Source organism: uncultured Draconibacterium sp., from assembly GCF_913060805.1.
Taxonomy (GTDB): Bacteria; Bacteroidota; Bacteroidia; order Bacteroidales; family Prolixibacteraceae; genus Draconibacterium.
In genome coordinates this window covers 1-57671 of the sequence record NZ_CAJXTC010000025.1, presented here as the reverse complement: position 1 = coordinate 57671, position 57671 = coordinate 1, and the positions used below count along the sequence as shown (strand labels likewise).

At 41.6% G+C, this 57671-nt stretch carries 34 protein-coding genes and 1 tRNA gene (1 of these 35 running past the window's edge); 30 read left to right on the top strand and 5 right to left on the bottom strand.

Annotation, left to right across the window (positions count from 1 at the left end; all coding sequences use genetic code 11):
• The 4 genes from QZ576_RS15115 to QZ576_RS15100 form a co-directional block, all read left to right on the top strand.
• Positions 1-58, top strand: partial view of a 50S ribosomal protein L25/general stress protein Ctc gene (locus tag QZ576_RS15115; protein WP_297098623.1) — the 3' end only. It extends 572 nt beyond the left edge of the window; 58 of the gene's 630 nt are visible here — the last part of the coding sequence; its start codon lies beyond the left edge, outside the window; it ends in the stop codon at positions 56-58.
• Positions 59-128: 70 nt separating this feature from the next.
• Positions 129-692 (top strand): aminoacyl-tRNA hydrolase, encoded by a 564-nt coding sequence (gene pth, locus QZ576_RS15110; protein ID WP_297098622.1) that lies wholly within the window; start codon positions 129-131, stop codon positions 690-692.
• Positions 693-1070: an RNA-binding S4 domain-containing protein gene (locus QZ576_RS15105; protein ID WP_297098621.1), complete on the top strand. Its 378-nt coding sequence runs from the start codon at positions 693-695 to the stop codon at positions 1068-1070.
• A 150-nt stretch (positions 1071-1220) separates the two neighbouring features.
• Positions 1221-1760 carry a DUF4924 family protein gene (locus QZ576_RS15100; RefSeq protein WP_297098620.1) on the top strand — a complete coding sequence of 180 codons (540 nt, stop codon included), beginning with the start codon at positions 1221-1223 and terminating at the stop codon, positions 1758-1760.
• A gap of 341 nt (positions 1761-2101) precedes the next feature.
• On the opposite strand, the gene QZ576_RS15095 is transcribed toward QZ576_RS15100, so the two are convergent.
• Together QZ576_RS15095 and QZ576_RS15090 are read right to left on the bottom strand one after the other, a co-directional pair.
• A complete protein-coding gene (locus QZ576_RS15095; RefSeq protein WP_297098619.1) occupies positions 2102-2458 on the bottom strand; it encodes a thiol-disulfide oxidoreductase DCC family protein in 357 nt (118 codons plus the stop codon).
• Between the two features lie 64 nt (positions 2459-2522).
• Complete coding sequence (locus QZ576_RS15090) at positions 2523-3575, bottom strand: N-acetylmuramoyl-L-alanine amidase (protein WP_297098618.1); 1053 nt, start codon at positions 3573-3575, stop codon at positions 2523-2525.
• A 201-nt stretch (positions 3576-3776) separates the two neighbouring features.
• On the opposite strand from QZ576_RS15090, the gene QZ576_RS15085 reads away from it, so the two are divergent.
• The 23 genes from QZ576_RS15085 to QZ576_RS14975 all read left to right on the top strand — a co-directional run bounded on the left by QZ576_RS15085 (position 3777) and on the right by QZ576_RS14975 (position 51938).
• Positions 3777-4409 (top strand): 5'-nucleotidase C-terminal domain-containing protein, encoded by a 633-nt coding sequence (locus QZ576_RS15085; RefSeq protein WP_297098617.1) that lies wholly within the window; start codon positions 3777-3779, stop codon positions 4407-4409.
• A complete protein-coding gene (locus QZ576_RS15080; RefSeq protein WP_297098616.1) occupies positions 4409-5317 on the top strand; it encodes a bifunctional UDP-sugar hydrolase/5'-nucleotidase in 909 nt (302 codons plus the stop codon). Before QZ576_RS15085 ends, QZ576_RS15080 begins: the two co-directional genes overlap by 1 nt.
• A gap of 14 nt (positions 5318-5331) precedes the next feature.
• Complete coding sequence (lnt, locus tag QZ576_RS15075) at positions 5332-6918, top strand: apolipoprotein N-acyltransferase (RefSeq protein WP_297098615.1); 1587 nt, start codon at positions 5332-5334, stop codon at positions 6916-6918.
• A gap of 1690 nt (positions 6919-8608) precedes the next feature.
• Complete coding sequence (locus tag QZ576_RS15070) at positions 8609-10372, top strand: glycoside hydrolase family 43 protein (protein ID WP_297098614.1); 1764 nt, start codon at positions 8609-8611, stop codon at positions 10370-10372.
• 85 nt (positions 10373-10457) lie between these two features.
• A complete protein-coding gene (locus QZ576_RS15065) occupies positions 10458-14909 on the top strand; it encodes a glycoside hydrolase family 98 domain-containing protein (protein WP_297098613.1) in 4452 nt (1483 codons plus the stop codon).
• A 23-nt stretch (positions 14910-14932) separates the two neighbouring features.
• On the top strand, positions 14933-17581 hold the full coding sequence (locus tag QZ576_RS15060) for a glycosyl hydrolase 115 family protein (protein WP_297098612.1): 2649 nt from the start codon (positions 14933-14935) through the stop codon (positions 17579-17581).
• 29 nt (positions 17582-17610) lie between these two features.
• Positions 17611-19185, top strand: coding sequence for a glycoside hydrolase 43 family protein (locus tag QZ576_RS15055; RefSeq protein WP_297098611.1), 1575 nt, complete (start codon positions 17611-17613; stop codon positions 19183-19185).
• 47 nt (positions 19186-19232) lie between these two features.
• The gene (locus QZ576_RS15050; protein WP_297098610.1) at positions 19233-20078 is read left to right on the top strand and encodes a sialate O-acetylesterase; all 846 of its coding nucleotides are present in this window, start codon (positions 19233-19235) and stop codon (positions 20076-20078) included.
• Positions 20079-20122: 44 nt separating this feature from the next.
• Positions 20123-21475 (top strand): family 43 glycosylhydrolase, encoded by a 1353-nt coding sequence (locus tag QZ576_RS15045; RefSeq protein ID WP_297098609.1) that lies wholly within the window; start codon positions 20123-20125, stop codon positions 21473-21475.
• A 44-nt stretch (positions 21476-21519) separates the two neighbouring features.
• Complete coding sequence (locus tag QZ576_RS15040) at positions 21520-22812, top strand: glycosyl hydrolase family 8 (protein ID WP_297098608.1); 1293 nt, start codon at positions 21520-21522, stop codon at positions 22810-22812.
• Between the two features lie 260 nt (positions 22813-23072).
• A complete protein-coding gene (locus tag QZ576_RS15035; RefSeq protein ID WP_297098607.1) occupies positions 23073-26993 on the top strand; it encodes a response regulator in 3921 nt (1306 codons plus the stop codon).
• Positions 26994-27273: 280 nt separating this feature from the next.
• Positions 27274-29013, top strand: a complete 1740-nt coding sequence (locus QZ576_RS15030; RefSeq protein WP_297098606.1) for a glycoside hydrolase family 43 protein — start codon at positions 27274-27276, stop codon at positions 29011-29013.
• 282 nt (positions 29014-29295) lie between these two features.
• The gene (locus QZ576_RS15025) at positions 29296-32448 is read left to right on the top strand and encodes a TonB-dependent receptor (protein WP_297098604.1); all 3153 of its coding nucleotides are present in this window, start codon (positions 29296-29298) and stop codon (positions 32446-32448) included.
• 10 nt (positions 32449-32458) lie between these two features.
• Positions 32459-34363: a RagB/SusD family nutrient uptake outer membrane protein gene (locus QZ576_RS15020; protein ID WP_297098602.1), complete on the top strand. Its 1905-nt coding sequence runs from the start codon at positions 32459-32461 to the stop codon at positions 34361-34363.
• A gap of 56 nt (positions 34364-34419) precedes the next feature.
• Positions 34420-37290: a SusC/RagA family TonB-linked outer membrane protein gene (locus QZ576_RS15015; protein WP_297098600.1), complete on the top strand. Its 2871-nt coding sequence runs from the start codon at positions 34420-34422 to the stop codon at positions 37288-37290.
• A 23-nt stretch (positions 37291-37313) separates the two neighbouring features.
• Positions 37314-39080, top strand: coding sequence for a RagB/SusD family nutrient uptake outer membrane protein (locus QZ576_RS15010; RefSeq protein WP_297098598.1), 1767 nt, complete (start codon positions 37314-37316; stop codon positions 39078-39080).
• Positions 39081-39098: 18 nt separating this feature from the next.
• Positions 39099-40130, top strand: coding sequence for a DUF5627 domain-containing protein (locus tag QZ576_RS15005; RefSeq protein ID WP_297098596.1), 1032 nt, complete (start codon positions 39099-39101; stop codon positions 40128-40130).
• A gap of 71 nt (positions 40131-40201) precedes the next feature.
• The gene (locus tag QZ576_RS15000; RefSeq protein ID WP_297098594.1) at positions 40202-42361 is read left to right on the top strand and encodes an endo-1,4-beta-xylanase; all 2160 of its coding nucleotides are present in this window, start codon (positions 40202-40204) and stop codon (positions 42359-42361) included.
• A gap of 99 nt (positions 42362-42460) precedes the next feature.
• The gene (locus QZ576_RS14995; protein WP_297098592.1) at positions 42461-44470 is read left to right on the top strand and encodes a hypothetical protein; all 2010 of its coding nucleotides are present in this window, start codon (positions 42461-42463) and stop codon (positions 44468-44470) included.
• Between the two features lie 143 nt (positions 44471-44613).
• Complete coding sequence (locus QZ576_RS14990) at positions 44614-46599, top strand: T9SS type A sorting domain-containing protein (protein WP_297098590.1); 1986 nt, start codon at positions 44614-44616, stop codon at positions 46597-46599.
• Positions 46600-46747: 148 nt separating this feature from the next.
• A complete protein-coding gene (locus QZ576_RS14985; protein WP_297098588.1) occupies positions 46748-47950 on the top strand; it encodes an SGNH/GDSL hydrolase family protein in 1203 nt (400 codons plus the stop codon).
• Between the two features lie 276 nt (positions 47951-48226).
• Entirely contained in the window at positions 48227-50776 is a 2550-nt protein-coding gene (locus QZ576_RS14980; protein WP_297098586.1) for a glycosyl hydrolase 115 family protein, read from the top strand.
• A gap of 40 nt (positions 50777-50816) precedes the next feature.
• Positions 50817-51938, top strand: coding sequence for an endo-1,4-beta-xylanase (locus QZ576_RS14975; RefSeq protein ID WP_297098584.1), 1122 nt, complete (start codon positions 50817-50819; stop codon positions 51936-51938).
• A 182-nt stretch (positions 51939-52120) separates the two neighbouring features.
• Here the strand turns inward: QZ576_RS14975 and QZ576_RS14970 are convergent.
• Positions 52121-52195, bottom strand: a tRNA-Arg gene (locus tag QZ576_RS14970).
• 145 nt (positions 52196-52340) lie between these two features.
• On the opposite strand from QZ576_RS14970, the gene QZ576_RS14965 reads away from it, so the two are divergent.
• The 3 genes from QZ576_RS14965 to QZ576_RS14955 are packed head-to-tail and all read left to right on the top strand — an operon-like array spanning position 52341 to position 53748.
• Positions 52341-53123, top strand: a complete 783-nt coding sequence (locus QZ576_RS14965) for an HD domain-containing protein (protein ID WP_297098582.1) — start codon at positions 52341-52343, stop codon at positions 53121-53123.
• Positions 53123-53533, top strand: coding sequence for a secondary thiamine-phosphate synthase enzyme YjbQ (locus QZ576_RS14960; protein ID WP_297098580.1), 411 nt, complete (start codon positions 53123-53125; stop codon positions 53531-53533). Before QZ576_RS14965 ends, QZ576_RS14960 begins: the two co-directional genes overlap by 1 nt.
• Positions 53533-53748, top strand: a complete 216-nt coding sequence (locus tag QZ576_RS14955) for a bacterioferritin-associated ferredoxin (RefSeq protein WP_297098578.1) — start codon at positions 53533-53535, stop codon at positions 53746-53748. The genes QZ576_RS14960 and QZ576_RS14955 overlap by 1 nt, the downstream gene beginning before the upstream one ends.
• A 22-nt stretch (positions 53749-53770) precedes the next feature.
• On the opposite strand, the gene QZ576_RS14950 is transcribed toward QZ576_RS14955, so the two are convergent.
• Both QZ576_RS14950 and QZ576_RS14945 read right to left on the bottom strand, forming a co-directional pair.
• Positions 53771-54727, bottom strand: coding sequence for a type IX secretion system membrane protein PorP/SprF (locus QZ576_RS14950; RefSeq protein ID WP_297098575.1), 957 nt, complete (start codon positions 54725-54727; stop codon positions 53771-53773).
• Between the two features lie 19 nt (positions 54728-54746).
• A partial coding sequence (locus QZ576_RS14945) for a gliding motility-associated C-terminal domain-containing protein (RefSeq protein WP_297098573.1) occupies positions 54747-57671 on the bottom strand: 2925 nt, incomplete at its 5' end.

The following is a 57671-nucleotide window of genomic DNA, read 5'->3' as shown; positions in this document are numbered from 1 at the left end:
GGATGAAGAGGAAGAAGGAGAAGAAGGAGCTGAAGCTTCAGAATCTTCAGAAGAATAAATTCTGTGAAATAAGCTTCGTGAATAGCGGGGCGAATTTCGTACGATACCCAAATTAAAAACAGAATCGTATGAAGTACTTAATTGCCGGACTCGGTAATATAGGACCAGAATATAAAAATACTCGCCATAATATTGGCTTTCAAATATTGGACGCACTCGCTGAGGCGTCCAATATTAGTTTTAACGATAAGCGTTACGGCTTTGTAGCTGAATACAAATTCAAAGGCCGAACGTTTATTTTGTTAAAGCCAACCACCTACATGAACCTGAGTGGGCGGGCAATAAATTACTGGTTACAAAAGGAGAAGATCGACATAAAAAATATGCTGGTACTGGTTGATGATCTGGCATTGCCGTTTGGCACGTTAAGAGTACGTGCAAAAGGCGGAGCCGGCGGTCACAACGGGCTCGAGAACATTAATCAGGTGCTGGGACGTAATGATTATGCCCGTTTGCGTTTTGGTATTGGCGACGATTTCCACAAAGGACACCAGGTAAATTATGTGTTAGGCGAGTGGTCGAAAGAGGAGCAGAAAGAATTGCCGTTTAAGATCGACGATTCCATTGAAATAATAAAAAGCTTTGGAACGATTGGTGTTGAACGCACAATGAATTTTCATAACAAAAGATAAATGGCTGAAGGAGTTCGCATAGATAAATGGTTGTGGGCCGTGCGGATTTTTAAAACCCGCAGTCAGGCTACGGAAGCTTGTAAAAAAGGCCATGTAACAATCGATGACTCAGTGGTAAAAGCCTCGCGAGAGATTCATGTGGGCGAGGTAGTAAAGGTGCGGAAATCGCCAATTACCAAAAGTTTTAAAGTGCTGGCACTTTCCGGAAAAAGAATGGGAGCCAAACTGGTTGCCGATTTTGTTGAAGATGTAACACCGCCGGAAGAAATAGAATTGCTCGAGATGCAAAAACACATGCGCTGGAGTGTACGCGAAAAAGGCACCGGACGTCCGACCAAAAAAGATCGCCGCGATTTGGACGACTTTTTTGAATGGTGATAGTTAAGAAAGATTTAGTTTAAGATTGAACAGAGTTTTTGAGCGCTGAGACTTTGTGAAGGTGAGATTGAAAAGAGATTGAAAACTCACCACTTTTTACTTTTGCCTTTTTACTTTTATCTTGAATCATCGAAATAAAAAACAATAATTATGCTTGTAGCAAAACAAAAACGTAAAGAGAATATTGCCGAATACATCCTGTATTTGTACCAAATTGAAGACATGATCCGGGCTTTTAAAATGGATATGGAGCTTATTGAAGAGCGTTTAGTGTCCAGCTACAAAGCCGATGATAAAACCAAAGCTGCCATTACCGACTGGTATGCCAATTTGGTGCTGATGATGGATAAAGAGCAGATCCGTGAAAAAGGGCATCTCCAGTTTCTTACCAACCTGGTTTCGGATGTTAACGATTTTCATTTGAAGCTGATGGAAACCTCGAAAGACGGTAAGTACGTGCAAACCTACAAAACTGTTGCGGGGCTGGTATCGGAGTTGAAAGAGAAAAACCCGGAAGCCAAAAACGATGTTGATTTGGGAATTACTGCTGTTTACGGTTTTTTGCTGCTTAAAATGCAACAAAAAGATATTTCGATCGATACGCTGGAGGCCATAAAACGCATCAGTAAATGGTTAGGTGATCTCTCTAAATTATACCGCGATTTCGAAAGCGGTGATTTTACTTTCTAAACAAGCTTTTTGTTGATTTCCCCGAAACGTTATCGCTAATCTCATTTGATTTATAGTTACGCCGGTTACTGAAATATGGCTGCGAGGTAGTAAAAATACCTTGTGAGGTATAAATACAAGCGCGCGAGGTACAAATAATGGTAAGCGAGCAATAAATAAAGATATGCGAGCAACCTATAAACAGGTGCGAGGTATACTCGCATGGTTATAATCGTTGCTCGCACAGTAATATACTTAGCTCGCAATATATTATAATTCCCTCGCACGTAAATAATAGTCCCTCGCACTACTTTATAATATGCTCGCAGGGTGATATTGGATGCAAGGATGGGTTTTTTGCGTTAGAAACTTCGGCAACTCGTTCTTTTTCCAAACCATTTGTAGCGTTTTTTTGCCACATAACGATACAAACTATTGCGCCAGGTTTTAGGAAATATCTTAAATGGTGCCAGCCAACTCCACGGCGATTTTAGGTGCTTACAGATTTCAATTACGGCATCCGATTCAGAAAATACCTGGTTGTTTTGAATAAGTAATACGGTGTTAATTTGAAGCGATAAATCAAACTCCTTTAAGATTTGCTGTCCTTCTTCCGATTGTAGCGCGACAAGTTTAAAGTCCTTCTCCCGCGCTTTTTCCAGGATAAAATCTACTGCCGAATTGCAGAGATTACAAACGCCATCAAACAGTATTATCATTTGTTTTTGCTTCACACAAGCATAACAAACGCTTTGGTATTAAGTTGAGTTGGTAAGTAGTGGATTATTTATTGGTTTTGTAGTCGGTTATTAAACCATAAGTTAACCAGTTGGCCACTGCCTGACGGTTGTCGGGAATAACCAAACGTTTTACATCGCGCTGGTGGTTCATGTTCCCCAATTCAATAAAAATGGCGGTAGGCCATGTACTTCTCACAACGTATAAATTCCGGGTTGATACCGTGCCGGTGTAACCACGGTTGGGCTGAGCTTCGTGGTATTTTTTTTCAATCGTGTTGCGAAGGATTTTACATGCTTTTTCCCCGGTTTCGCTGCGTTTATCGTGATAGAAAAAGATATCGATGTTTTCGCTTCTGGATCTTGAGTCGACATGAACCGCAATCATGCGCTGAAAAGATCCTTTGTGTTTTTTATAAAGCTGATTCACCGCATCGGTGCGTTGACGCAGTCGCTTGGTTTGGTTCAAAGGAATTCTTAAGTTCGGATAACAAACCTCATCTTTATCGGCTTTCAGGCTGTAATCATCACGAATCCCGTCGTTTTTGTCACGGGTGATCATATACACTGTGGCTCCATTTTCAATAAGCTTTCGTGCCAGGCGTAAGGTAACATCGTAAGCATATTCATCTTCATAAACGTGGTAGCCATTGTATTTTCCAACAGCACCGGGATCGGGGCCTCCATGGCCGCCAACCAGGTAATAAACAGCTCCTTTCAGGTCGTTACTTACAATCTCAACATCGGCATACTTGCTTCCAAAAATATCGTAATGGACAACTTTGCCGGTTCCTTTTGATGGTGTGGCACTTGTTGTTGACGCTTTCGGTAAATTCGCCGAATCGGGAAGTTTGTATTTTACTCCTGCCAGCAAGGTGTTGTTTTTCCCAAGACTGGTTTTGTTTAGGGCTATAAAATCATCCATATATTCCGATGATGATAAGCCGTATCTGGTAAGCAAACGGTAAATTCCATCGCCTTTTAGCGCAACAACTTCCTTGCTTTGCGACAGGCTGTTTAAGGGAAGCAGAATTATTGCCAAAAATAATATGAAAAGTATTTTGGTAACTGATTTTATATGTAAGTTTGACCCGAACATGTTTACTACTATTTTGTTTCCTTTGAACAACATTAATGCTAAAATAGAATTAACGGAAAAAATTATAATTTATTTATGCGACAAACTATCAGCTATCTGTTGTTAATAACTTGCCTGTTATTCACTTTTTCGTGTAAAACACAGTTTGTTCAAAAAAGTTATGAAATCGAGAATGTTTCTGTGTCAGAAGAAGTTGGAACAATGGATAGTACTATTGTACAGCTTTATGCGCCATATAAAAACATACTTGAAAAAGATATGAACCGGGTGCTTGCCATCTCTGAAAATGAATTGGTTAAAGACAAGCCAGAAAGTTTGCTGACGAACTTTTTGGCCGACTTGTTACTCGAACAAGGAGCAGTGGTGGCCAACGATCAACAACTGGATTTAACACCTGATGTATCGTTTTTTAATTACGGTGGAATTCGTTCGGCACTTCCAAAAGGAGAAATTACCGTTGGGAATATTTTTGAGTTAATGCCTTTCGAAAATGAAATGGTTTTGCTTGAACTGAAAGGCGACAAAATGCAGGCTTTTCTGGATTATATTGCCGATCACGGAGGTGGAAGTGTTGGCGGAGTGGAAATGATTATTTCAGGTGATAAAGCCACTGATGTAAAAATCGGTGGACAGAAAATTGATTTCAATAAAACTTACTGGTTGGTAACGAATGATTATGTGGCAGCCGGTGGCGATGGCCTTGAAATGTTGGCAGAAAATGAGCAGTTTATAAACAGTGGAGAGAAAATACGTGATGCGATAATTGAGTACCTCGAAGGGGTGACCAATAATAATCAGCACGTTGATCCAAAACTGGATGGGAGGATAAAATAATGGATAGAAGAAGATTTATAAGAAACGTTGCTGCAGGAACAGCCGGAATTACTATAGGAGCGGTACCTTACGAATTATTTGCTCACGAAGATTTTACCACGATATCGATACTGCACACCAACGATATTCACTGCCATATTGAGCCGTTTAGCGGCACCAACGAACGGTATGCCAATAAAGGTGGTTTAGCACGAATTGCAAAACTGGCCACTCTCGAACGACAAAAAAATCCGAATACTCTACTGCTCGATGCCGGCGATATGTTTCAGGGAACGCCATACTTTAACTACTTTAAGGGTGAGTTGATGTTGAAGGTGATGAGCGAGGCCGGTTACGATGCAAGTACAATTGGTAACCACGAATTTGATAACGGTTTGCAGGGAATTAAAGACCCATTGCCAAATGCCGAATTCCCGATCATCTCATCGAATTACGATTTTTCGGATACCATTTTATCGGGAAGTTTCCCGGAGTATAAGATCTTTAAACGGGATGGCGTAAAAATCGGAATTTACGGCGTAGGAATCGAGTTGGAAAATCTGGTTGGAAAGAAGAATTACGGAGCAACCGTTTACAACGATCCGCTGCTTGTTGCGCAACGGATGGAAAGTTTCCTGAAAAATGACAAGAAGTGTGATTTGGTGATCTGTCTTTCGCATTTAGGATTACGCTACCGCGATAACAAAGTTAGCGACATGGATTTGGCGTCAGAAACTTCATTCACCGATTTGATTATTGGCGGACACACGCACTCGTACCTTGAAAAACCGCTGGAAGAGAAGAATAAACTCGGACAGCCGGTAATTGTAAATCAGGCCTGGTGGGGTGGTCTTGTGGTTGGAAAAGTTGATTTTGTTTTTGAAAAATCAAAAAGGAATAAAAAAGCTGTTTATTCAGACCTGCTATAAAAACTCAACTGCCTATGAACCGATTTCACAGGCTCTTACTTTCGGTTAGTACCGGTGTATTGTTAAGTTTGCCCTGGCTGGGATTTCCCGGTTGGGTGCTTTTTATTGCAATCCTTCCGCTACTATATCTCGAGAATTTCTTTTTCAAATTTAAAGAAGGTTTCCCTCCAGTTTCGCTGTGGGGGCATGTTTTTCTTGCATCACTGATTTGGAATGTTTTGGCATCATGGTGGATGACAAAAGTTTCGCTGGTGGGAGTGGGATCTGCCATGATTTTCAATGCCTTTTTGATGTCGTTGGTCTGGTGGGCCGCTCATTCTATCCGAAGAAAATTATCGTCGCCGCTGGGTTATATTTCACTGGTTGTTTTTTGGATTTCGCTGGAGTATCTGCAGTTTAAATGGGACATTGAATGGCCGTGCCTGCAATTGGGAAGCGTATTGGGCAATAACGTAAAAATCATTCAATGGTACGAATACACCGGAACTTTTGGCGGATCGTTGTGGATTCTGCTTTTGAATCTTTTCCTATTTCAGCTTTTACGAAATATTCAGTTTAAAAAAACACTGAAAAAGAAGTTAACTAGTTCAACAGTTCTACTTATTTTATTGGTTGTTCCGTTAGGTATTTCTTTTCGGATGTATTCCTCATATCAGGAAAAAGAAAATCCAATAAACGTCGCCATCGTACAACCCAATGTTGATCCGTATAACGAGAAGTTTGACCTTGAAGCCGAGACACAAAAACTGGATGATTTTCTTCGTTTGGCAGATGAAGTTACAAACGACAGTACCGACTTTATCGTTGGCCCCGAAACCTTGTTTGAGCATCAAACGCTATGGGATGAAGCAACTTTCGAATCCAATCCGTTTTTAATTCGTCTGGAAAATTTTCTTCAGCAATATGAAAAGGCGGATATGGTGTTTGGAGTTTCGTCTTTCGAAGTTTACAACAAGGAAGAGGATATTACTTATACAGCCCAGCAAAACAACGGCATAATATACGACCGCTATAATACGGCAATGCTTTTTACCAAATCCGGCGAAATTCAGATTTACCACAAATCGAAATTGGTTGCGGGAGTGGAGAAGGTGCCATTTCAAAAATATTTTTCATTTCTGAAAAACAACTACATTGATTTGGGAGGTGCTTCCGGATCGCTGGGGAGACAAAAAGATGCCTCGAACCTCGTCGCCGAAAAAGCGGTAATTGCACCGGTAATTTGTTTCGAATCGGTGTTTGGTGAATATGTGACTGATTACGTTAAAAAAGGAGCCGATGTAATATTTGTGATCACCAACGATGGCTGGTGGAAAAATTCGCGTGGTTACAAACAACATCTGTTGTTTTCGCAGTTGCGGGCAGTGGAAACGCGGAGAAGTATAGCACGGTCGGCAAACACCGGAACATCATGTTTTATTAATCAACGTGGCGATGTTCTGCAAGCAACCAACTGGTGGCAGCAAGCGACTATTTCTGGTTCTATCAACAAAAATGAGGCAATGACATTTTACATGAAACATGGCGATTTTATCGCACGTACTTCAGTGTTTATAAGTGTATTAATGGTGTTGTTGGTGTTTGTGAGAAGGTTCGCATAAGGACAAAAAAAATCCGCACTAATCCATTGTGTAAAACCCCTGTATAACAGGATTTGAGCGCCCGGTTGATCAAACTTCCACCGGTCCGAAGACTCACCCCGATAAATCGGGACTACAAGGCCTGCTTTTACAACCATAAAGAGCTTACTCGGTTAAATTTTTTCTGTTGAGTTTACCAATTTATAGATCAATGCGGAAAATATTTTTTTCTCTCTCAATGAACTCGTTTTGTACAATTCAAATGTAGGTGTAAGCTTTGGTATATGCAAATTTTGGAGGTTAATTTTGATTAATGAAAAGGTAATGTATTGTTGGTTAGTTTATTAAATAGTAACGATTTTTATGAAAGTTTCAGCTTACGATATATGTTGTTTTACCGCGTAGATGTTTATGATATATATTGGGGATTATAGGAGGTCAAAATACCCGCTGAACAGCCAAAAGAACTCGATGTCGTTATAGAAAAAACGATTAAAATTACCCGGTAAGAAGATGGCAACATGAAACTTTTGTAACGTAACACCCCAAATCAAACATGGCAGCAAAATTAGTTAGCAGTGTTTACGGTAATCCGCCAACCATTCACCAGAAGAGTGGTAGTTTTTCATATTTCGTGTCATGCATTACTGGAAGTGAAAATATGATTTTTATCAACCTGACATTTAGTGTCATATCCTTATTTGACGGTGCGCTGTATTTTTGCTCCTGAAAGTTTTTAAAGCGAACATTATACAGGGCTCTTGAAGAGGAAATCGGATAAGAGTTCTGATTCTCAGGGGGAGGACAGTGGCCTCAGCAAGGACCATTCTTTGCTGAGGGCCATTCTCTCTTCGATGAAAAAACGTTCGGCTTTCAGGAAACGGTTGAAACACAAAACAACATAAAGAATCAGGACTCCGGTTATTATGGCCGGGGTCTTTTTTTTGAAATGAACGAAAGAAACCAACAAAAAAAGCCCTGAATAAACTTCACGACTTTGCTAAAAAGAAAACGAACGCACTTCGTTGACTTTGTAAAATGATTTAACTACCGCTTAAATTGAAATATTACCCGGTTAGCAGGTAATTGAAGAGAAGAGTGAATTTGTTGCAATAGTGTTTGGCCCAATTTGGGATTGCTGAATTATGAATGAATAATCAGCATTGTTATAAGAGTGAAAAAAGAAGCTACCATAAGGATCGCACTAGCCGCCAGATATTTTTCAATTGTTGTTTTCATGTTTGTTTCGCTTTTAAAATTGTTTCGCTGGCAAAGATATAGAAGCAAAAGGGTAGGAGACATGACATGGAATGTCAGGTAGGTAAAAAACTGGTTGTGATTCTCGTTTTTACTTTATCAATACTGAATTACAAGCGAGGATCTAATTTATGATGAAGCAATAGATAATAAATGTCCTTAGTTTTTGTTTGGCGCGTTTTTACTGGTATTCAGCTATCGAGTAACTAGCTCTTTCAACCAAATTTCGCATGAAATACTCGAAATTGAAAATATAATGTCTGTAATCAAAAATGCTACAGATCTTCAACTACTACTTTTATCGTCGACTAAAACCAATAAAAATGAAGAAGCCAAATTATCTCATAGTACCCCCGAATTTAATTCAATTAGTCTTTTTAAAATGTCGGTAACAAAACCGTTGTTACGCATAAAAATTATCCGATTAAAATTCAAATGAAATAGATCAAACGAAATGAAGAATAGAATTTTAAAATTAGATTTGAAGCTCAGCATAACTGTGTTGGCCATCCTGTTTTCAATAACCGGATATAGTAACCAGCCGGGAACGAAGTCAAAATCTTCAAATAGTCCTGTGTTCTCTGGTTTTGTTTATAAGGGAACCGACGATGTATATAATAATTACCCGCTGAAAGCTGATGAGTTTTACAATCCCATTTTGCAAGGTTGCTACCCCGACCCGGCGATTACGCGCAAAGGAGACGACTATTATCTGGTTTGTTCGTCGTTTGCTATGTTTCCGGGAGTACCAATATTTCATTCAAAAGACCTGGTTAACTGGACCGACCTTGGCGGTGTGTTAAATCGCCCGTCGCAGCTCGATGTTCACAATTGTGGAATTAGCTCCGGCGTATATGCTCCCGGCATTACCTATAATCCGCACAACGATACTTTTTACATGATTACCACTGCATTTACCGGTGGTTTGGGAAACATTATTGTAAAGACCAAAGATCCGTTGAAGAAAAACTGGAGTGACCCGATAAAGTTGCAATTTGATGGAATCGATCCGTCGATTTTCTTTGATGATGATGGCAAAGCCTATGTGGTGCACAACGATGCTCCTGACAAAGGAAAAGCATTATATAATGGTCACCGTGTTATAAAAGTATGGGAATACGATGTGGAAAATGACCAGGTGATTGCCGGAACGGACAAAATCATCGTGGATGGCGGAGTAGATCTTTCGAAAAAACCGATTTGGATTGAAGCGCCTCATTTGTATAAAAAAGATGGTAAGTATTATTTAATGTGTGCCGAAGGTGGTACCGGAGGCTGGCACAGCGAAGTGATTTTTATCAGCGACAGCCCGACAGGACCTTTTACACCGGCACCAAGTAATCCTATTCTTACGCAGCGTCATTTCCCAAGAGAACGGGCAAACAAAGTTGATTGGGCCGGTCATGCCGACGTGGTTGAAGGACCTGATGGTAAATATTATGGTGTTTTTCTGGCGGTTCGACCTAACGAAAAACAACGTGTAAATACCGGCCGTGAGACTTTTATTTTACCTGTCGACTGGTCGGGCACATTCCCTGTATTCGAAAACGGACTTGTTCCGATGGAACCGAAGTTGAAAATGCCAAAAGGCGTTGAAAATAATACAGGTAAAGATGGTTTCTTCCCGAATGGTAATTTTACCTATGAGGAAGATTTTTCTTCAGAAGAACTCGATTATCGCTGGATTGGATTAAGAGGCCCACGAGAAGCTTTTATCGAAAAAGCGAAGAATGGTATTCAGATTAAACCATTTGATGCCAACATTAAAGAGCTGAAACCTACGTCTACTTTATTTTACCGTCAGATGCATAGGAACTTTTCATTTGAGGCTAACGTTGACTACAAGCCCGAATCGGAGAAAGACCTTGCTGGCCTGACTTGTCTGCAGAATGAATACTCCAATTATGTTTTTGGTGTTACTAAAAAAGGAGATGATTACTTTATTGTTTTAGAAAGAAATGCGGGCTCAAGAGTAAGAAGGGAAAACAAATCAGAAATTTTGGCAAGTACAAAAATAATGCTTGATAATCCACTAAAATTGAAGGTGGAAGCAAAAGGTGATGACTACCAGTTTTCGTATTCAACCAACGGGACCGACTTTGTGAATGTGGGCGGCACTGTTTCGGGAGATATACTTTCAACCGATGTGGCCGGTGGTTTTACCGGTTGTTTACTTGGTTTGTATGCAACTTCGGCAAACGATGCCGTTCCGCAATAACGAAAGGAAATTTATTTATAGAAGTAACTTTTAATTGGGCAGGGAATTGGTGAAGAATAAGTTACTGTCTTCTATTATTTAATTTATGAAACACGACTATCAATCATTTGGCAAAAGCCGTTTTTGGGGCAAGCCACTACTATTATTTTTATTCCTGATTACCTTTCAGATTTCGTCAGTAGCGCAATCGAATAATCAACTTAGGCGCCCTATATCGCCCGATCAGCCAATGTGGCTTGTACATATTGATACGTGGAATTATGCCGATCCTCAAAAGATCATCGACCTGATTCCGGAAGACATTCGTCCGTTTGTAGTGATGAATATCGCCTTGTCGATTAGTCATGACGAAGACGACCGGTTCAAAGTGGCGGAGTATGGCTACGAAATTGCCAAATCGTGGCTGCGAACTTGTGCCCAAAATCAGATGTGGGCGGTGGTTCAGCTTGCCAGTGGTGGTTATGCGCAATTCTCCGACTTCGATTTAACTGTTTATGAAGAATTATACCAGGAGTTTCCTAATCTCATCGGCTTTAGTTATGCCGAGCAGTTTTGGGGATTTGGCGACTCGGAGTCTCAATTTTCACCTACCTGGCCCGAACGTATTACGCACTTTGCCAATCTTTTGGAACTGAGTAATAAGTACGGAGGTTATTTGGTGGTAAGTTGGTGCGGTAATCAATGGAGTGCCAATATCAACCCGATTGCCATGCTGAAACGCATTCCGAAATTTGCAGAGGCTTCAAGTAAGTACACCGAAAACTATATTTTGTGCGAGAAATATACGCAGCAATCCTATATTTTAGATATGGAAAGTATCTGTTTGGGTACCTATCTTTCAGGGTTTAGCGGGCAGTACGGGATACGTTACGACGATACCGGATGGTCGGATCAGTACGGAGAACATGAAAATTTTACTTTGGCAACCGGTGGGGCTGCTCATCTTGAGCACATCATGCTAACGGGGCAAACCGTTATTGATGCACCCGAATTAATCTGGACCCAGTGTTTTCGCGAACTTAATCCGGCCGGAACTACCGGTGGATACACCGAACGACAATGGGGAACTTTCCCGCAATTTGACAATTTTAGCATCGATCTATTCCGAAAAGTTTTAGACGGAACGGTTCGTATTCCAAGTCGTCAGGAAGTGATTGACCGCACAAAAGTAGTTGTAGTGAATGACCAGAACTCTGGTACTTCTGATGAGGTTTACAGTTCGCCTGAAACGCTGTTTGAAGGACTTTACCGCATGGATGGTGACGGTAACCTAAGAGACAACAAAACCTTTTTTAAGAAGACAGGGCGCTATCCAACTATTCCAACGGTTTACCAACTGGAAGATGCTGTTGCCAACACTTTTGATGTTGAAGTAAATACAACAGATTATTCAAGCCGTTGGCCGAATATCTCCAGCAAGGTAAATGAATTGAATAACCTTTTTCCTGAAGAATACACAGGCGATATTTATGCAGGCCGACATGAAAACGGTTGGGTTACCTACAATCCTTATAAAACAGGGCAAACTGCCAGCGGAAGCATTCCGTTTAAATACAACACCTGCGAACGTGTTGAACTGACTTATGCGCAGTACACTTCAGGTGTGATGAAAGAGTATACTGATCGTCTGACTTTTTACCTGACCAATTACGATGAGCGCAGTCCTTCAACACTTAAAACCGATGAGATTAAAATTTACGGAAGTTCATCTAAACCCACTTTTAGTTATACCGACAGAGCCAACCATGCGCCGAGCTCGGTAAGCGAAAACTGGGCCGATGGAGTTTATACACTTACCGTTCAGCATAATGGCCCGATCGATATTACGGTTAACTGTTCTGGTTCTGCAAGCGAACGCTTAACATCATATACTGAAGCATCAATTGCAACGCCTAAAAAACCGGCACTATATACCGGACCACGGCAGTACGAAGCAGAATGTTTCGACTACAAAAACATTAACAGAATTATTAAAGGAGGATACAATTACAGTATAAGAAACTACACCGGACAAGGATATTTACAACTTGGAACAAGCTCTTCTGCAGCAGTTCGCGATACGGTAACAGCCTTACGCGCAGGTAAATATAAGCTGATAACTAAATATTCGGTATCCGGTGGCGATGTCAACACACTGGATCTGTATGTCAACGGCTCGAAAATCAGTACGCCAACTTTTACAAAAACGGCTACAGAAAGTGACTGGGCATATTTAGAACAAACAGTTGAATTATCGGCCGGAAAAAATGCAATTGAATTTAGAGCTAATGCCGGCAGTTCGTACAGTTTGAATTTCGATAACTTCGTTATTACCCAGGGAGAAAGCAATGGCGTATATCATTTTCAAAACGACCAATCGTCTTTAGCAGCTACTACTCCGCCTGCCGAACTCGTAACAATTCAAAGTGGAAGTGCAGGAGTTGTTGCCTACACCAACAGTAACGACGAAACGACTAACGCTTTCAAAACTTATTCTGCAGGAGAAACGAATGGCACTGGAGTAGTTGATTTGGATATGTTTCCGGAAACGGCTGATAATTATTCGGTTACCTGGGAAGAATATTACGACACGGCAGGAGGTAAAAAAGGTTTGCTTTTAAGGGGAAACACAGTATTGAGTGCCTACGCAGACGGAATGAAACAAGGTTACTTGTTTACAGTACTAAATAATGAGGATAATACCGTAACATTAGAATCGAATGTTGCGAATGCCGGAGGTTTGCTTGCAAAAACGTCCTATACATCCGGTTTCGCTGTACTACCCGGAGAGCCTTGCTGGTACCGGGCTACAGTTGTTGACAATCAGATGGTTTTTGAATGCTCAAAAGATAGTTTGAACTGGGAAGGCGGCGATGTAACAGCTTTTACAGATGATAATTATTTATTAGGCTCAACGCAATTGGTTTGGGGCTTTAATACCGATAATTACTCGTGGGTGATGGATAACATTCGTTACTCTACAGGAAATCTATCTGTCTCAAAAGTAGAGTTGGCAGCTTTCAGATACGAGCAGGGAAAAGGGCCATCCGAAAGTCAGTCGTTTAAGGTTACCGGAAGTTCACTTACTGGCGATATTTTGATCACTGTACCGGCTGGTTTCGAAGTTTCTTTATCTGAAAATTCAGATTACAACTCATCGTTAACAATTACTCCGGTGAACGGAGAAGCAGCTTCTCAAACCGTTTATGTGAGGATGAAGGCCGGATTATCTATGGGAACAAGGAGCGGCGATATTCATATAAGTTCTGAAGCTGTTGCAGACCGCTTGCTTAGTGTGAGCGGAGAAGTGTTGCCGCAGCCGACATCTGTTATTTATAATTTCTCGAATGATGTGGCTACAACTGTTGCCCAAACACCGCCCGCATTAAATACGGCTATCCCGTTAAGTAATGGTGCTACTGCGGGGGTAGTTTCATACACCGATGCCAATGGTTTAACCAGTAATGCCTTAAAACCGTATAGTGGGGGTAATCGAAATGCAACCGGTGTTATTGATTTAAATTTGTTTTCGCAAACAGGAACTGACTATTCCGTTACCTGGAAGCAGAGTGTTGGTTCTTCAGGCACTGATTACAAAGTTGGAATGCTGATGAGAGGTGATGTCGATAATCGAGGCAGCGCATCAACAGGTTACGTTCAGGGTTTAATGGAAGGTTATCTTTTGCTGGTGTATACTGCCGGCGGTTCCAGTCATTCCGAGTTCCGTGTTTACAAGTCTACATCAGGCTATAACACCCTAAGTACGCTGGTTAACCAAAGTGCAAACGCACTGGTGCCAACAGCCGGACAACCGATTTGGTACCGAGCGTCTGTTTCAGGAACTTCACCGGTTTCGCTGCAAATCGAGTATTCAAAAGACAGTATAACATGGGAAACCGGTGCTGCCGTAACTGATGCTTCATCAGTATTTACATCGGGGGCTACACAGTTGGTTTGGGGACTTGGTGTTAGCAGTGTTGATTTTTATGTCGATAATATTGAGTTTTATGGTTTAGACGAAAACTCAGCAAATCTGAAAGATTTGATTGAAGTATCTGCTTCTAACCTGGATGGATTTAGTTACGAGAAAGGCTCTGGTCCTTCTGATGCTCAATTCTTTTCGGTGTCAGCAAGCGATATAAGCGAGGATCTTGAGCTTGGTGTTTCTGCGAACTATGAGATTTCGTTAAGTACTGATGGTACATATTCATCGTCAGTATCACTTTCTCCTATGGACAATACGGTTAACGAAATAACGGTATATATTCGTCTTAAGTCAGGACTGGAAATTGGTGATTATAATGGTGAGATATCAGTATCGTCACCGGGCTTTGTAACTAAGTACATCGCTCTTACCGGAACCGTTGAAGTCCCGACAGGAATCGGTGATCTGCCCGTTGGTTCTTCGGCTACAGTTGTATCAACAGAGTATTATTCGATAACCGGGCAACGAGTGATCAACAAGCCTCAAATAAGTGGAATTTATATTGTGCGGACATTGATGTCTGACGATTCAGTAGTTGTATCGAAAAAATATATAGACGTATATAATAGATAAAATTTCATAGCTAGTTTAATATGATGGGAAATCGTAAAAAATCAATTTCTTGTTTCACATGGATTCTTGTCGGGCTCAATGTCTTGCTGGCTTTTCAGGCCGAAGCACAGGCAAAAAGCGGGCTCAGTCAGAATATGATTGTTGAAGCAAGCAAAAGTGATTCTGATTTTCCTATTGTTGCCAACAGCCTTGCTGCATCAATTTATTACGACCAGAACGATTATCAAGGTGTTATTCGTGCTATTGGCGACCTTCAGAATGATATTGATCGTGTGACGGGAGTTAAACCCGAGCTTTTTACGGATTCAAAAAAAGGTGCAGATTATGAGATAATTATCGGTACTGTTGGGAAAAGCGGCCCAATCGACAAATTGGTTTCATCCGGTAAACTGGATGTTTCGGAGGTGACAGGGAAGTGGGAAAGTTTTGTTATTGCAACAATTGATCAGCCAAACAAGGATGTGAAAAAAGCGCTGGTTATTGCCGGTAGCGATAAACGCGGAACCATTTATGGAATTTACGAATTGTCGCAACAACTGGGCGTTTCTCCCTGGTATTGGTGGGCCGATGTTCCGGTTTTAAAACGTTCTTCTGCTTATTTACTGGCAGGTCGCTATGTTTCGGGTGAACCGAAAGTTAAGTATCGCGGAATCTTTATTAACGACGAGAATCCATGTATGCAACGGTGGGCCAACGAAAAATTTGGTGGCATGAACAGCGAGATGTACAGCCACATGTTTGAGTTGCTTTTGCGTTTAAAGGCCAATTTGCTGTGGCCGGGGATGTGGGGATCGTTTAAAGAGTACAAACCAATGGTTCCGATTCTTAAAGATGAGAACGGAAACTACCTGGGAAATTCGTTTAACGAGGATGATCCGGAAAACCAACGCCTGGCCGATGAATATGGCATTGTGATGGGAACTTCGCACCACGAACCAATGCAACGATCGCAGCAGGAATGGATCAGGAACAAAAACAAATATGGCAACGGCGAATGGAATTATATGTCCAATAAGGAAGGAATTCAGCAGTTCTTCCGGGATGGAATTGAAAACGCCAAAAATTACGAAAGTCTCGTTACCATGGGAATGCGTGGCGATGAAGATAAACCAATGGTTGATGCCGGGAGTGCCGAAGCCAATTTCAGTATATTGGAAGGCATAATGAAAGATCAGCGCCGGATTATTGAAGAAGTAACCGGAAAACCGGCTTCAGAAATGCCGCAGGTGTGGACGCTTTACAAAGAAGTGCTTGATTATTACGATAAGGGGATGAAAGTTCCCGATGATATGATCATTATGCTGTGCGATGACAACTGGGGCGATGTACGTCGGCTGCCGGAGCTGAACAGTAAAATGCATCCCGGAGGTTATGGCATGTATTATCATGTTGGTTATTATGGCGCACCCCGCGCAAATAAGTGGTTAAATGTCACTCAGATTCAACAAATGTGGGAACAGCTTCAACTGACATACGACTATGGTGTGAATAAGATATGGATACTCAATGTTGGCGATTTAAAACCGAATGAATATCCAATGGATTTCTTTTTGCGCATGGCCTGGAATCCTGAAACTTTTACAGTAGATAATCTGGAAACGTATTCGCACGAATTTTGTGCACAACAATTTGGCGAAGCACAAGCCGATGAGGCAGCTCGAATTCTTAACACCTACTGCAAGTATGCTGGTCGGGTAACACCAGAAATGCTCGACGATAAAACCTACAACCTCGAAAGCGGTGAGTTTAAAATGGTGAAGGATGAGTTTTTGGCGCTCGAAGCCAGGGCGCTGAGACTGTATTTAACGTTGCCCGAGCGGTATAACGATGTCTACAAACAATTGGTGCTTTTTCCAGTACAAGCTTTGGCCAATCTTTATGATATGTATTATGCTGTTGCCATGAATAAGAAGCTTGCAGCCGAGCAAGATCTAACAGCTAATCAATGGGCTGATCATGTTGAATATTGTTTCAAACGTGACTCCCTTCTTAGTGCCGATTACAACCATAATATGGCCAATGGAAAATGGAATCACATGATGGATCAGGTGCACATTGGTTATACCACATGGCATGCTCCCCAATTTAATATTATGCCTGAAGTAGTTCGTGTTTCTGCGGACGAAGCACAAAAAGGTGGATATGTTTTTGAGGAGAAAAATGGAGTGGTTGCCATAGAAGCGGAACATTATTTCGAATGCAAAAATAGTAGTTCTACTCAATGGACCGTGATTCCTGTTATAGGCCGGACGCTTTCGGGTATGGCTTTAATGCCTTATACGGAACAAACAGACGGCGCATCGATTAGTTATAAAATGAAATTAAATACCCGGCCGGATAGTATTCAGGTTCGTTTTTTCTTTGATAGTACAATGCCGTTTAAAGACGGTGGACATCGGGTTGCTGCATCTTTTGATAGCGAGGCTGAGAAAGTCTGGAGTATCAATGAAGAGTTAACCTGGAAAAACAATTATTCAAAAATGTATCCGACTGCTGCTGCCCGCGTAATTGAATCTTTAGTTTCACTTCCTTTATCAAAAAACGCCGATGGAATGCAAGTGCTTAAAATTCGTCCCCTCGATCCGGGGATTGTTCTTTACAAAGTGGTTGTAGACAATGGCGGATACGAAGAAACTTTTTTAAAGATGACGGAAAGTCCGTATAAAAGATGAAAAAATAAACAATCAAAATAAATTGAACCATGCTTAAACAATATTTGCTTTTTTTCTACTTACTCAGCATGTTCCTGACAGTAAATCCAACTTTTGCGCAGGACAACAAAGCCACGAATCCTCTTATTTACGCCGATGTCCCTGATATGGCGATGATCCGTGTGGGAGACACTTATTACATGAGTAGCACTACCATGCACATGAATCCCGGGGTGCCTATTATGAAATCGAAAGATCTGGTGAATTGGGAACTGGTGAATTATTGTTACGACATTTTGGAGGATACCGACGTTCAGAATCTGGAAAACGGCAAGAGCGACTATGGCCGCGGATCATGGGCAAGTTGTATCCGATACCATAACGATACTTACTATGTATCGACCTTTTCCGGAACTACAGGAACCACTTATATTTATTCCACCAAAGACATTGAGAATGGTCCTTGGGAGCTTAAAAAATTTAAACCGTCTTATCATGATCACAGCATTTTCTTCGACGATGATGGCCGGATATATATGATTTGGGGAGTTAGAAAGCTGGCAATTGTAGAGTTGAAAGCTGACCTTTCCGGAATTAAAGAAGGAACTGAAAGGGTGTTAATTGAAGATGCGAGTGCACCGGCTGGCGATAATATTATGCTTGGCGCCGAAGGTTCGCAGTTATTCAAAGTAAACGGTAAATACTACCTGTTTAATATTACCTGGCCTCGCGGTGGCATGCGCACTGTGGTCATTCATCGCGCCGATAACATCAATGGCCCGTGGGAGGGCAAATTAGCGCTGCAGGATAAAGGTGTTGCTCAGGGCGGTTTAATCGATACCCCCGATGGACGCTGGTTTAGCTATTTGTTCCGCGACAATGGCGCCGTTGGCCGTATTCCGTATCTCGTGCCGGTAAATTGGGAAAATGACTGGCCGGTGTTAGGTGTTGATGGAAAAGTGCCGGAAACTCTCGAGCTTCCCGCAAGCAAGGGATTGATTCCGGGTATTGTCGCTTCAGACGATTTTAAACGCAGTAAAAAAGATGCCGATCTTCCACTGGTTTGGCAATGGAACCACAATCCGGATCATTCGCTTTGGTCGGTTCGCGAGCGCAAAGGCTATTTGCGTCTAAAAACCGGACGGATTGACAATAGTATTTTCCTGGCAAAAAATACATTGACGCAACGTACTATCGGCCCTGAGTGCTCGGGCTCAACTTCCATTGATGTTTCGAATATGAAAGAAGGTGATTTTGCCGGGCTGGTACTCTTGCAGAAAAATTTCGGTCAGGTAGGGGTGAAGTTTGAAAACGGCAAGAAAAAGATCGTCATGGTAAGTGGCCAGACCGACACGCCTGAAGAGGTTGAAAGTTTACCGCTTACACAGAAAACGGTTTATCTGAAAGCTGAGTGTGATTTTAAGGATCGTAAAGATGTTGCAAATTTCTTTTATAGCCTCGACGGTAAAAACTGGACTCCAATTGGTTCGCAACTGAAAATGTTGTATACCCTGGATCATTTTATGGGCTATCGTTTTGGCTTGTTTAATTACGCGACCAAAAATCCGGGAGGTTTTGTGGACTTTGATTATTTCAAAATCAGTGATCAACTTACAGAAAAATAATGACTGTAATCGGATAGGGAAATACTAAAGCTAAATCAATACTTAAAATGAAAATCAAACATTTCATATTCATAGTTTTTGTATTGGTGATAGGTGAAAAGAATGTTTTTTCACAAAATCCCAATTTCTATATTTTTCTTTGCCTTGGGCAGTCGAATATGGAGGGAAATGCCCGAATCGAGCCTCAGGATACCATCGATGTTGATGAACGTTTCCAGGTGATGTCGACCATCGATTGTTCTGATCTGGAACGGGAAAAAGGGAATTGGTACACGGCTGTGCCGCCTCTTTGCAGGTGTCGCACAGGTTTGACTCCTGCCGATTATTTTGGCCGTACCTTGGTTGAAAATCTTCCTGAGAATGTAACAATAGGGGTTATTAATGTAGCCGTTGGCGGTTGCAAAATTGAACTGTTTGATAAAACCAATTATCAAAACTATGTGGAAACATCTCCTGATTGGTTGAAAAATATGGTTAAGGAGTATGATGGCAATCCTTATAGGCGTTTGGTCGAAATGGCTAAAGCGGCTCAGAAAGATGGTGTTATTAAGGGAATTTTGCTGCACCAGGGAGAGTCGAATACCGGAGATACATTATGGCCCCAAAAGGTAAAGCTGGTGTATGATAATTTGATGACCGACTTGAAACTGAATCCGGATGATGTGCCTTTATTAGCCGGTGAGGTTGTTAATGCTGATCAGGAAGGAAAATGCGCCGGCATGAACCAAATTATTGCCACCTTACCGGAAGTCATACCAAATTCATACGTTATCCCGTCGAGTGGATGCCCTAGTGCTCACGATCATCTTCATTTTACGGCCGAAGGTTACCGTATTCTGGGTAAAAGATATGGTGAAAAAATGCTTTCGCTTTTGGGAGGTAAATTGAATTAGAATATTGATAACTAAAGGACAATAAAACGAAAAAACTAAAACCAATGAAGAATAAAATAAATCTGATATTCGCGTTTATTTGTGTGGTTTCCATGTGTAGTATGAAAAGTACTTCTGCTCAGAATCCATTTATTCGCGACCAATTTACTGCCGATCCGTCGGCGAGAGTCTTCAATGGGAAAGTTTATGTGTTTCCATCGCACGATATTCAGGCACCCGAAGGTAACGGCCTCCGTAAAGATTGGTTTTGCATGGAAGATTATCATGTATTTTCTTCTGAAAATCTTACTGATTGGACTGATCATGGAATGATTGTGAGCCAGTACGATGCTGACTGGGTGGATGCTACATCGTACAGCATGTGGGCGCCCGATTGTGTGGAACGAAACGGTAAATACTATTTTTATTTTCCGTCCAATACAAAGGCTGACGGCCCAAGTGGCGAGCGAGGTTTTGGAATTGGTGTTGCCGTTGCGGATAAGCCTGAAGGACCGTATGTTCCGCAGGAAAAGAATATTGAAGGAGTACACGGAATAGATCCGAATGTATTGATTGATAAGGATGGGCAAGCATATTTGTACTGGTCGCAAGGAAATATTTTTGTCGCTAAACTGAAAGACAATATGCTGGAGCTGGATTCGGAGCCGATGATCATTCCTAATCTCCCGGAAGAAGGATTAAAAGAAGGTCCGTGGGTGTTTGAACGAAATGATAAATATTACCTGACTTTTCCACACGTTGAAAACAAAACTGAACGTCTGGAATATGCCATAGGAGATCATCCAATGGGGCCTTTTGAAATGACCGGAGTGATCATGGACGAGTCGCCTGTAGGTTGTTGGACCAACCACCACTCAGTAATTGAGTACAAAGATCAGTGGTACCTGTTTTATCACCACAATGATTATTCGCCGCAATTTGATAAAAACCGCTCCGTACGAATCGACAGCCTGTTTTTTAATGCGGATGGTACTATTCAAAAGGTAGCTCCGACGCTTCGTGGAGTAGGAGTGACACCTTCTAACTCAAATATTGAAATCGATCGCTACAGTGCTAAAAGTGAAAATGCAAGTATTGAGTTTCTGAATCCTGAAAACACTTTTGACGGCTGGAAAACAATTTTTGAGAAAAAAGGCGACTGGATTAGCTATAATTCGGTTGATTTTAAGAAGAAACCGAAAACGATCCAGGTGCGTGTTAAAGCAGATAATGGAGGAGTAATTCAGGTAGTATCTGATAATGAAAATGTAATCGCAAAAATTGAAGTGCCGGCAAATAATGGATGGAAAACAATAGAAACCAAAACGTTAAAATCAGTAAAAGGAGTGCATAATTTAAAGGTGGAACACATCAGCAATGATCCGGTAGAAATCGATTGGATTCAGTTTGATCGCTAACACATTTGAATTGAAAATCACCAAATAATTTAAAGACTTTACCAATGAACTTAAAACTTAAAACCATAAAATATAAAGCTGTTTACAAGGTGTACTTGTTAATGTTGCTTTTAAGTATTTCCTCTGTTTTATTCGCACAAACGAATCAAAAAACGGGAGCTTATTACACGGGTGAGTATCCAAACCTCCTTTTACAAGCCGGTTATTCACAAACCGAAATTGATGCCAAATTGAAGAAAGCTTACACAGATCTTTTTGAAGGGCCGAACCGTGTTTATTTCGAAGTGGAAGATTCACTGGCCTATGTTTCCGATTTGAAAAACCACGACGCACGTTCAGAGGGAATGTCGTACGGAATGATGGTGGCCGTTCAGTTCAATAAAAAGGAAATGTTCGACAAGCTCTGGCGTTGGAGTAAAAAATATATGCAGCACCAGTCGGGGCCGCGCGAAGCTTATTTTGCCTGGAGTATCAACCCAAAAACCAACGAGAAAAATTCAGTTGGTTCGGCTTCCGATGGTGAGTTGTATTTTGTAACCTCGCTGTTGTTTGCATCTAACCGTTGGGGTAACGACACCGGAATTGATTACTATGCCGAGGCGCGCCGCATACTGGATGCAATGTGGGCAAAAGACGGAACAGGCGGCATTCATCATGTAATAAATGTGGAGCACAAACAAATAAGTTTTGTTCCCGAAGGAGATGGTTACAACTGGACCGATCCGTCGTACCACTTACCGGCGTTTATGGAAGTGTGGGCCGATTTTGCCAACGATGGTCACGAACAGTTTTACCGCGATTGTGCCGATACGGCTCGTGTATTTCTGCATCGTGCTTGTCATCCGGTAACCGGCTTAAATTACGATTATGCCAATTTTGACGGCTCAAAACACGATGCGCGTTGGATGCCACAGGCGTTTCGATATGATTCGTGGCGCGTGCCTATGAACATTGCCATGGACTACGTTTGGTTTGACAAAGACAAAGCGTGGCAGGAAGATTACGCCAGCCGGTTTCAGGGATTTTTGCGAAAAGAGGGAATTAAAACATTTAACGATCAGTATAATCCTGACGGAACAGAGCCGGAATGGATTCTGGCTGCAGGAGGATACAGAAAACTGCGTCATTCGTTGGGTTTGGTGGCAACTTCGGCTTCTGCCTCATTAATTGGAGATGTTGATCCTGATTATGATTTTGTGCACGAGTTGTGGAATGCCAAATTCGAACCTTACGATGACGGTTACTTCGATCAGTATTTCGACGGCTTGATGTACCTTTTTAGTTTAATGCATTTAAGCGGTAATTACCAGGCAATATTACCCGCTGCAGCGAAGTAAGGAATTGCGTTTTTGAATTAGTTATGAGATTTAGTTTTTATAGTTATTGATAGATTAGTTTACATTGATCAGAAGGATCCGGAAAAGTATAAAACTTCATCCGGGTCCTCTGTCATTTTGCTAACTAGTACCAGCCGAGAGGTGTTTTTAAGAAAAGAGGGATAAATACGAAAGTCATTTTTATTAATAGTAGTATAGATTGTTTTAAGAATTTCTGTTTTTTTATACTGTGATAAGCTATTAAGTCTGGGGAGGTTTTTATGAAGAGGTATTATTACATTCTATTTGTTCTATTCTGTTTCATCGGTGCGAACTCAGTGTTGTTCGCTCAAAACCGTAATAATGTTCATTTTTACAATCTGAACGATGAATATGACATTTCCTTACGCGAAACCAACAAGGTTTGTGGCAACGATAATGGTTTTATCTGGATCTCGTCGAAAATGGGAATTATTCGTTACACGCAGGACGATATTCGTATTTACCAACTTCCTTACGAAACCACGGATATTGTTAATGTGAAGTTGACCTATTCAGAAAACGGGCTCTATGCTTTTACCAATAGTAGTCAGATTTATAAATACAACGAAATAAAAGACCGTTTTGAGTTTCTTGTTAATCTCTCTCAGAAACTTCGAAATCCATACCTGTCAGTTTCCAGTTTGTTGGTTGATCAAGAGGGACGTTTATGGATTTCAACAACCGCCGGAATGTTCTACTTTTCAGAGGAGGAGGGGCAGAAAGCTACATCGGTAACAAATGGTATTCGGGCCATGACCTGGCTGGATGATGAGACAATCATATTTTCGGCTACTGACAGAATTGGTATTTATAATACAACGGACATGAGTGCCGGAACCTATTTTGAATATCCTGAGGACGAAGTGTTCAGTGTTTCTTTTTTGTCCACTAAAATTATACCCAACGAGATATGGATTGGAACGATTGGAGACGGGGTTTATGTGTTGCGCGATGGTGACGAAAAGCAATTAATACATATACCTGATATTGCCAATCAACCTGTTCTTGCAATCGAAAACTATACAGGTTCATCTGTATTAATTGGAATTGACGGACAAGGAGTTTGGGAAATAGATAAGTATACTCACCAGATATTAGATGTAATGAAAGAAGATGCCGATAATCCTGAATCGTTAAAAGGGAACGGCGTTTACGATATATACCGCGACAAGAATAACCGAATTTGGGTGTGTACCTACAGTGGCGGAGCTTCTTATTTCGATATGGCTAACCCGGTGTATTCGCAGATCAGGCACATTACAAACAATACAAATTCGTTGATTAACGATGATGTAAACGATGTACTGGAAGATTCACGTGGCAACCTTTGGTTTGCTACGAATAACGGCATTAGTTTTCAGAATGTTTCTACCCGACAATGGAAATCGTTTTACCACAATAATGAAGACGACGCGCAGGTATTTTTAACCCTCGAAGAAGATAGCCGGGGAAGGATATGGGCCGGTACTTATTCTTCGGGTGTGTACGTTTTAGATGAAAAAACAGGCCGCGAGTTAAAACACCTGAGCCAGAAAACTACAAATGGTCAGTTTGCCGGCGATTACGTGTTTGATTTTATGGAAGACCGGGATGGTTTTTTGTGGATCGGTGGCGTTCGGGGCGACTTAATTCGCTATGATTTAAGACGAGATGAATACACTTCATTTCCAATTGTTACGGCCGGTAAATTAGTTGATTACGAAGAATACAAATTGCTGATATGCAACACCAACGGACTTGTTTTATTCGATAAAAATACGGGTGAGACTGAAAATATTGTTGAAGGCAATATTATAAACGATATATTCTTAAAAAACAACGAGGCTTGGCTTTGTACCGTGGGAAGTGGAGTAATTCACTACGACTTTGTAACCGGGGAAACGGAAAGTTACACGGTAGATGAAGGCCTGCCTTCAAATTTCATATCAAGTATCGAGTACTTCAATGGTTATCTCTGGATTGCAACAGAACAGGGACTGTGCAGGATGGATGAAAAGGATAAATCGGTACTAACATTTAATTCGTTTCCGGGTATTAGCAATGTATCGTATAATCTTCGTGCCTCGCAGATTATTGATGATGGGCGATTGATGTGGGGAACAAATAACGGGGTGGTAATTGTCGATCCAAAAGAAATTGAACCGGTAGAAGGTAAGGGGAGCATATTTTTGCAGGAACTTTCCATATCGGGCCGATCCATTCGCGATCTCGATTCAACTATGCTCGACAGTCCGTTGAACGAACTTGAAAAATTGTCACTGAAATACACTCAGAATACCATTACGCTTGAAATGTTACCCATCGAGGTCGTTTCTCCGGGAGCTAAATTCTCCTGGAAAATGAATGGTCTTGATGAGGATTGGACAAACCCTTCAAACAACAGGATTCTTTCTTATTCAAATATTCCAAGCGGAGATTATACCTTGCAAATTAAGATGTTCGATAGCTCAAATACACGGCTTTTGGCCGAGCGTTCCATTGAGTTAAATGTTATTCCACCTTTTTGGGCAGCCTGGTGGTTCCAACTGCTTGTAATTACCTTCGTCGTTGGGCTGCTGTTCTTTTTGCTTCTCTATTATATTCATAACCTGAAGAAAATCCATTCGGAAGAAAAGATCCGGTTTTTTGCCAATACTGCGCACGATATTCGTACTTCATTAACCCTGATCAAAGGTCCGGTAGAAGAGTTGAACAAGGAATCCGGTCTGTCGGGAAAAGGGCATCATTATTTGCACCTGGCAACGGAACAAACGCAACGTTTGCTAAATGTGGTAACACAACTTATGGATTTTCAGAAATCGGATATAGGGAAAGAACGCCTTTCGCTTCAAATGGTGGATTTGGTAAAAATCATCGAAAACCGGGTAATGATGTTCGAATCGTATGCGGGCAATAAAGATATCGCTCTCAGGTTTTCGGCTAATCTTTCTGAATTTATTACAGCAATCGACGAAACATTGATCGACAAGGTAGTTGACAATTTAATCTCGAACGCCATAAAATATTCGAAACCAAATACTGAGGTTACAGTCCGTTTAAACTGTTCGGAAAGCAGATGGATGCTTGAAGTTCAGGATCATGGAATAGGAATTAGCAAAAAGGCACAACGTCAGTTGTTTAAGGAGTATTACCGGGCCGAAAATGTGGTGAACTCAAAAATTGTTGGGTCTGGTATTGGTTTACTTTTGGTAAAAAACTACGTGACTTTGCATGGCGGAAAGATCAACTGTATAAGTCAGTTGAACGAAGGTTCGTTGTTTCAGGTAATCATTCCGGTTAAGAGCGTTGACGTTTCGTCGGTTGAAAAGAATGAACCTGCAGTGGAAAATGCCATTCCGGTTGAATCTGCCCGCGAATTAAGCCCGGCAGCTATGAATGAAGAAGATGATGAGCAAGAGCAGGTTACGCTTAAAATGAAAGTGATAATTGTTGAGGATAACGAATATTTACGCGAGTTTCTGAAAACGGCAATGGAACCACAATTTCAGGTATACCTGGCCGAAGATGGGGTACAAGCCTGGGATATTATTCAGAAGCAAACGCCCGATTTGGTAGTTTCGGATATTATGATGCCCAACATGGACGGTTTTGAGTTGTGCCGTAAAATTAAATCAACCTATGAAACCTCGCATTTACCAATTATTTTATTAACCGCTTTGGCTGGAAAAGCTGAACAATTGCAGGGACTGGGACTTGGTGCCGATGATTACCTCACTAAACCATTTGATGTTTCCATTCTTCAGCAACGTATTCGATCGTTGATTAATAATCGCGAAATCATTCGTGAGAAAGCCTTAAAGTTGATTCGCAGGGGAGAGGAATCAGCCATTGTGGAGAACCAACTCAACGATAAATTTCTGAAAAGCATGATTGAGGTGGTACATGAAAACATGGCGAATGCACAATTTTCGAAAAACGATTTTGCCTCTGCCATGAATGTTAGTCCTTCGCTTTTGTATAAAAAAATTAAATCGCTGACGGATCAGTCGCCTACAGATTTCATAAAAGCTGTTCGTTTAAATCACGCCTTGGAGTTATTACAAACAAAAGAACTTTCAATAACCGAGGTAAGCGAGCAGTGTGGTTTTGCCAGTGTGGGGTATTTTAGTACCGTATTTCGTAAACACTTCGGAAAATCGCCTACTCAAATGATGGGATAAGGATTCCTGAACCACTTTAACACTCATTTATTGTTTAAAATTACAGACAATAATCCTCTTATTTGCCTGATTTACACATCCTTTTGCTAAAAATGTGCTTTTGTAAGTATCAGTGTTCCAGTCTGTTCTGTCCCGTGTTCTGAATTGTATCTCAATTTAAACATTAAATATCCAAAATTAAAAATCGTCGTTGGTAGCTCATTATATTTTTGAAATTGACAACGAGTGAATAACGCATGGCGAAAGCACTCATAATTGTTCGCCTAAATTGAAAGTATAAATGAAACTAACGAACTTAAATCAGGCTTTGATCTTAATTCTTGCATTCGTGGGAATTATTTTTTCTACTTCCTGTAAGCAGATGTCCACTTCAATCCGTCCGGATTTTAAATCCGATAGTTTGGTGGCACATTTTGATTATTTCACTTATACCGGCAACGACGATTTCTACAACGAGAATCCATTACCCGGCGACGATTATTATTACAATCCGATAATTCCGGGGTGGTATTCCGATCCGAGTATTTGTACCAACGGAGAAGATTATTTCCTGGTTACTTCCACGTTCAGCTATTTCCCGGGTGTGCCTATTTTCCACAGCACCGATTTAATGAACTGGAAACAAATAGGAAATGTGTTAAACCGGCCGGAACAATTACCGTTGGAAGGTCAGGGGATTTCGCGCGGGATTTTTGCTCCGGCAATTAGTTACAATCCGCATAACAAAACCTATTACATGATTACCACAAATATGCTTGGTGGTAATTTTCTGGTAAAAACCACTGATCCCTTTGGCGATTGGTCCGATCCAATCTGGTTACCCGAGGTTCATGGTATCGATCCTTCGTTGTTTTTTGATGACGACGGCAAAGCGTACATCGTAAATAATGATGAACCGGATGGAGGATCTACTTACCAGGGACATCGTGCTATTCGTGGTATTGAGTACGATTTGGAAACCGATAAAACGGTTGGCAAAAGTATAATGTTGGTGAATGGTGGTGTTGACCTTTCGGAGAAACCGATTTGGATTGAAGGACCACACATGTATAAAATAAATGGAAGCTATTACCTGATGTGCGCAGAAGGTGGTACTTCAGTAAATCACCGTGAAGTAATATTTAAAAGTACAAAACCATTTGGTAAATATACGCCGTGGGATGAAAATCCGATGCTTACCCAAAAACATCTTAGTCCGGAGAGAGAGTTGCCAATTACCTGCGCCGGACACGCTGATATCATTCAAAAAGACAATGGAGAGTGGTGGTCGGTATTTTTGGCTTGCCGGCCTATCGATAACAAATTCGAAAACCTGGGGCGCGAAACATTTATGATGCCCGTGCGATGGGGCAAGGACGGTTATCCTTATATGACCAAAGGCGACGAAGTGGTTCCCCGCATTATTCGCATGGAAGGCGTAAAAAGAGACTCGTCGATCACTTTCGGGAATTTTACAAAGAATGATGAGTTTGATGCCGCAACCTTAGGAATGGAGTGGTTAACCGTGCGCGGAAATGCAGCCGGTTTGTATTCGCTAGCTGAAAATCCGGGTTACCTGAATTTAAAATGCGCCGATGTAGCAGCCAACGAACTAAAAGTTCCTGCCTTTATTGGTCGACGTTTGCAACACCATAAATTCGAAAGTACCAGTGCCATGTATTACTCGCCAAATTCTGAGACGGAATCGGCCGGTATGCTAATTATGAAAAATGAGCAACATCAGTATTTAATGGTGGTGGAGAAAATTGACGGACAGACTGCGATTTCGGTAAAAAAGGTGGGAGCAACAACCCTTGATGTAGTAAGCTCCGAAACCATCATTCTACACGACGAACAAATACGACTAAAAATAGCCTCCAACGGGTACGAATTTTCTTTCTACTACGCGCTTGGAGACGATGACTGGAAACTAATAGCAGATAAAGTTGATGCTTCTTTTTTGTCGACTGCCAGAGCCGGTGGGTTCACAGGAACAACCATTGGTATGTATGCGTCGGCTAAGGAGTTCAGTTTTGAATAACAAGAAATTTAATCAATATCATTTATGAACACTAAAACTTTGATCTTATGAGTAAAAACATCTACAAAAGACATTCTGTCTTTCATTATTTCCGATTACCTGTACAATGCTCGCCGTAAAGGTTGAGCCAAATCAATTCAGAGTAAGTAAAAATAGCTTCTAATGAAACGAATCCCGATCCGTCGGTTTGACGCAGGGATGAGTTCCATCTTAGTCCTTAAAAATTAAACATTTAAGAAGATGAAATTTAGAACTCTTTTATCAATTTAATTAGAGAATATAATGAAACACAGAATTAATTTATCATCTCAAAAAGTTGCTTTATCGTCACTGATAAAGAACTACTTGATAAAAACACTGGTATTAGTACTTGGGATTTTAATCAATACATCGCTGTTTGCACAAGATACCAGAACGATTAAAGGTACTGTAGTCGATGATCAGGATATGCCTGTAATTGGTGCAACGGTAATCGTTAAAGGTACTACTATCGGTATTCCCACAAATGTGGATGGAGATTTTGAGCTGAATGTTCCAACGGATAAAGAGATACTTGTAATCTCGTTCATTGGAATGGAAACAAAGGAAATTGATATTTCCAACCAGAGCCAGATCAATGTTACGCTCGAATCGTCGAGTGTACAACTGGAAGAAACAGTTGTAGTTGGTTATGGTCAGCAGAAAAAAGAGAGTGTAGTTGGAGCAATTACACAAACCACCGGAGATGTTCTTGAAAAATCGGGTGGTGTAACAAACGTAGGTACTGCGCTTACCGGTAAATTGCCGGGGGTAATTACCTATTCTTCTACCGGTCAGCCTGGTTCTGAAGATCCAAAGATTATTATTCGTACACAATCATCGTGGAATAACAGCGATCCGCTTATTCTTGTTGATGGAATTGAACGTTCGATGAGCGATGTAGATATTTCATCGGTTGAGAGTGTGTCGGTATTAAAAGATGCTTCGGCCACTGCAGTTTATGGTGTACGTGGTGCAAACGGTGTAATTCTTATTACTACAAAACGCGGTAAGCAAGGTAAAGCCAATATTCAGGTTCGTGCCAATGCTACCATGAAGATTCCTTCAAAACTTCCTGAGAAATACGATTCATACGATGCCTTGATGTTACGTAATCAGGCAATCGAACGAGAAATGGGTGTGTCTCCGGTAAGTTGGGAAGATTATACGCCAATGTCGGTAATTAATAAATACCGCTATCCGGCCGACCTTACCGAATTTGAACGCTACCCAAATGTAAATTGGGAAGATGTGTTGTTCAAGGATTTTGCGATGGCGTACAACGCAAGTATCAACGTATCGGGCGGTACCAAATTTGCCAAATATTTTGCTGCGGCCGATTTTATTAACGAAGGCGACTTGTTTAAAACAGTTGATAATGGCCAGGGTTACGATCCCGGTTTTAACTACAACCGTATCAACGTTCGTAGTAACCTCGATTTTCAGTTAACCAAAACTACCAGCTTCAGTGCGAATTTGTTTGGTTCGAACGGTGTGCAGCAAACACCGTGGAATTTCAATGGTAACGGGCCTTGGCAGGCAGCTTATTTTACTGCGCCTGATGCCATGCAACCTGTTTACGAATCAACCGGAATTTGGGGTTTTTATTTCCCACACGATGCCAACCAGCCAAACTCGGTTTTCCAGTTGGCACGTAACGGAATTGAAAAACAAACGCAAACAAAAATTACCACCGACTTTATCTTAAAACAAGAGCTTGATTTTATTACCGAAGGTTTAAAATTTGAAGGTTCTTATTCTATCGATAACACTTTCAGAGAAGTTGACAGGGGAGTACAAGATAATTCTTTCAAAACTGTTCAACGTATGTGGGTTGATCCAGGTAACGGCGAAATTATTTATGATTTGCCAATTGATGCATCAACGCAATTCGATTATATCGATCAGATTATATGGAGTACACAGGCGGGTAATGTAAGTACTAATTCAACTTTCAGAAGACAGTACTACTCGCTGCGAATGAACTACGCCCGCGATTTTGGAAAACACAATGTTACTGCGCTCGCACTGTTCAGTCGCGAAAAGTATGCAGGCGGTAGCGAATTTTCCCATTTCCGCGAAGACTGGGTATTCCGTAGTACATACAACTACGGAGGAAAATATTTCTTCGAAGTGAACGGTGCCTACAACGGATCGGAAAAATTCGGACCTCAAAACCGCTTTGCTTTCTTCCCGTCATTCTCGGGAGGATGGATGATTTCGGAAGAAAGTTTTATGGAGTCAGTTTGGTTCCTCGATATGTTGAAAGTTCGTGGTTCGTGGGGTAGAATTGGTGATGATGCCGTTGGTGGCCGCTGGTTGTATGCCGATCAGTGGAGTTACGGAGATAATTCATTATTGGGAGCGATTGCATCAAACGCATCGCCTTACGAATATTTCAGAAATACATCGATTGGTAACCCTGCAATTTCGTGGGAAACCGTTGAGAAAAGAAATATTGGAGCCGACTACTCATTCTTTGATGGTTTAATCGCCGGTTCGTTCGACTACTTTAACGACAACAGAACTGACATTCTTATTAGCGGTTCATCGCGTGCAATACCTTCGTATTTCGGAGGATCGGCACCTACCGGTAACCTTGGAGAAGTTAAAAGTTCTGGATTCGAGCTTGAAGTGAGGTTAAGCAAGGTAATTAATCAGAGCCTCCGACTTTGGGCCAATACCAACTTTACACACGCTACCAACGAGGTTATTTTTGCCGACGATCCGGAGTTGTATCCTGATTATCAGAAAACTGCCGGATATGCTATTAACCAAACTTCGTCGTACATCGATGCCGGATACCTGGCAAGTTGGGATGATGTGTTGGGAAGTACAAACCGCCAGATTAACAACGGAGTTAAGTTAGCCGGAGATTACAATATTGTTGACTTTAACGGCGACGGACTTATTGATAATTACGACAGAGCACCTTACGGATATACAGGAGTTCCGCAAAATACATTTAGTACAACAATTGGAGCCGACTGGAAAGGTTTAAACTTTTCGATGCAGTTTTATGGTGTATCAAACGTTACAAGGGAAGTTCTTTTCCCAACTTTCTACCAGGCCAAAAACAGCGCGTACCTCGAAGGAACGTATTGGACTGTTGAAGATGGTGGCGATGTTCCTTTACCACGATGGATTGCTTCCAAAGGTGATGAATCGCGCGGTACAAGATACCTGTACGATGGTTCGTACATGCGTTTAAAAACAGCCGAACTCGGATACACATTTTCCGGTGGCTGGATACAACAGGCAGGTATGAAAGCTTGTAAGTTATACGTGAGTGGAAATAACCTGATCTTGTGGACAGATATGCCGGATGACCGCGAAAGTAACTTTGGCGGAGGCTCAAGAACCGGAGCATATCCAACCATGCGTCGTGTTAATTTAGGTGTTGATATAACTTTCTAAAACTAATGCAATGAATTTGAGAATAAAACATATAAAAACGCTTATTGCGACATTGCTTTTTACAAGCGTGTTAGGGCTGGTTTCCTGCGAGGATTACCTGGATAAAGCGCCTAATAGTGATATTAGCCCAACAGAACCTTTTGAGAATTTTAGAAATTTTCAGGGATTTACCGAAGAATTATACAACTGTATTCCGGTTTACACACTTTATGCGTGGCATAATACCTGGAATATGGGCGATGAAGAACACTGGGATCAATCAGCTACCGAAGTATTTGCTTTTGATATTGACCGAGGTAACTACTGGGACTGGAGTGCTTATGGATCTCCGTTTGGAACCGGAACCTCAGGAACTAATTCTACTGATTCAAAACAAAAAGGAAATGTATGGGGATTTTCGTGGTACGGTATCAGAAAAGCAAATATCGGGTTAGAAAACCTGGAGCTGCTAATTGATGCTACACAGGAAGAAAAAGATTTGATTGAAGGACAACTTTACTTCTTCCGAGGCTGGTTTCATTTCCAGTTAATGAAATATTGGGGAGGACTTCCATATGTTGACCATGTAATTCCTGCAAACGAACCTATTCGTATACCTCGTTTAAATTACCAGGAAACTGCAGAAAAAGTAGCTGCCGACTTACAGCGGGCTGCTGAGTTGTTACCAATTGACTGGGATGATACCGATGCCGGTAGAGCTACTCTGGGTAATAACATGCAGCGTGCTAATAAAATTATGGCGCTTGCCTACCTCGGTAAGAACTTGTTGTATGCCGGTAGCCCGTTAATGAATGAAGCTTCCGGAGGTTCTGCAACTTACAACGAGGATTATTGTAAACGTGCAGCTGACGCTCTTGGCGAAGCCCTGGCTTTGTCAGAATCAACAGGACGATACGAATTAGCTCCTTTTAGCGAGTACACCGAATTGTTTTACACGCAAAACAGTGGAGGTAGAATTCCCGGTTTAAAAGAAACCATCTTCTGGGAAAATACTGTAGGAGCTGCCGGACGATTCAGATGGAATCAGATTAATAACTACATCCCTAAAGACATGAGTCAGGGGGGATATTATATCAGCCCGACAGCAAACTATGCTTTCTTCAATTACGGAATGGCGAATGGTTTGCCAATCAACCAAGACAGAGATGTAACGGAAGCCGATGGAGCATCGGGATACGATCCGGAATATCCATGGAAAGACAGAGATCCAAGGTTTTATAAGGATTTTATTTTGGACGGTGAAAGGTGCAGTGCAACCGAGTCGCTTCAGGAAGACATTCAGTTTGCCAGCCTGTATTCAGGTGGTAGATTCAGAACCGTAAACGGAGGTCGTTCAAACCTTACCGGCCTGATGCTTACAAAATGGAAACCACGCTTAGCAGAACGAAATACCGAAAGTACAACAATGAGCAACAATTGTACGGTATTGAGTTTGATGCGTTTAGCTGATGTTTACTTAATGTATGCCGAAGCTACAGCAGTTTCTTATGGTGTAAGTGCAAGTTCAAATTCTTATTCGCTGTCGGCTGCTGATGCAGTTAACGTTGTTAGAGACAGAGCAGGCGTTGGGCATGTTGCCGATCAGTATTTATCGTCGATCGACGGTTTTATGAGCGAGCTACAGAGAGAACGTGCAGTGGAATTATCATTCGAAGGACACCGTTTTTGCGATTTACGCCGATGGAAACTTCTGGATAAACAACCATATACCTTAAAACAAGCACTTGAATTTGAAAGAGATCCGGAAGGTTTATCAGGTGCAGCACTAGCTGAGGATTATCAAAATGCTAAAGTATTGAATTTGAGTATGCACACGATTTTTGAAAGACATCTCACTTCAAAGCATTACTGGTTTCCATTTTTACTTGATGATATTAATCTGTATCCTGAGTTTCAACAGAATCCGGGATGGTAAATTGATTAATGATGATAAAGTTTCAATTGATTTATCAAACTTTAATTTGAAATGAAATGAAGAAAATATTTATTTATACCTGCTCAGCTTTATTTGCCATACTTACAATAGGTATGGAAAAAGTTCAGGCGCAGGCAAATCCGGATAGCATTATTTATCTCTCATCGGGGGCCAGCGCTGACGACGGTCTGCTGAAGACAGATTCACTTGTAAATGTTGCATTTGGTACCCAGGCCAAAGAAGATATTCTTGGTGCGGTTTCAACAGTTAATGTTGCATCATTACTGGATATGAATTATCAAACCAATTCGCTCGACGGAATCCGCAGCTTTGTTGGCGGTTACACGGGCAATGTTTGGGGCCAGGATCCTTTAATCCTTGTTGATGGTATTCCGAGAGATGCTGATGATCTGCATGCTACCGAAGTAGAGTCGGTTACTGTTTTGAAAGGAGCAAGTGCAGTGGTTCTTTACGGAAGTAAGGCCGCCAAAGGAGCTATCCTTATTACCACTAAACGTGGTAAAGAGCAACCTTTAACCATTTCGGCACGAGCAAATACAGGAATGTATGTTCCTAAAAGTTATCCAAAATATCTTGATGCTGCCGGTTATATGTCGTTGTACAACGAAGCATCAGATAACGATGGTATTGCACGCATTTACGACGATGCTACAATCTACAACACTGCAGAAGGAGTTAATCCTTATAAGTATCCTGATATCAGCTTTTTCTCTTCCGAGTATTTAAAAGAAGCATATAACAAAACGGATGCTACTGTTGAAATTTCGGGTGGAGATAAGAAAACGCAGTTTTACACCAACTTTGGTATGACTTATAACGACGACATCATTAAATATGGTGAACAAGCCGAAAACCAGGACCTTAACTTTAGGGTACGCGGTAATGTTGATATGCAACTTACCAGTTGGTTGTCTGCTACAACTGATGCTGCCGTAATTTTTAACAACAACTATGTTGGGCGTGGCGATTTTTGGGGAAGCAGTTCCTCAATGCGACCAAACTGGTTTACTCCTTTTATTCCGATAAGTATGCTGGATGCTAACAATGCCGACTTGCTAAGTATTGTTGAAAACAGTAACCACATTATTGATGGCGAGTATTTACTGGGCGGTAACAATGCAGTGCAAACCAATACGTTTGCCGACATGTTGGAAGCCGGTTATATTCGCTATAAAACCCGTGTTTTCCAGTTTAAAGTAAGTACCAACGCCGATTTGAGCGGAATTACAGAAGGTCTGTCGTTTAAAAATACTTTTGCTATTGATTATAACAACAGGTACTCGGAAGCTTTCCGTGTTGGATATGCGACTTACCAGCCGGCCTGGTCGAATATGAACGGTGAGGATATGATTATTTCGCTTACCAAATATGGTGATGATACCAACTCTACAAACGAGTACATCGGTGACTCAAGCTACAAGCAAACCGTTACATTTTATTCGCAATTAAATTACCTAAGAACATTTAATTCAGTACACAATGTTACCGGTAATATTGTAGGATGGGGATATCAATCGCGAAATTCAGTTGATGAAGATCATGAAGGTAGTGATTATCACAGCCTGAGCAACGCCAACCTCGGATTTCAGGCAGCCTATAATTATGCACACAAGTATTATATCGACCTTTCAGGTGCAATGATTCATTCGGCAAAATTGCCAAAAGACAACAGAAATGCTTTCTCGCCTTCAGTTTCTTTAGGATGGAGATTAAGCGACGAGAATTTCATGGAAAACGTGTCGTTTATCAATAATCTTAAATTAACCGGTTCGTATGCAAAACTGAATCAGGATATCGATATTGAAGAATACTACATGTACCAGGGATACTACGATGATTCTGCATGGTATCAGTGGAGAGACAATGCAATGGGTGGCCCGACCGTTTTGTCGGAAAGAGGTTCAAACCCTGATTTGGATTTTATTACACGCGAGGAGTACAGAGTTGGTTTGGAAGGAGCACTTTTCAACAACAAAGTTGCCTTCGATGTAAACTACTTTAATCAGACAACCGATGGTTTATTAATCCAGGGCGATAACACAATTTATCCTTCGTATTATTCAAGGTGGGATTACTCGTATTTGCCTAACATTAACTACGACCAGGACGAGAGAAGTGGTTTCGATTTTGCGGTATCGCACAACAATAAATTTGGCGATTTCGAATACAACATTGGTTTTGTAGGTATGGTTTATAGTTCTGAAGCAACCATCAGAGATGAAGTTTACCAGGACGATTACCAATACAGAGCCGGCAAACCTATCGATGCATCATTTGGTTATGTTTCGGAAGGATTCTTCGCCGATCAGGCTGATATCGATAATCATGCAACTCAAACTTTCGGAGATGTTTTACCTGGCGATTTGAAATACAAGGACATGAACAACGATGGAATTGTTGACACACGCGACCAGGTTGAACTTGGGAAAAGTGGTAATTCTGCTTCGCCGTTCACTTACGGTGTAAATTTAACGCTGAAGTATAAAAACTGGACATTATTTGCAATGGGACAAGGACAGTCAGGAGCAATCGGGTACAAAAGTTCATCGTACTACTGGGTTTACGGAAATCGTAAATATTCAGAACCGGTTCTGGGACGATGGACACCCGAAACTGCTTCTACTGCAACTTATCCGCGCTTAACTACTACATCCAATACCAACAACTTCAGAAATTCAAGTTTCTGGATGTATAACAACGATCGTTTCGATTTAACCAAAGTTCAGCTATCATTCGATTTCCCTGAAACGATGTTTTCAGCCAATTCGTTGCTTAGCAATTTAGGTTTATATGTAAGCGGAGAAAATCTTCTGACCATTTCAAAAGAAAGTGAAATGATGGAATTGAACGTTGGACGTGCTCCTCAGTACCGTTTTTATAACATAGGTATTAAAGCTACTTTCTAATCTAAAATTTAAAAAGTAAGACAATGAAAAGATATATTTTATTCCTGTTGGTCAGTTTATTCATCATGTCAGGCTGCGAAGACCTGTTCGAGCCTGCCATCGAGAACTTTAAAGATCTCGACCTGATGTACTCTGACCCGATATATGCACAAGGTGTATTAACAACCACGTACCGGTTTTTGCCGAATACGTACAATAACATCGAATATGCAACTGATGATGCCGTAACAAACGACAGAGAGAATTCATATTTGGAGATGGCTACAGGTGCATGGACAGCTACGGAAAACCCGGTTAATATGTGGGTTGACGGTTACGGTGCTATTCAATATTTGAATACATTTTTAGAAAGAGTTGATAATGTTGACTGGGCAGATGACCCTGAAGCAGCTGAGCTTTTTAATATTAGAATGAAAGGTGAAGCCTACGGTTTAAGAGGTGTGTTCTTGTACTACCTTTTAAGAAACCATGGTGGTTTTTCAGGCAGTGGCGAATTGTTAGGTGTTCCTATTTTAACAGAGTTTCAGGATGCCAATGCCGATTTTAATTTGCCACGTTCCAGCTTTCAAGCGTGTGTCGATCAGATTATAAGCGACCTGGATAGTGCTATTCTGTTACTTCCTGTTGAATACAAAAGTGTAGCATCATTAGACCAGGTACCAGAGAAATACAACGGTATGGTATCGCTGTCGAGTACCTACAACAGGGCGATGGGCGACTTATTTAAGCAACTTATGGATGGACAAATTGCCATGGCGTATCGCTCAAAAGTGGCTTTGTTAGCTGCAAGTCCTGCATTCGACGATGCATCGAACACAACAAGTTGGGAAGATGCAGCAATGTACGCTGCTGATGTTTTGGAACAAATTGGCGGACTATCGGGATTGGCACCAAACGGAGTTACTTATTTTGCAAATACTGACGAACTGGATGCGGTGGCCGAAGGAAATAATCCTGCCGAGATATTGTGGCGTAATAATATTGCAAGTTTAACATCTGATCAGGAAGAAGAAAATTTCCCACCATCATTATTCGGAGAGGGAAGAATGAACCCGACTCAGAACCTGGTTGATGCATTTCCGGATAGCAATGGTTATCCAATTACAAGCGCATCCAGTACATTCGATCCTGAAAATCCGTATGCAGGCCGCGATCCACGTTTATCGCATTTTATCGTCTACAACGGTAGCACTGTTGGTGTAAACAATACTGAAATACTAACAGGTAGCGCTTCCGGTACCGATGATGCCATCAACTTCCGCGAAACTTCAACCCGTACAGGGTATTACATGAAAAAACGCATGCGAATGGATGTGAACTACGACAATGCCGGCGGTTCGTGGCAAGGTAAAAACAACTATACACCGCGCATTCGTTATACCGAAATGTTCCTCAACTATGCTGAGGCTGCCAACGAGGCTTATGGCCCTACCGGTTCGGCACCAAATGCAAGTTATTCAGCAGTTGATGTAATCAGAGCCATCAGAGAAAGAGCACTCGGAATTACAAGCGATCCTTACCTCGATGAGATTTCTGGAGATCAGGATTTGATGCGCGAATTAATTCGCAACGAAAGAAGACTTGAGCTTTGTTTCGAAGGATTCCGTTTCTGGGATTTACGCCGATGGAAAGTCGATTTAACCGAAACTGCAAAAGGATACGATGCAAGCACCGGAGAGGTGTTTGATGTAGAGCCTCGTTCTTTTTCCGACTATAAGAATTATGGACCAATTCCATACAGTGAAATACTTAAGTACAATAATCTTGTACAGAACAGAGGTTGGGAATAATAATTAATAATTAAGATCATGAAAGTATATAAAATATTACTAGCAGTTCTTGTCGCAGGAATAATGTCTTCCTGCGGAAATCAAGACGTCTCATTTCCTGATTTCGATTTTACGACCGTATATTTCGCCAATCAGTATCCATTGAGAACCCTGGAGTTGGGAGACGATCCTCAGGTAGATAATTCGCTTGACAATGAACACAAAGTGAAGATTATGGCTACCATGGGAGGTGTGTATGCAAACAACGAAGACCGAATTATCGATATAAGTGTTGATGAGTCATTGTGTGACGGCGTTTCGTTTGTTGGCGGCTCAGAAATCCTTCCAATGCCTTCTAATTATTACACACTGGAAGCTAATACTATTGAAATTAAAGCAGGTGAAATTCTTGGCGGAGTTGTAGTTCAGTTTACCGATGCATTCTTTAACGACCCGCAAAGCATTACCAATAAGTATGTAATACCGCTGGTGATGACTGGTGCGACAAATGCCGACAGTATTTTGTCTGGTAAAGCAACAGTTGCCAATGCAAACCGCATGGTAAGTGCAGACTGGGAAATTGCTCCGAAAGACTATGTGTTGTATGCCGTTAAGTATGTAAATAAATGGGATGCCAACTACCTGAGAAGAGGTGTTGATGAAATCTCGGATGGTGCAGGTACTGTAACCGACATTCGCCGTAGCGAGTTCGTTGAGTATGACGAAGTTGTTAGTATTTCTACAAATTCGCTTACCGAGTGCACACTTCCAATCTCGATATACGAAGAAGATAACTTAACCACTCGTGCTACAGTCGATTTAAAACTAACATTTGATAGCGATAACAACTGCACCGTGTCAGGAAGTACTTCTGCTTATTCGATTAGCGGTACTGGAAGATTTGTTACCGATGGTGAAAAAAACAGCATGGGAGGTGTAGACCGCGATGGACTGTATTTAGACTATACAGTTGAACTAATCGATTTAGGTTATACCTACACGACTAAAGATACATTGGTTAGCAGAGACAGAGGGATAGTTCCTGAGTACTATAACATTACGGTCGAGTAACATATGTAAAAATCATTCAGTCCCGGAATAGGTGAAAAACTGAAAAACGGGGCTGATAAAAACATTGAATTATGAAAAGATTTAATAAAAAACATATAGTCTTGTTGACTTTCCTGGCGGTTTTTGCTTCGTGTGCCGATCTCGATTCTGTACTGGATGCAGGTATCGAGGTGGAGAAACCTGCCAGTGTAATTGACAGGGAAGCACTTAATGCATACGATGTTCTTAAATCGTACACGGGAGATCTTGTTTTAGGAGCGAATGCAAGTTCAGACAATATTTCCGGTACGAGTCCTTTGTCTACCTTGCTGGAGACAAATTTCGAAGAAGTAACTCCGACATCAGCGCTAAATCAGAATGTAATTTTATCCGACGATGGAATTTACGATTTCACCTCGATTCAAAACTACATGAGCAAAGCAGGAGAAAGAGGGCTGTCGGTTTATGGCGATGCGCTTGTATCAAGCTCAAACCAAAATTCAACTTATCTGAAATCGCTTATTGCGCCTTTTACGTTCTATACGCCACTGTTCCCGAACTTTGTAATTCCTACGCCTTTAAACGACGGTTCGTTTACCGACTGGAATACGGAAGGGAATGTAACCGTTGAAAATTACCTGGGACAACCTTGTGTAAAAATGGTGAATGGTGCATCGGAAGGTGACGGTAGTGTAACATCCTTACAATCGCCTGAATACCGAGTTGATGAGGGTGCCAAATTCGAGATAACCTTTTACGTACTTTCTGATATTGTTGGTGAAGGCCGTGTTGTTTTCACCGGCTTAAATGAAAACGAACCTGAATTGGATTGGACCGCGGCAGGAGTTGAGTCTCCAACATTCCAAACAAAAGTTGGTTGGAATAAAGTACAGTTTCAGGTTGACGATTTTGATGGAAGCGGCTCGTTGTCGTTTAAAATTGAAATGGGCTATACGCCAAATGCTACTTACTATATGAACATTCAGGGTATATCGCTGATCAATGTAAACGGATCGGTAGAAAATCCGGATGAGATTTTCCTCGAATGTGAAGATGCGCAGCAAATCGGCCAGTTTATGATCCTGGAAGAAGGTGATGCATCGAGCATTTCAGGAGGTAAATACCTTGAAGGTATTATTGATGGAGACAGAGGTACATACGATACAGGTACAGGTTTACCAAGCGATGCGGTTAATACCGACATGCAGTTTGTTTACACCTTCAATGTGCTAACATCAGGAACTTACTACATTTGGTTAAGACACCGTTGTCATGAACCTTATGGTGGTGACGATTCGTGGTTCATCAGTGTTGATAACAACGAATATTATTATCCGAACGGTATCGAAAATCAAAACACTGATTCATGGGAATGGTCGAAACACTTTGATGGAAATGGAGACTCATTTTACCTGGAAGCCGGAGAACATACAGTTGCTTTCAAAATTAGAGAAAGTGGACACTATTTCGATAGAATCTACATCACGATGACCATGAATGAGCCTAGCGGACTTGGTTCTGCTGCAATTGCGCAGGAAGAAGTTAATCTTGACCTTACCAACGAAGAAAAGGCAAAGATTATTCGCGGAAGTCTGCAATCATGGATTTCGGGTGTTTTAAATGCCTGTAAAGATGGTATCAATGCCTGGACTGTTGTAAAAGAACCTATGGATGATTCTAATCCACAGGAACTTAAAACAGGAAAAAATAAAGAAGAGCTTGATGGCGAATTTTACTGGCAGGATTACCTGGGACCAAAATACGCCGCTGAAGCCTTTATTATGGCGCGTGACAGCAGTAAATCAGGCGACCTGTTATTCATCAGCGATTATGGCCTGGAGAAAAATTTGGTGAAATGCCGTGGCCTGTTAGCTTACATGGATTACGTGGAGGCTCAGGGCGCAACTATTGATGGTATTTCAACCAAGCTGCACCTTACCCTTTCATCCGACAAGGATAATATTGCCTCAATGCTGCAGATACTTGCTGAATCAGGAAAAATGGTAAGAATATCGGAACTTAAAGTTTCGCTGGAATCATCAGATCCAACGGCAGAAATGCTACAGGAACAGGCCGATATGTATAAGTCGGTTGTTGAGTTGTACAATACTTACGTACCTGCAGATCAGCGCTACGGAATTTCTCTCTCAAGTGCCAACAATGCCAATGGTGAGAATAACGGATTATGGGATGCGAATTATGACCGCAAGCCTGCTTACGCTGGTTTTGCCGATGGATTTGCCGGTAATTAAATCAATAGAAGAGGGAAGGGACTGGTTCTCGAAAACCGTTCCTTTCCCTTTCATACAACGGATATTTTGATTGTTTAGATTAATTAAATTCCTACAATTATGAGAAAATTATTTACACTAATAGCAACACTTTTGTTGTCAGTACTGGCAGGGTACTCTCAGCCCGACCTGCCCGATGGATTTGTTTCTGTTTATTCAATAAACGGCGAAACAGAACAGGCTCCCATTACAATTGATGGTGGAGCCAGCGCACAATTATTAGGGCCTGCAAGCGGCTGGGGCGCATCAACCGATTACGATCTGTCGAACTATGAAAAACTGTCGTTCAAAATTACTTTTGATCCGGCAGATGCTGGAAAACAGGTTGCCATTCGTTTTAATGTAAACCTAAGCGTAAAATTGCACATTGTTACACTTCCGGAAGAAGGTACAAGCTTTGTTGAAGATATCTTTTTATCGGAATATGCCGATGAAAATGGAACGGCTCAAATCGGAGGAATCGTTTTTTACAACGGTGCTTCACACTGGAGTTTTTCATACGATGGCACAGCAGCTACCGAGGCAACTACTATCGATTATATAGCAGTTAACGAGAAAATCGAACTCCCGCTAGGGTATGTTTCTTTTTATTCAACCAAGCCGGAAAGTGAGCGGGCTCCAATGGTTATACCCGGCGGGCAAGCTGTTCAGGTTGCGGGACCTGCCGATTGGGGGCCGGCAACGGATTACGATTTATCTGACTACGATCACATCGCGTTCAAAATTACTTTTGATCCTGCTGATGCCGGTCATCAGATAGCGATTCGTTTCAACATTAATGGTAGTGTAAAATTACACCAGGTAACACTTCCGGAATCAGGAACAAGTTTTGTTGAGAAGATCAACCTTACTCAATATGCCGATGAAAATGGGGCAGCCATCAATGGGGGAATCGTTATCTACAACGGGGCTTCGCACTGGAGTTTTTCTTATGACGGCACAGCAGCTACCGAGGATTGTACGCTAGACTACATTGCGCTTAAAAAGAAATTAGATCTTCCTGAGGGCTATGTCTCTTTTTATACCACCAATGTTAACATAGATGAAGAGGAAAAAGCTCCGATTGCTATACCTGGCGGGCAGGCTGTTCAGCTTGCGGGACCTGCTGATTGGGGGCCGGCAACCGATTACGATTTATCGGATTATGAAACATTGGCTATCAAAATAAATTATGATGCTGCTGATGCAGGTAACCAGGTGGCTATTCGTTTCAATATTAACGGTAGTGTAAAATTACACATCGTAACACTTCCGACAGAGGGTACTAGCGTAGTTGAGGAGATTGACCTTTTGCAATACGCTGACGCCAATGGAAATGCCATTAACGGAGGAATCTTTTTTTACAACGGAGCTACTCACTGGAGTTTCTCTTACGATGGCACGGCAGCAACGCAGGCGTGTACTATAGGTTACGTTGCATTGAAACAAAAGCCGGCAATAAACATACATGATATTCCTGAAGGTTATATTTCGGTTTATGACGTAATAGGAGATACTGCTTCGCTTGCACCTTTGGAGGTGGCTGGAGATGAAAGCTATCAGCTGTTGGGATCACCGGAAGACTGGGGATCAAGTTTGGAGTATGATTTCTCTGCTTATGAAAAACTGGCTATTCAGGTAGTTTATGATTCTATTGATGCCGGAAGTGAAGTGGCACTTCGCTTTTCTGTTGACGGCTGGACCTATGCGCATGTATTCACACTGCCGTTAGATACCAATATTGTAATGGAAGAAATTGATTTGGCCGATTATGTGAATATCGATGGAGCAGTTTTAATGGGAGGAATCATTTTTTACAATGGAGCAAGTCATTGGAGCTTTTCATACGAAGGATTACCGGCTACCCAGTCGTGTACAATCGACTTTGTTGCGCTTAAACAACGAGTTACAGGAATTGACAATATTGTAGTGAGAAAAACTACAGATCCGAACAAACTGGTAGATGTGTATAACATGTCGGGTGTTTTACTTCGCAAAGGTATACCATACTCAAGGGCCACAAAAGGATTGAAGCAGGGATTGTATATTGTTGATCGGACTAAAGTTTTTGTAATGGGTACAGGGTATTAATCTGGATCAAAAATCGATGATACAATTCAAAACAAATACGAATTTGTAAAGTAGAGATTTGAAAAAGGAGTTGTATAACTACAACTCCTTTTTTGCTCAAAAACGGGCAAGACATAATAGAATTTGAATTAAACCAACTAAAAATGAAATCAAAACTATTACTACTTTTAATAATCACCTGCCTGGTTACAACCAGTTTTGCTCAGGATATTCCGCTGGTTTATTCTGTTGAGAATACCGGCAAAGACATACCGGTTCCGGCTTTACCCGATTTTGACAACCTTCCATCTATCGAACCTTTGCCCGATCCTTTTTTGTGGGCTGATGGAAGTGGCCGTGATACTACATTTGAAAACTGGGAACGTCATCGCAACGAGTATAAAGCGATGATAGAAAAATATGAAATTGGACCAAAACCGGATCGCCCGGACGACATTACTGCCAGCTACTCGGATGGCTTACTTACCGTGAATATAACCGTGAATGGAAACACGCTTACATTGACTTCAGAGGTTGTTCTTCCATCAGGTGAAGGACCCTTTCCGGCTGTGATTGGAATGACAGGTGGTTCGGGCAGTTTGCCTTCCAACATATTCAGTAGCCGGAACATCGCACAGATTTCCTTTAACTTCGGACAAGTAATGGCGCACCAGCAAGTACGTGGCAATGAACCAATAAACAAACTTTATCCTGAGCTGACCTACATGGGGGCTTACAGCGCCTGGCCATGGGGTGTAAGTCGTTTAATTGATGGTTTGGAGCTGGTACAGGATGAGCTGCCAATCGATTTGAGCCACCTGGCAGTAACCGGTTGTTCTTTCGCAGGAAAAATGGCACTTTTTGCCGGTGCATTCGATGAGCGGATTGCCCTTACAATCGCTCAGGAATCGGGAGGTGGTGGATACCCCGCATGGCGTGTGTCTGAAACGCTTGGTAGTGTTGAAAAATTAGGTTCAACCGATGGCCACTGGTTTATCGAAGATATGTTCCGCTTTGCAGGCTCAAATGTTTCAAAACTTCCGCACGATCATCATCAGCTAATGGCAATGGTAGCGCCACGTGCACTACTGGTGACCGGAAACCCTGACTTTGAATGGTTGGCAGATCCTGCAGGTTATGTGTCAAGTAGAGCCACTCAACGAGTTTATGAAACACTTGGAATCCCTGATCGTTTCGGCTTTTCCATTATCGGCGGACACGGGCACTGCGCGGTTCCGGCAAGTCAAATTCCGGAAATCGAAGCTTTTGTCGAAAAATTTCTACTCGGAAATGAAAGCGCGAATACAAATATCACAACCAATCCTTACGAATATATTAACTATTCGCGATGGACAGAATGGTGGGGAACCGAAGATCCGGTTTTGCCCAATCCTGAAGTTGGAGATGCCGAATCAATTTATTTAGAAGCTGAATGTGCGAAGGTGGGAAAGAACTGGAGCATTAAATCAAACGAATCACAAGCATCGGGAGCAAGTTATGTTGCCAGCCCTGAAATTGAATTTATTTCTGCAGCCTCTTCCAGTGATGATGATCATGTAGTTTTCAATTTTACGGTAAAAAATGATACCACATATTACTTGTATACACGATTAAATTGCCCCAGTGCCGACGATGATTCGTATTGGATGAAGATGGATGACGGGGCTTTTGTTATGCAAAACGGATTAGCCACCAGCGGATGGGAATGGAAGCGGATTACCAACTATAAGCTGTCAGCCGGTGAGCATACATTTACTCTTGCCAACCGTGAGAATGGAGCGGGTATCGATAAAATTTGTATTTCAGACAGTCCATACATTCCTGAAGGAATGGGAGGCGATGCAGTAAACTGTCTGCGTACCGGGATCGATTCGAAGGATATAAATAAAGGTTATTCTTTAAATCAGAACTTTCCAAATCCCTTCGATGCAAAAACCAATATTTCATTTGTAGTCCCGAACGAAACTTATGTATCGTTAAAAGTCTTTAACATAAATGGTTCTGAAATAGCTGAATTAGCTGGAAAAAATTACTTTGCTGGTAAGCATTATTTAGAATTTTATAGTAATAATATTCCGAAAGGAATTTATGTGTATAAAATGAAAACTGACGCATTTACTGCGAGTCAGAAAATGACGATAAACAATTGAATGAAAGAGTGAAAGCCTTTGATAAATGCTTATTTATAAGCTACTTTAACTAAGAATAACTCATAATAATACAATAATGAAGTCTGAACTAATTTCTTTAAAAAATATGTTTTGCAAGATGCTGAACTCATTGCGTCAAAGATCAACCATGGCAATCACTGCCGGGCTGATAATTGGTATGACCAGCTTTGCAGCTTGCACAAATTCTAATGCCCAGAAAAAATGGGTAGGAACCTGGAGCACTGCTCCTCAATTGGTAGAGCCTCATAATATGCCCCCTGAACCGGGATTGACGAACAATACGCTACGGCAGGTAGTTTGCGTTTCAATTGGCGGCGACAAGCTGCGTTTGAAATTTTCCAATGAATTCAGCAAAAGCCCGGTTACCATGAAAGCTGTTCAGGTTGCTGTTTCAGAGGGAGCAAGTGCGATTGATAAAGCTACGGTTAAAGAATTAAAATTTAACGGTAAGTCAGATGTTACCATGCAGCCTGGCGAAGCGATCGTTTCCGATCCTTTTACATTTGACTTGGAGCCAAGGATGGAAGTTGCCATTACGATTGCGTTTGGCGAAACATCGCCCGACGTAACCGGTCATCCCGGATCGAGAACAACATCATACATTGTTGCAGGAAACGACGTTTCGGAAAATACTGATTTTGCCGATGCAGTTAAAACTGACCATTGGTATGTAATCAACGGGATAGATGTTGAGGCACCACAATCAGCGGCAGCAGTTGCTATTATTGGTAACTCAATTACCGACGGACGTGGCTCGGGCACAAACAAACAAAATCGTTGGCCCGATATTCTGGCACAGCGTCTTCTAAAAAATGAAGCGACCCAAAATGTAGGAGTTCTAAACATGGGAATCGGCGGTAATGCTGTTCTTCGTGGCGGACTGGGACCTACAGCTCTTAATCGATTCGAACGCGACATCCTGAATCAAAACGGTGTGCGTTGGCTGATCATTATGGAAGGAGTGAATGATCTTGGTGGTACCAGAAGTAAAGAGGCGGCCGAACAGGTTGCACAAGGCTTGATTGATGCGTACGGAAAAATGATTGATGAGGCGCATGCCCAGGGAATAAAAGTGTATGGTGGGACTATCACGCCAATTATGAAATCGTTTTATTATAAAGATTACCGAGAAGTAGCTCGTAATACGGTTAATGAGTGGATTCGCACCAGTGGGCGTTTTGATGCCGTTATCGATTTTGATAAAGCGATCAGGAATCCGGAGGATATTTATAGCATTTTACCCGAAGCCCAATCTGGCGATTACCTTCACCCAAACGAAAACGGATATGTAATGATGGGGGAAGCTATAGATCTTTCCTTATTTGAGTAGTTGTCTGAAATGTCTGGTTGATATCGATTTTTGAAACTTTAATACCCAAAAATGATTCAACTCGTCGAATAACAAAAGATGTGTGCAAAAATAGAAATCAAATATTCAAAATTGCAAATCCAACAAGTGACGCAGATATATTTTTGGAGACAAAGTACCCTGTTTACTTCTTGTAAAAGGAGCTGATAATAAAAAATTAAAGGGTAAGAATTAAGCGAATTGATTTTCGAAACCAATAAAATGGAACAAAAGAAAGAACTAAAATAAACCAATAAGATGAATACAAAATTGTTTAAGCTACTTCGAAGTGCAACTGCCTTTTTTGTTATTGCACAGTTGGCACTTTTTATACCGCAGTGTAGTGTTGCGCAGGAGAGTTCAGATTATATATCATTCACAAAAGAAAAAGGAAGTTTTGTCATTGCTGAAAATGGACAGCCGGCTCCGGTTGTTTATGGGCAGGATGAATTTCCGGGTGTTAAAACCGTGGCCGAATGGTTTTCCAACGATATAAAACTGGTTAGCGGACAGTCGCCACAAATTTTTGAATCAGATTTACCTCAGTCGAAACAATTGATTTTGGTGGGTACCGTGGGTAAAAGCTCATTGATTGACCAACTGGTTTCTGACGGCAAACTGGATGTGTCGGATTTTAAAGGCGATTGGGAACGAAGTCTCACACAAGTTGTCGAAAATCCTTTTCCGGGTATAGATAAAGCGCTGGTGTTAGCAGGTAGCGACAAACGCGGAACTATTTACGCGATGCTCAATTTATCGCGTAAGATGGGAGTTTCGCCCTGGTATTGGTGGGCCGATGTTCCGGTAGTCAAACACGAAGCCGTGTATGTAAAAGCCGGAAGGTTTGTAACCGATAGTCCGAAAGTAAAATACCGCGGAATTTTTCTGAATGATGAAGAACCGGCACTTGGTAACTGGGTGCGTGAAAAATTTGGAGGATTCAACCATGAATTTTACGAAAAGGTGTTTGAATTGACACTTCGCCAACGAGGAAATTTCCATTGGTCGGCCATGTGGGGCAAGGCATTTTTCGACGATGATCCGGAGAACGGTCCTATGGCAGATAGACTGGGAATTGTTATGGGAACTACGCATCACGAACCGATGGGACGAGCTCAGGCCGAGTGGCATCGTTATGGTTCCGGCCCATGGGATTACAACAAAAATGCCGAGGTATTGAAAGATTTTTGGCGAAAAGGGATAGAGCGAAATAAAGATTGGGAAACTTTGGTGACCATTGCGATGCGCGGAGATGGCGATGAAGCAATGGAAGAAGGAACAAACATTGCCCTTTTGGAAAAAATTGTAAAAGACCAGCGTGAAATTATAAGTGAAGTTACCGGTAAAAAGCCCGAAGAAACGCCACAGGTTTGGGCACTTTACAAGGAAGTTCAGGATTATTACGACGATGGAATGCGTGTTCCTGATGATGTTACTTTGTTGCTTTGCGACGATAACTGGGGAAATGTACGCAAATTGCCAACTATCGATGCTCCGGTACGAAAAGGCGGTTACGGCATGTATTATCACGTTGATTATGTTGGTGGTCCTCGCTGTTATAAGTGGATTAACGTTAGTCAGATTCAGCGAATTTGGGAACAGATGAACCTCACCTATACACACGGTGTCGATCGGGTTTGGGTGTTAAACGTTGGCGATTTAAAGCCTATGGAATATCCGATCAGTTTCTTCATGGATATGGCCTGGGATCCTACGGAGTTTAATGCAAATAACATATACCAATATATTGTCGACTGGTCAGCCGAACAGTTTGGCGAGAAATATGCTGAGGAAGCAGCCCGCATTCTGAATCTGTACACAAAATATAACCATCGGGTAACACCGGAATTGCTGGATGCAAGGACTTTCAGCCTGGAAAACTACAATGAGTTTGAAAGGGTTCGGAACGATTATCGTGATCTTACGCTGGATGCTTTGCGTTTGTATAATTTCATTCCAAACGAGTATAAAGATGCATTTGACCAGCTGGTTCTTTTCCCAACCAATGCCACTTCGAATTTGTACGAGATGTATTATGCGGTGGCAAAAAATCATCAGCTTGCCGAAGCGAATGACCCTGAGGCTAATTACTGGGCCGATGTGGCAAAGCAGTGTTTTGATCGCGATTCGCTGTTTACGGTTCATTACAACCAGCAAATCGGCGGTGGTAAATGGAATCACCAAATGGATCAAATTCGCATTGGCTACAGATCATGGGCCGAGCCACGCCAAAGGATTATGCCACGGGTTGTTCGGATTGAGGAACCAGAGATTGATCGTTCAGAATTAGCCTTCCAGGAAGCTGACGGTTATGTTTCTATTGAGGCGGCAAATTATCAGCTGGCAAAAGGAAATGACAAAATACACTGGGAAGTAATTCCGCATCTTGGAAAAACCGATTCAGGCATTACTACTTTCCCACAAAATGAATATCCGGAAAGCGGTGATGCGATTTACCTTGAATATGCAGTTAAGCTGGAGTCAACAGGAGAGTTTGATGTGAATGTTATGTTATCAACAACGCTAAACTTTAATGCCAATAAAGGATTACGTTATGCGATTTCAGTAGATGGCGGCGAAGAGCAAATTGTAAATACCAACGGAGCTTATCGCGGTGAGTTAGGAAAATGGCAAGCCGTACGCATCATCGATACAATAACAAAACACACTTTTCAGAAGCCTGGAATACACCGATTGCGGATTCGGGTATTGGAGCCGGGAATAGTTATACAGAAAATTCTAATTGATACAGGAGGTTTAAAACCGAGTTATCTGGGAGCGCCTCAAAGTGAGCAAATAAAATTGTAGACGAAAACAAGAATCTCAAATCAACAAAATCGTATAAGAAGTGAAGAATTACTATTTAATAATAGCATTGTTTGCGCTGATTTTATCATCGTGCAGTGCTCCAAAGATTGAAGATCAGGCAACTCTAAAAGATGCATATAAGGACAAGTTTCATATTGGAACAGCATTAAATGCAACACAAATTACCGGACAAGATACAGCCGGTGTGCAGGTGATAAAAGATCAGTTTAGTGCGATAGTTGCCGAAAACTGTATGAAAAGCGGGCCGATTCACCCAACAGAAAATGAATACAATTTTGAACTTCCTGACCAGTTTGTTGAGTTTGGCGTTAAGAACAACAAATTTATAACCGGTCATTGTTTAATCTGGCATTCACAGGCTCCGCGTTGGTTTTTTACCGACGATGAAGGAAACGACGTTTCTCGTGAGGTAATGATCGAGCGCATGAAAAACCACATTAACACGGTTGTTGGTCGTTACAAAGGCCGCATTAAAGGCTGGGATGTGGTTAACGAAGCGATTATGGAAGATGGTAGCATGAGAAACAGTAAGTTCCGCCAGATTGTTGGCGACGACTTTATAAAACTGGCATTTCAGTTTGCTCATGAGGCCGATCCGGAAGCCGAATTGTACTACAACGATTATAATGAATGGTATCCCGGAAAACGCGATGCGATTGTTCAGATGATTCGTGATTTAAAAGCCGACGGAATTCGTATCGACGGAATAGGAATGCAAGGACACATTGGAATGGAAAGTCCTTCGCTTGAAGATTATGAAGCGGCTATAGTAGCTTATGCCAACGAAGGTATGAAAGTGATGGTTACCGAGCTTGATATGTCGATTTTGCCCAATAAAAGCCGTGATGTTGGTGCCGATATTGCCACGAGCTTTGAATATCAACAACAACTCAATCCCTATACCGAAGGCGTTCCTGTAGAGAGAATGAATGAGTGGGACGAACGCATGCTCGATTTTTTCCGATTGTTTTTGAGACATTCTGATGCGGTTTCGCGAGTAACGCTTTGGGGCGTTTCAGACGCAACATCATGGAAAAATAATTTTCCAATACGAGGACGTAAAGATTATCCATTGTTGTTCGATCGCGAATATCAGCCCAAAAGCATCGTCCCGAAATTAATTGAGGAAGTAAAAAAATAGCACATAATAGTTTAGTTAGTTAGGTAGTTAGTAATCCGGGGGTAGGTAAAAATTATCTGCTCCCGGTTTTAACTCAGAATCAATTAAGAAATCAAGATATTTAGTCGACGTTTTGTATTAGCGTTGACCAAAAATAAAACCAACACAATTATTGTGTTGGTTTTATTTTGTTAAAATCTATTTGGTGATCCCACCGGGATTCGAACCCAGATCGCAAGAACCGGAATCTTGTATTCTATCCATTGAACTATGGGACCGGTATTGGCTGCAAAAGTAACAAAATTCCCGAATGTCTGCCGTCCATTCGCAAGTTAGCTTACCAATAAATGTTGATAAAATCGTCCGCTTCACTCATCGCACATTTTTTTATATCGCTACATTTGTCGGCATAAAGCTATGAATATGGAGGAGAGAACAGGACTGGCCATAAAGAAGTTTAACGATTACGTTGACTCTTTTACAGGACTTAGCGAAGATCAGCTTAAAAATTTCGAGATAAAGAAAAATCATTCATTACGTGTTGCTGATCTTGCTTTACTATTGGCAAAAAATATGGAGCTTAACGAAACGGAGGCTCAGCTTGCTTATTTAATTGGATTGTTTCACGACATCGGACGATTCCGACAGCTGAAAGAATACAACACTTTTAACGATGCCAAATCGGTTGATCATGCCGAATTGGGCGTTGAAGTTCTGCAGCAAGGCGACTTTTTTAATGATCTGGAGGAAGGTCAGATTGCACTGATCCTATTGGCGATCAGTCAGCATAATAAACTAGGCCTTACAAAAGATATGACGGATAAGGAACGGCTTTTTGCAAAACTTATCCGCGATGCCGATAAACTTGATATCCTGCATGTAATAACCGATTATTATACCAATCCGAAGGCAGCACCAAACCATACTTTAACCTGGGAAATGCCAAAAGGAGGAACCGTTTCAAAAGATGTTTCGAAACAAATTTTGAAAGGAGCGCAGGTATCAAAAGACAGCATTACAAACGAGCTCGATATAAAAGTTATGCAGCTTTCGTGGGTTTACGATTTAAACTACCGGCCATCGTTCGAGTTAATGATGGAAAAGCGTTACCTCGAGAAAATATATAACTCGATGCCCAAAAGCGATACGGTCATTGAAATTTACCGAAAAGTAAAAGTATTTGTAGAAAACAAGATTATTGCCTGATGCAGAAAACCATAACGGTATCAACGCCGCAACATAATATCCTGGTTGACATTACTTCCGATGTGGAGAAAGTAGTGAAGCTGGCCGGTATTAGCAGTGGTTTGGTAAACGTTTATGTGCAGGGAGCAACGGCAGGAATCATGATTCAGGAAAACTGGGACGATTCGGTACAAAACGATGTGGTTAGCCTGATGAAAAAACTGATACCGGCCGGTGTTTGGGAGCATGATGCGCAGGATAATAATGGCGATTCGCATCTGAAAGCCGGATTAGTAGGGCCAAGCGAAACGATTCCGATCGTTAACGGAAAAATGGGCTTATCAACCTGGCAAAACATTTTTTTATGCGAATTCGATGGCCCCCGAAATTCCCGGAATATTGTTATAACCCTAATTGAATCAGAGAAATAATGGCAAACAGACTGGTATGCATGTGCAATTTTGTTGACGAAGCAGAGATTCAAAAGCTGCTGGAAAAAGGAGCTGATTCTACTTCTCAGATTCAATCGTTAACACGTGCCGGAACTTCTTGTGGCCGCTGTTTGCCGGTGATCGACGATTTGGTTGAACGTCATTTAAAAACAAAACCCAAGCCACAGCAAGGGAAGCTGCGACTCGGGTTCTAAACACAACATCAAAATATTTTCTCTAGAAGTAACGGTGAATTACTTCTTCAACAACTTTACCAATTTCGTACGATACCATAATCTCGTGAGTTCCGCTTTGGTAACCGCCAATCTCGCCGTAAGCAAAATCAACAGAATAACCCAAACGCAAATTGTTATTGATTACCCACTGAGCCAAAAATCCAAAGGCATCGCCAGTACGGTACATGGCACCCAACCATACTTTTTCTGCAATCAGGAAGTTGGCAGAAAAATCGAATTGAGCAGGAGCACCCGATACTATTTTTCCTAACATGGTTGGTTTGAATTTCACTTTTTCCGATAGGTCGAAAACATAACCTCCCATGATGTAGTAGTGGCGCAATTCGGCCTGGCTCGAGTAGTTATTATAGTTGTTCTCGAATTCGTTATTTACCATTTTCGGAATTGATATTCCCGCATAGAAATTGTTCTGATAAAGGAATAAACCAATACCGAAGTTGGGCATGAATTTCTGATCAACTTCTCCCTGGAAAAACGGGTCATCTTCGGTTAATACCTGGTAATCGCTCAGGTTGTTCGAGTAGGCCGAAAATCCGGCTTTTAATCCCATGCGAAGTTTCAAATCAGGAGTCACCATAACCATGTGCGAATAATCTCCAAATACAGAGAAACGTTTCTCCTTACCATATTTATCGTTGATAATATTTAAACCGTAACCAGTTCTTCCGTTTTTATGAATATTCTGAAAAGAAAAGGTTTGAGTTGAAGGAGCTCCGTCGATTCCTACCCACTGTTCGCGTGCCAGCATCATAAACCCAAGCGCATTCCATGTTCCGGCATAGGCCGGGTTAACGGTTTGTGTATTAAACATGTACTGCGTATAGGTTGGTTCTTGCTGAGCATATGTATTTGTTGAAATGAGTACCATGAGTACAACAATCCATTGTACACAATTTTTTAAACCCACTTTTTGTTTTTTGTTATTTAAAGTATTCATTGTCTTGTGATTTAATGGATTAGTAATTAATGAATATGGTTCCTTTTTCAACCGTTTGGTTGTCTAATTGTAAGATGTAGATGTACGTTGCCGGTGGTACTTTTCCACTTCCAATGGTTAACGAACTTTCTGATCTTCCGTCCCACCATGCTTCGGCTTTATTGGTACCCCAAACTGAATAGTTTCCGTAGTGTTCTTTTTCGAAAATCAGGTTACCCCAACGGTTGTATACATACAGGTGAGCATCAGGATATTCTTCTCCGAAAATGCTGTTGTCAACATCATCTACGCTCATCTGAATCTCGAAATAATCATTCTTGTTATCTGTATTAGGTGAGAAACCTTCAGGAATCACCAATGTTAATGCCGCTGGTGGTGTTATTGGCGGAACAACAACATCCTGTACTTGTCTCCAGTCTCTTCTACCATCGCTATCTTCATCTTGTAGAGCAACGTTACTGCTTACCGTGTTGCGGTATTTGTCTTTCTTTACAAACCAGTTGTCGAAAGTATCGAATGCGTCATCAATACCATCCTTGTCCGAATCCTGTCCGGTAGGTTGATTATCTGCAACACCGTCTAAGTTTGCATCGTTTCCTTCAATAATATCGTCGATATCGTCGCCATCTGCATCTAAATCCAGGTAGTCAGGAGTTCCGTCTCCATCGGTATCAAATGCTGTGTAGTAGATGTTCTCTTCGTTATCGTCGTAGCGGTCATCCCATCCGTCGCCGTCAGAGTCAGTTCCTAGTGGTTCGTAATACTCTAAACCTACGTAATCATCATGATTTACTGCTTCAGCAATTGTTTGTTGCCACTCGATGTTATCAGGAATACCGTCGCCGTCAGAGTCAAGGTCAAGACGGTCTACAATACCATCTCCGTCAGTATCAATATCATCATCTTCTAATGTTACCGATTTGTTCGCATCTTGTTCGTGAATATCAAGAATACCGTCGTTATCATCGTCAATATCAATTGAGTTTGGTACGCCATCGCAATCCGAGTCAAGTTGAACAATGATTGTAATAGTTGACGATGAACAGTTATCAGGATCTGCATTTGAACAGATTGTGTAAGGAATCTCTACTAAGAAATCCTCGTAGTTATCTGTGAAGAAATCCAGGTCACCCGACTCAAGGTCGATGGTAAGTGTTGATGGAACACTGTCGATTGTAATGGTTACGCCAGCGCTACCAATTCCTTCGTCGTTGCTAAGAATATTCGGATTCCAAAGAATATTATTTCCAGGGCAAATCACAACATCAAGAATATCAGCCGATGCTCTTAATGGATTGATTCCACAATCAGAAGCACCTTGCTCAACAGTTACTGTTGCTGTACAGGTGGCTACATTTCCACACTCGTCAATTGCAGTAAGTGTTACGGCGTTTTCACCAATATTGCCACAGTAGAACTCTGCGTTGTCGATAAATACAGTGTCGATTCCGGCATTGTCAATTGAACCGATAAGATCGTCAGCAGAAATTGTTGCAACTCCGTTTGCATCCAGCTGAACTGTTATGTCGTTGCAAGAAATTTCAGGAATAGTAGTATCTACTACTTTGAATGTTGCTGCTGTTGATACGGTGTTTCCACAGTCGTCAGTTGCAGTGAATGTAACTGTTGCTTCGCCGGTGTTTCCACATGCAGAAGTTAAACTTTCGAAGTTGTTGGTCCATGTAATTTCGCCAACAGCAACTTCAGCATTTCCTGTAGTTCCGTTAGAAAGTAACCAGTTCTCCAATTCAGCAGTATTGCCTAACCCGTCGCTTTCAACTGTTAAGTCGCTTGCTTCGCTGGTTAATTCCAGAGGATCAAGAATAGTCAGGTTCAAAGTAACAATCGAGTCACAACCGGCTGCATTTGTTGTAGTGTATGTTGCGGTGTTGTTGTCTTCAGTATAAGTGTTACCATCAATCCAGGTAAACTCGCTACAAGCTGTTTGAGTATCTGTACCGTAAGTCGCACCTGAAATTGTAAGGTTTAAAGTTATTGTAAGCGTACAACCGTTTGCATTCTCAACAGTTTGTGTGTATCTGCCACTTTCGTCATAAGTCACTCCGTTAAGCGTGTAGCTGTCACACTCTGTAATATTCAATGTTTGTGCTCCATTTTGAAGCGTTCTCAGGTTCAATGTGTAAATAGAGTCACAACCGTTTACTGTTTCGTAAGCTGCAGTGTAAGTTCCTGCCTGCGAATATTGAGTTCTGTGCCAGTTGTAAGTTTCGCCTTCACACATTGTGTGGTTTTCGGTGAAACTGTAGCTTGGATTGATTGTCAGATCAAGAGTAACGATCGAGTCGCAACCGCTCGCTGCACCACCTTCGATAGTGTAAGTAGCAGTGCTGTTGCTTTCGGTATAAGTATTACCGTCGATCCATGTGTATGAATCACATGCAGTTTGAACGTCAGTGCCGTATGCAGTTTCGTTAATTGTCAGGTCAAGAGTAACGATCGAGTCGCAACCGCTGGCTGCACCACCAACCATTGTATAAGTAGCAGAATTGTTGCTTTCGGTGTAAGTATTACCGTCGATCCATGTGTACGAATCACAAGCAGTCTGCACGTCAGTACCGTAAGCCGTTTTCAAAACAGTGAGGTTAAGCGTCACGATCGAGTCGCAAGTATTAGCAGCCTGTCCGGTTAGTGTATCGGTTACCACTCCGCTGGTACTTTCAGTGTATTCATTTCCGTCGATCCAAGTGTAAGGTAATTCGCTTTCACAAATAGTTACGTCATCAGTACCTTCAGCAGTTTTCAAAACAGTGAGGTTAAGCGTCACGATCGAGTCACAAGTATTAGCAGCCTGTCCGGTTAGTGTGTCGGTTACCACTCCGCTGGTACTTTCATTATATTCATTCCCGTCGATCCAAGTGTATGGCAATTCGCTTTCACAAATAGTTACGTCATCAGTACCTTCAGCAGTTTTCAAAACAGTGAG

Coding starts and splice junctions, on each gene's coding strand:
- lnt (WP_297098615.1), top strand. CDS start 5,332: ATGAACCGATTTCACAGGCTCTTACTTTCGGTTAGTACCGGTGTATTG.
- QZ576_RS15055 (WP_297098611.1), top strand. CDS start 17,611: ATGCTTAAACAATATTTGCTTTTTTTCTACTTACTCAGCATGTTCCTG.
- QZ576_RS15025 (WP_297098604.1), top strand. CDS start 29,296: ATGAAACACAGAATTAATTTATCATCTCAAAAAGTTGCTTTATCGTCA.
- QZ576_RS15085 (WP_297098617.1), top strand. CDS start 3,777: ATGGATAGTACTATTGTACAGCTTTATGCGCCATATAAAAACATACTT.
- QZ576_RS14950 (WP_297098575.1), bottom strand. CDS start 54,727: ATGAATACTTTAAATAACAAAAAACAAAAAGTGGGTTTAAAAAATTGT.
- pth (WP_297098622.1), top strand. CDS start 129: ATGAAGTACTTAATTGCCGGACTCGGTAATATAGGACCAGAATATAAA.
- QZ576_RS15065 (WP_297098613.1), top strand. CDS start 10,458: ATGAAACACGACTATCAATCATTTGGCAAAAGCCGTTTTTGGGGCAAG.
- QZ576_RS14955 (WP_297098578.1), top strand. CDS start 53,533: ATGGCAAACAGACTGGTATGCATGTGCAATTTTGTTGACGAAGCAGAG.
- QZ576_RS15100 (WP_297098620.1), top strand. CDS start 1,221: ATGCTTGTAGCAAAACAAAAACGTAAAGAGAATATTGCCGAATACATC.
- QZ576_RS15020 (WP_297098602.1), top strand. CDS start 32,459: ATGAATTTGAGAATAAAACATATAAAAACGCTTATTGCGACATTGCTT.
- QZ576_RS15060 (WP_297098612.1), top strand. CDS start 14,933: ATGGGAAATCGTAAAAAATCAATTTCTTGTTTCACATGGATTCTTGTC.
- QZ576_RS15000 (WP_297098594.1), top strand. CDS start 40,202: ATGAAAAGATTTAATAAAAAACATATAGTCTTGTTGACTTTCCTGGCG.
- QZ576_RS15050 (WP_297098610.1), top strand. CDS start 19,233: ATGAAAATCAAACATTTCATATTCATAGTTTTTGTATTGGTGATAGGT.
- QZ576_RS14965 (WP_297098582.1), top strand. CDS start 52,341: ATGGAGGAGAGAACAGGACTGGCCATAAAGAAGTTTAACGATTACGTT.
- QZ576_RS15045 (WP_297098609.1), top strand. CDS start 20,123: ATGAAGAATAAAATAAATCTGATATTCGCGTTTATTTGTGTGGTTTCC.
- QZ576_RS15015 (WP_297098600.1), top strand. CDS start 34,420: ATGAAGAAAATATTTATTTATACCTGCTCAGCTTTATTTGCCATACTT.
- QZ576_RS15030 (WP_297098606.1), top strand. CDS start 27,274: ATGAAACTAACGAACTTAAATCAGGCTTTGATCTTAATTCTTGCATTC.
- QZ576_RS14985 (WP_297098588.1), top strand. CDS start 46,748: ATGGCAATCACTGCCGGGCTGATAATTGGTATGACCAGCTTTGCAGCT.
- QZ576_RS15070 (WP_297098614.1), top strand. CDS start 8,609: ATGAAGAATAGAATTTTAAAATTAGATTTGAAGCTCAGCATAACTGTG.
- QZ576_RS15005 (WP_297098596.1), top strand. CDS start 39,099: ATGAAAGTATATAAAATATTACTAGCAGTTCTTGTCGCAGGAATAATG.
- QZ576_RS14995 (WP_297098592.1), top strand. CDS start 42,461: ATGAGAAAATTATTTACACTAATAGCAACACTTTTGTTGTCAGTACTG.
- QZ576_RS14990 (WP_297098590.1), top strand. CDS start 44,614: ATGAAATCAAAACTATTACTACTTTTAATAATCACCTGCCTGGTTACA.
- QZ576_RS14980 (WP_297098586.1), top strand. CDS start 48,227: ATGAATACAAAATTGTTTAAGCTACTTCGAAGTGCAACTGCCTTTTTT.
- QZ576_RS15040 (WP_297098608.1), top strand. CDS start 21,520: ATGAACTTAAAACTTAAAACCATAAAATATAAAGCTGTTTACAAGGTG.
- QZ576_RS15105 (WP_297098621.1), top strand. CDS start 693: ATGGCTGAAGGAGTTCGCATAGATAAATGGTTGTGGGCCGTGCGGATT.
- QZ576_RS15035 (WP_297098607.1), top strand. CDS start 23,073: ATGAAGAGGTATTATTACATTCTATTTGTTCTATTCTGTTTCATCGGT.
- QZ576_RS15010 (WP_297098598.1), top strand. CDS start 37,314: ATGAAAAGATATATTTTATTCCTGTTGGTCAGTTTATTCATCATGTCA.
- QZ576_RS15095 (WP_297098619.1), bottom strand. CDS start 2,458: ATGATAATACTGTTTGATGGCGTTTGTAATCTCTGCAATTCGGCAGTA.
- QZ576_RS14960 (WP_297098580.1), top strand. CDS start 53,123: ATGCAGAAAACCATAACGGTATCAACGCCGCAACATAATATCCTGGTT.
- QZ576_RS15080 (WP_297098616.1), top strand. CDS start 4,409: ATGGATAGAAGAAGATTTATAAGAAACGTTGCTGCAGGAACAGCCGGA.
- QZ576_RS15090 (WP_297098618.1), bottom strand. CDS start 3,575: ATGTTCGGGTCAAACTTACATATAAAATCAGTTACCAAAATACTTTTC.